General features: G+C 71.0%; 51 protein-coding genes (2 of these 51 only partly in view). 27 read left to right on the top strand and 24 right to left on the bottom strand.

The features are described 5' to 3' along the window. From J3S20_RS11865 to aroC, 7 genes are all read right to left on the bottom strand, one after another. Positions 1-961, bottom strand: partial view of an NAD(P)/FAD-dependent oxidoreductase gene (locus tag J3S20_RS11865; protein WP_216836686.1) — the 5' portion only. 182 nt of this gene lie to the left of the window's left edge; the window shows 961 of its 1,143 coding nt (coding positions 1-961); it begins with the start codon at positions 959-961; its stop codon lies beyond the left edge, outside the window. Continuing rightward, the gene (locus J3S20_RS11870; protein WP_216836687.1) at positions 958-2,559 is read right to left on the bottom strand and encodes an FAD-dependent oxidoreductase; all 1,602 of its coding nucleotides are present in this window, start codon (positions 2,557-2,559) and stop codon (positions 958-960) included. The genes J3S20_RS11865 and J3S20_RS11870 overlap by 4 nt, the downstream gene beginning before the upstream one ends. Beyond that, the gene (gene gcvPB, locus J3S20_RS11875) at positions 2,556-4,097 is read right to left on the bottom strand and encodes an aminomethyl-transferring glycine dehydrogenase subunit GcvPB (protein WP_216836688.1); all 1,542 of its coding nucleotides are present in this window, start codon (positions 4,095-4,097) and stop codon (positions 2,556-2,558) included. Before gcvPB ends, J3S20_RS11870 begins: the two co-directional genes overlap by 4 nt. Then, a complete protein-coding gene (gene gcvPA, locus J3S20_RS11880) occupies positions 4,094-5,491 on the bottom strand; it encodes an aminomethyl-transferring glycine dehydrogenase subunit GcvPA (protein WP_216836689.1) in 1,398 nt (465 codons plus the stop codon). The genes gcvPB and gcvPA overlap by 4 nt, the downstream gene beginning before the upstream one ends. A gap of 12 nt (positions 5,492-5,503) precedes the next feature. Then, positions 5,504-6,604, bottom strand: coding sequence for an ATP-NAD kinase family protein (locus J3S20_RS11885; RefSeq protein ID WP_216836690.1), 1,101 nt, complete (start codon positions 6,602-6,604; stop codon positions 5,504-5,506). Between the two features lie 233 nt (positions 6,605-6,837). Further along, positions 6,838-8,040, bottom strand: a complete 1,203-nt coding sequence (locus J3S20_RS11890; protein ID WP_216836691.1) for a hypothetical protein — start codon at positions 8,038-8,040, stop codon at positions 6,838-6,840. Positions 8,041-8,154: 114 nt separating this feature from the next. Next, positions 8,155-9,258 (bottom strand): chorismate synthase, encoded by a 1,104-nt coding sequence (gene aroC / locus J3S20_RS11895; RefSeq protein WP_216836692.1) that lies wholly within the window; start codon positions 9,256-9,258, stop codon positions 8,155-8,157. Between the two features lie 173 nt (positions 9,259-9,431). Between aroC and J3S20_RS11900 the strand changes: the two genes are divergently transcribed. Next, positions 9,432-9,914 (top strand): hypothetical protein, encoded by a 483-nt coding sequence (locus tag J3S20_RS11900; RefSeq protein ID WP_216836693.1) that lies wholly within the window; start codon positions 9,432-9,434, stop codon positions 9,912-9,914. Between the two features lie 50 nt (positions 9,915-9,964). Here J3S20_RS11900 and fabI read toward each other — a convergent pair whose 3' ends face one another. Continuing rightward, positions 9,965-10,756 (bottom strand): enoyl-ACP reductase FabI, encoded by a 792-nt coding sequence (gene fabI, locus J3S20_RS11905; protein WP_246602768.1) that lies wholly within the window; start codon positions 10,754-10,756, stop codon positions 9,965-9,967. 216 nt (positions 10,757-10,972) lie between these two features. On the opposite strand from fabI, the gene pdxH reads away from it, so the two are divergent. From pdxH to J3S20_RS11930, 5 genes are all read left to right on the top strand, one after another. Beyond that, positions 10,973-11,527, top strand: coding sequence for a pyridoxamine 5'-phosphate oxidase (gene pdxH / locus J3S20_RS11910; RefSeq protein ID WP_246602769.1), 555 nt, complete (start codon positions 10,973-10,975; stop codon positions 11,525-11,527). After that, the gene (locus J3S20_RS11915; RefSeq protein WP_216836696.1) at positions 11,524-12,987 is read left to right on the top strand and encodes a bifunctional aminoglycoside phosphotransferase/ATP-binding protein; all 1,464 of its coding nucleotides are present in this window, start codon (positions 11,524-11,526) and stop codon (positions 12,985-12,987) included. The genes pdxH and J3S20_RS11915 overlap by 4 nt, the downstream gene beginning before the upstream one ends. Before the next feature lie 71 nt (positions 12,988-13,058). Then, positions 13,059-13,937 carry a universal stress protein gene (locus tag J3S20_RS11920; protein WP_216836697.1) on the top strand — a complete coding sequence of 293 codons (879 nt, stop codon included), beginning with the start codon at positions 13,059-13,061 and terminating at the stop codon, positions 13,935-13,937. Between the two features lie 7 nt (positions 13,938-13,944). Next, on the top strand, positions 13,945-14,136 hold the full coding sequence (locus J3S20_RS11925) for a hypothetical protein (RefSeq protein WP_216836698.1): 192 nt from the start codon (positions 13,945-13,947) through the stop codon (positions 14,134-14,136). 133 nt (positions 14,137-14,269) lie between these two features. After that, the gene (locus J3S20_RS11930; RefSeq protein WP_216836699.1) at positions 14,270-14,980 is read left to right on the top strand and encodes a pirin family protein; all 711 of its coding nucleotides are present in this window, start codon (positions 14,270-14,272) and stop codon (positions 14,978-14,980) included. Here the strand turns inward: J3S20_RS11930 and J3S20_RS11935 are convergent. From J3S20_RS11935 to J3S20_RS11945, 3 genes are all read right to left on the bottom strand, one after another. Next, on the bottom strand, positions 14,928-15,773 hold the full coding sequence (locus tag J3S20_RS11935) for a lipase family protein (protein ID WP_216836700.1): 846 nt from the start codon (positions 15,771-15,773) through the stop codon (positions 14,928-14,930). The two genes, J3S20_RS11930 and J3S20_RS11935, sit on opposite strands and share 53 nt — an antisense overlap. Before the next feature lie 4 nt (positions 15,774-15,777). Further along, a complete protein-coding gene (locus J3S20_RS11940) occupies positions 15,778-16,791 on the bottom strand; it encodes an NADP-dependent oxidoreductase (protein WP_216836701.1) in 1,014 nt (337 codons plus the stop codon). A gap of 102 nt (positions 16,792-16,893) precedes the next feature. Beyond that, positions 16,894-18,957 carry a 4Fe-4S binding protein gene (locus tag J3S20_RS11945; protein ID WP_216836702.1) on the bottom strand — a complete coding sequence of 688 codons (2,064 nt, stop codon included), beginning with the start codon at positions 18,955-18,957 and terminating at the stop codon, positions 16,894-16,896. Positions 18,958-19,066: 109 nt separating this feature from the next. Here J3S20_RS11945 and J3S20_RS11950 point away from each other — a divergent pair, with 109 nt between their 5' ends. From J3S20_RS11950 to J3S20_RS12005, 12 genes are all read left to right on the top strand, one after another. Beyond that, positions 19,067-19,792: a biotin/lipoate--protein ligase family protein gene (locus J3S20_RS11950; RefSeq protein ID WP_216836703.1), complete on the top strand. Its 726-nt coding sequence runs from the start codon at positions 19,067-19,069 to the stop codon at positions 19,790-19,792. Then, on the top strand, positions 19,789-20,337 hold the full coding sequence (locus J3S20_RS11955; RefSeq protein WP_216836704.1) for a DUF6505 family protein: 549 nt from the start codon (positions 19,789-19,791) through the stop codon (positions 20,335-20,337). Before J3S20_RS11950 ends, J3S20_RS11955 begins: the two co-directional genes overlap by 4 nt. Then, positions 20,334-21,380, top strand: coding sequence for a DUF6352 family protein (locus tag J3S20_RS11960; protein ID WP_216836705.1), 1,047 nt, complete (start codon positions 20,334-20,336; stop codon positions 21,378-21,380). Before J3S20_RS11955 ends, J3S20_RS11960 begins: the two co-directional genes overlap by 4 nt. Continuing rightward, positions 21,377-21,901 carry a DUF3305 domain-containing protein gene (locus J3S20_RS11965; protein WP_216836706.1) on the top strand — a complete coding sequence of 175 codons (525 nt, stop codon included), beginning with the start codon at positions 21,377-21,379 and terminating at the stop codon, positions 21,899-21,901. Before J3S20_RS11960 ends, J3S20_RS11965 begins: the two co-directional genes overlap by 4 nt. After that, the gene (locus tag J3S20_RS11970; RefSeq protein ID WP_216836707.1) at positions 21,898-22,491 is read left to right on the top strand and encodes a DUF3306 domain-containing protein; all 594 of its coding nucleotides are present in this window, start codon (positions 21,898-21,900) and stop codon (positions 22,489-22,491) included. Before J3S20_RS11965 ends, J3S20_RS11970 begins: the two co-directional genes overlap by 4 nt. A gap of 249 nt (positions 22,492-22,740) precedes the next feature. Further along, positions 22,741-23,340 carry a TorD/DmsD family molecular chaperone gene (locus J3S20_RS11975; RefSeq protein ID WP_216836708.1) on the top strand — a complete coding sequence of 200 codons (600 nt, stop codon included), beginning with the start codon at positions 22,741-22,743 and terminating at the stop codon, positions 23,338-23,340. Positions 23,341-23,385: 45 nt separating this feature from the next. After that, positions 23,386-23,607: a twin-arginine translocation signal domain-containing protein gene (locus tag J3S20_RS11980; protein WP_216836709.1), complete on the top strand. Its 222-nt coding sequence runs from the start codon at positions 23,386-23,388 to the stop codon at positions 23,605-23,607. 18 nt (positions 23,608-23,625) lie between these two features. Then, positions 23,626-26,547: a formate dehydrogenase subunit alpha gene (locus J3S20_RS11985; protein WP_216836710.1), complete on the top strand. Its 2,922-nt coding sequence runs from the start codon at positions 23,626-23,628 to the stop codon at positions 26,545-26,547. A gap of 2 nt (positions 26,548-26,549) precedes the next feature. After that, complete coding sequence (gene fdh3B / locus J3S20_RS11990; protein WP_216836711.1) at positions 26,550-27,146, top strand: formate dehydrogenase FDH3 subunit beta; 597 nt, start codon at positions 26,550-26,552, stop codon at positions 27,144-27,146. Next, positions 27,143-28,336, top strand: coding sequence for a formate dehydrogenase subunit gamma (locus J3S20_RS11995; protein ID WP_216836712.1), 1,194 nt, complete (start codon positions 27,143-27,145; stop codon positions 28,334-28,336). Before fdh3B ends, J3S20_RS11995 begins: the two co-directional genes overlap by 4 nt. A 79-nt stretch (positions 28,337-28,415) precedes the next feature. Next, the gene (gene mobB / locus J3S20_RS12000; RefSeq protein ID WP_216836713.1) at positions 28,416-28,919 is read left to right on the top strand and encodes a molybdopterin-guanine dinucleotide biosynthesis protein B; all 504 of its coding nucleotides are present in this window, start codon (positions 28,416-28,418) and stop codon (positions 28,917-28,919) included. A 13-nt stretch (positions 28,920-28,932) separates the two neighbouring features. Then, positions 28,933-30,180, top strand: coding sequence for a molybdopterin molybdotransferase MoeA (locus tag J3S20_RS12005; protein WP_216836714.1), 1,248 nt, complete (start codon positions 28,933-28,935; stop codon positions 30,178-30,180). A gap of 3 nt (positions 30,181-30,183) precedes the next feature. Here J3S20_RS12005 and J3S20_RS30815 read toward each other — a convergent pair whose 3' ends face one another. From J3S20_RS30815 to fdhD, 3 genes are read right to left on the bottom strand one after another with little or no spacing between them, the layout of a single operon-like run. Then, positions 30,184-30,309, bottom strand: a complete 126-nt coding sequence (locus J3S20_RS30815; RefSeq protein ID WP_281419512.1) for a hypothetical protein — start codon at positions 30,307-30,309, stop codon at positions 30,184-30,186. 41 nt (positions 30,310-30,350) lie between these two features. Continuing rightward, entirely contained in the window at positions 30,351-30,977 is a 627-nt protein-coding gene (gene mobA / locus J3S20_RS12010; RefSeq protein ID WP_216836715.1) for a molybdenum cofactor guanylyltransferase MobA, read from the bottom strand. Then, positions 30,967-31,857 (bottom strand): formate dehydrogenase accessory sulfurtransferase FdhD, encoded by an 891-nt coding sequence (gene fdhD, locus J3S20_RS12015; RefSeq protein WP_216836716.1) that lies wholly within the window; start codon positions 31,855-31,857, stop codon positions 30,967-30,969. The genes mobA and fdhD overlap by 11 nt, the downstream gene beginning before the upstream one ends. 121 nt (positions 31,858-31,978) lie before the next feature. Between fdhD and J3S20_RS12020 the strand changes: the two genes are divergently transcribed. Continuing rightward, the gene (locus J3S20_RS12020) at positions 31,979-33,139 is read left to right on the top strand and encodes a helix-turn-helix transcriptional regulator (RefSeq protein WP_216836717.1); all 1,161 of its coding nucleotides are present in this window, start codon (positions 31,979-31,981) and stop codon (positions 33,137-33,139) included. A gap of 18 nt (positions 33,140-33,157) precedes the next feature. Here J3S20_RS12020 and J3S20_RS12025 read toward each other — a convergent pair whose 3' ends face one another. After that, complete coding sequence (locus tag J3S20_RS12025; protein ID WP_216836718.1) at positions 33,158-33,616, bottom strand: hypothetical protein; 459 nt, start codon at positions 33,614-33,616, stop codon at positions 33,158-33,160. Between the two features lie 61 nt (positions 33,617-33,677). After that, a complete protein-coding gene (locus tag J3S20_RS12030) occupies positions 33,678-35,933 on the bottom strand; it encodes a fused MFS/spermidine synthase (RefSeq protein ID WP_216836719.1) in 2,256 nt (751 codons plus the stop codon). Between the two features lie 208 nt (positions 35,934-36,141). Here J3S20_RS12030 and J3S20_RS12035 point away from each other — a divergent pair, with 208 nt between their 5' ends. The 3 genes from J3S20_RS12035 (at position 36,142) to J3S20_RS12045 (ending at position 40,937) form a co-directional block, all read left to right on the top strand. Next, entirely contained in the window at positions 36,142-37,683 is a 1,542-nt protein-coding gene (locus tag J3S20_RS12035; protein ID WP_216836720.1) for an acetolactate synthase large subunit, read from the top strand. 5 nt (positions 37,684-37,688) lie between these two features. Continuing rightward, a complete protein-coding gene (locus J3S20_RS12040) occupies positions 37,689-38,462 on the top strand; it encodes a short-chain dehydrogenase/reductase (RefSeq protein ID WP_216836721.1) in 774 nt (257 codons plus the stop codon). 240 nt (positions 38,463-38,702) lie between these two features. After that, positions 38,703-40,937: an ATP-binding protein gene (locus J3S20_RS12045; RefSeq protein WP_216836722.1), complete on the top strand. Its 2,235-nt coding sequence runs from the start codon at positions 38,703-38,705 to the stop codon at positions 40,935-40,937. Between the two features lie 27 nt (positions 40,938-40,964). Here the strand turns inward: J3S20_RS12045 and murA are convergent, their stop codons facing one another. From murA to J3S20_RS12060, 3 genes are all read right to left on the bottom strand, one after another. After that, entirely contained in the window at positions 40,965-42,233 is a 1,269-nt protein-coding gene (murA, locus tag J3S20_RS12050; RefSeq protein ID WP_216836723.1) for a UDP-N-acetylglucosamine 1-carboxyvinyltransferase, read from the bottom strand. Between the two features lie 94 nt (positions 42,234-42,327). Further along, positions 42,328-42,882 (bottom strand): dCTP deaminase, encoded by a 555-nt coding sequence (gene dcd, locus J3S20_RS12055; protein WP_216836724.1) that lies wholly within the window; start codon positions 42,880-42,882, stop codon positions 42,328-42,330. Positions 42,883-42,968: 86 nt separating this feature from the next. After that, positions 42,969-43,157, bottom strand: coding sequence for a hypothetical protein (locus tag J3S20_RS12060; protein ID WP_216836725.1), 189 nt, complete (start codon positions 43,155-43,157; stop codon positions 42,969-42,971). A 166-nt stretch (positions 43,158-43,323) separates the two neighbouring features. On the opposite strand from J3S20_RS12060, the gene J3S20_RS12065 reads away from it, so the two are divergent. Further along, the gene (locus tag J3S20_RS12065) at positions 43,324-46,485 is read left to right on the top strand and encodes a M10 family metallopeptidase C-terminal domain-containing protein (protein WP_216836726.1); all 3,162 of its coding nucleotides are present in this window, start codon (positions 43,324-43,326) and stop codon (positions 46,483-46,485) included. 150 nt (positions 46,486-46,635) lie between these two features. On the opposite strand, the gene J3S20_RS12070 is transcribed toward J3S20_RS12065, so the two are convergent. Next, entirely contained in the window at positions 46,636-47,604 is a 969-nt protein-coding gene (locus J3S20_RS12070; protein ID WP_216836727.1) for a Bug family tripartite tricarboxylate transporter substrate binding protein, read from the bottom strand. Positions 47,605-47,695: 91 nt separating this feature from the next. Here J3S20_RS12070 and J3S20_RS12075 point away from each other — a divergent pair, with 91 nt between their 5' ends. Beyond that, the gene (locus tag J3S20_RS12075; protein WP_216836728.1) at positions 47,696-48,466 is read left to right on the top strand and encodes a maleate cis-trans isomerase family protein; all 771 of its coding nucleotides are present in this window, start codon (positions 47,696-47,698) and stop codon (positions 48,464-48,466) included. A gap of 13 nt (positions 48,467-48,479) precedes the next feature. On the opposite strand, the gene J3S20_RS12080 is transcribed toward J3S20_RS12075, so the two are convergent. The 3 genes from J3S20_RS12080 to J3S20_RS12090 form a co-directional block, all read right to left on the bottom strand. Further along, positions 48,480-48,845: a DUF3597 domain-containing protein gene (locus tag J3S20_RS12080; protein WP_216836729.1), complete on the bottom strand. Its 366-nt coding sequence runs from the start codon at positions 48,843-48,845 to the stop codon at positions 48,480-48,482. Between the two features lie 69 nt (positions 48,846-48,914). Then, the gene (locus J3S20_RS12085) at positions 48,915-49,766 is read right to left on the bottom strand and encodes an alpha/beta fold hydrolase (RefSeq protein WP_216836730.1); all 852 of its coding nucleotides are present in this window, start codon (positions 49,764-49,766) and stop codon (positions 48,915-48,917) included. Positions 49,767-49,770: 4 nt separating this feature from the next. After that, positions 49,771-50,937: an acyl-CoA dehydrogenase family protein gene (locus tag J3S20_RS12090; RefSeq protein ID WP_216836731.1), complete on the bottom strand. Its 1,167-nt coding sequence runs from the start codon at positions 50,935-50,937 to the stop codon at positions 49,771-49,773. A 66-nt stretch (positions 50,938-51,003) separates the two neighbouring features. Here J3S20_RS12090 and J3S20_RS12095 point away from each other — a divergent pair, with 66 nt between their 5' ends. The 3 genes from J3S20_RS12095 (at position 51,004) to J3S20_RS12105 (ending at position 54,753) form a co-directional block, all read left to right on the top strand. Next, positions 51,004-52,116 carry an aminotransferase class V-fold PLP-dependent enzyme gene (locus J3S20_RS12095; protein ID WP_216836732.1) on the top strand — a complete coding sequence of 371 codons (1,113 nt, stop codon included), beginning with the start codon at positions 51,004-51,006 and terminating at the stop codon, positions 52,114-52,116. 13 nt (positions 52,117-52,129) lie between these two features. Beyond that, positions 52,130-53,239 carry a DSD1 family PLP-dependent enzyme gene (locus tag J3S20_RS12100; protein ID WP_216836733.1) on the top strand — a complete coding sequence of 370 codons (1,110 nt, stop codon included), beginning with the start codon at positions 52,130-52,132 and terminating at the stop codon, positions 53,237-53,239. Between the two features lie 140 nt (positions 53,240-53,379). Continuing rightward, the gene (locus J3S20_RS12105; protein ID WP_216836734.1) at positions 53,380-54,753 is read left to right on the top strand and encodes a protease; all 1,374 of its coding nucleotides are present in this window, start codon (positions 53,380-53,382) and stop codon (positions 54,751-54,753) included. Positions 54,754-54,863: 110 nt separating this feature from the next. Here the strand turns inward: J3S20_RS12105 and J3S20_RS12110 are convergent, their stop codons facing one another. Continuing rightward, positions 54,864-55,938 carry the 3' portion of a cyclopropane-fatty-acyl-phospholipid synthase family protein gene (locus tag J3S20_RS12110; RefSeq protein ID WP_343215209.1) on the bottom strand. It continues 176 nt past the right edge of the window, so the window shows 1,075 of its 1,251 coding nt (coding positions 177-1,251); its start codon lies beyond the right edge, outside the window; its stop codon occupies positions 54,864-54,866.

A 55,938-nucleotide genomic window follows, 5' to 3' on the forward strand; every position in this document is an offset into this window, starting at 1 on the left:
GCCCATCGGCCGTGGTGTTCACGCCGGCCCAACTGCGCAGCAGCCGCAACCCGCCGATTGGCGGCACGATATGCTGGGCGAGGGACAGGTTGCCGACGAGGGACGCCGCCTCCACCGTCGGGAAATCCTGCGGGCCTGCAAAGCGCGCAGGCCAGCCGCCGCCGATCACCACCTGGCCGGCGGCGAGCTGCTTCAGCGTGATCATGCGCTCCGCATGCTGCACCAGGTGCAGGATCAGCGGCGCCGTGGCCTCCGTGATGTTCATGTGCAGCGGTTCCGCCACCGTGGGCAGAGGCGCGCCCAGCGAGCCGGCCAGCGCGCCGCTGCCGGCGCCTGCGGCGAGTACAACACGGCCGGCGCGGATCACGCTGCCATCGGTGCCGTGCAGCAGCAGCGCCTCCCGCACCGCCTCAATGCGGGCGATGCGATGGCCGATGTGATACGGCACGCCGCGCGCCTGCAGGTCCCGGCGCAGCGCCTCGTTCGCCAGCAGCGGGTTCAACTTGCCTTCCTCGGCACAAAGCTCCGCGCCATGCACGGCATCGCCGAGATAGGGCGCGACGCGCCGCAGCGCCGCGCGGTCCAGCATCTCAACCTGCAAGCCGAGCGCCTGTTCGCGCCGGCATTTTTGCGCCAGGAACTCGTAATGCTCGGCGGTCTCACAGACCATCAGGCCGCCGGATTGGCGCAGCTCGATATCCGCGCCGAGATCCTCGGCCAGCAGGCGCCAGCGGCGCGCGGCTTCGGGGTAGAGCGGCAGCGAGGCTTCGAGATTCGGCACCAGCTCCGGATACATCCGCAGGAAGCGCGACTGCATCTGCACATGCAGGCTGCCTGCATTGGCGGTGGTGCCGGCGTGGTGGCCGGAATCCAGCAGCGTGACATCGCGGCCCGCCATCGCCAGCTCTCGCGCCAGGCACATGCCCACAATGCCGCCGCCGATGACCGCGATATCGGTCATGACCCGAGAAGATCCGAAATGCGCACAGGGCGCGCCGGCACGCGCGGTGCAAAACTGTCGTCCACGCCCATGCGTGCGGCGAGCAGCGGCGCGCAGTAGCGGCCCTGGCAGCGGCCCATGCCGCAGCGCGTGCGGCGCTTCACCTCGCCGATATCGCCGGGGCCGGCGGCGATGGCGGCGTCGATCTGTGCCAGCGTTACCTCCTCGCAGCGGCAGACCAGCGTCTCGGGCTGAGCAAGCACCAGGCCAGGGAAGGGGGCGCGAAACACCTGCCACAGCGCGTCCTGGAAGGCGCGGTGCCGCACCAGGCTTGCGCGCACCGGCGCATCTGAGGGCGCGCTGCGGCCCAGTGCGCGCGCCGCTGCGAGGCCGGCGATCTCGCCTTCCGCCAGTGCCGCCGGCGCGCCGCCGAGACCACAGCCATCGCCCACGGCGTAGAGGCCCTCCATGCTTGTCTGCATCTGCGCGTCGCGCTGCGGCCGCAGCAGCCCGTCCTGCATGGCATGGGTGGCGCCGATGGCGCGCAGCAGCGCAGTCTCGGGCTGGAAGCCATAGCCGCAGAGAACGGCATCCACCGTGTGGCGCGTGCCATCATCCAGCTCGGCCAGCAGCGCGCCATCTGCGGTGCGCGTGACGCTGCGCAACAGCCGCCCACGCCGCAGCGGAATGCCATGGCGGCGCAGCGTCACGAGCATGCCGAGACCCTTGGCTGCGAGCTTTGGCGCGGCCCGCAGCATGCGCGCCAGCGCCAAAGGCCGCAGGCCGGACGAGGCTTCCGCCACGGCCACCACCTGCGCGCCACCCGCGGCGAGTTCCAGCGCCACCTGCAGGTTCAGCGGCCCATTGCCGGCCACCAGCACGCGGCGGCCAGGCAGCGTGCGGTAGCTGCGCCAGAGGGTCTGTGCGGCGCCCGTGGTCATCACGCCCGGCAGGGTCCACCCGGGGAAGGGCAGGGCGCGTTCCTGCGCGCCGGTCGCGAGCACGGCGGCGCGGGGCCGCAGCCGCAGCGTCTGGCCGTGTCGCGTCGCCAGGAAGAGCAGCGGCGCGAAGGCGCCCCAGACTTCGGTGCCGTCGAGGATGCGCACGCCAGCCTCGCGGCAGGCGGCGAGCAGGGCGGCACCCTCCGACTGCTGCGCATCCATCGGCGCGAGGCCGGGCATCGCCTGCTTGTAGTACTGGCCGCCCGGGATGCCGCGCTCATCCACCAGCAGCACCTCCACACCTGCGCGCCGTGCGGCGAGCGCGGCGGCGAGGCCACCGGCGCCACCGCCCACCACCAGCAGCTCCGGCGTCTCCTCCGGCAGATCCTCGAGCGCCAGCGGCCGTGTGCCCGTCGTGCGCTGTGGCAGCGGTGCCGGATGCGGTTGGCGCATCACCTGTTGGCCAGACACGGCTTTCGTCATGCAGGCGCGCGTATTGGGCACGCCGTCCACGACCATCACGCAATCCTGGCAGGCGCCCATGCCACAGTAGAGGCCGCGTCCTCCCGGCCCGCGGCGCGTGTCGCGCAGGTCCAGCACGCCGGCCTCGGTCAGCGCGGCGGCCAGGCTCTGGCCGGGCCGCACCGCAATGGCGCGGCCCTCGAAGTCGAGCGTCACTCGGCGGCGCGCGCGCGGGTTGCGGCGTGCTTGCGCTGATAGGCGCGCCAGGTGGTGGCCCAGCGCGCTGGGTCCTCCGGCGCCTCCGAATCCACGCGGCCGATCGGCGCGTTATGGGGCGCGGTGCGCACCAGCTCGGGATCCTGCCGCGCCTCGTCGCACACCTTGGCCAGCACCTCGCACCAGAGGTCGATATCCTCCTTCGACCACAGCTCGCCCGCTTCGGGCGTGAAGGGTTCCGGCACCACCCAGGGCTCGTGCGAAAGCCAGGGCGCGTCGATGCCGTAATCGGTCATGCGGTTGCCGACCTCGACCACGCCGAGCCCCGTCTCCTCCTTCAGCGGTCCCAGCCCGTAGCGCGTCATCTCCATCCGCCAGGTCTTGGCTTCCGGGTTCGACCGCGCGACGCCGGGAATCGCGAGCAGCTTCTTCTCCATGTAGTTGTTGGCGAGCACGGCGAGGTCGGCCGCTTCCTTGATGCCATCCGCGCCCATCGCCCGCGCCCAGGCATAGGCGCGCATGACGATGTGCAGGTTGCCGAGAAACTCCCGCACCTTGCCGACCGATTGCGGCCTGTCGTCATCGAGACCGTAGCTGCCGTCAGAATTCTTCACGACCAGCGGCTTCGGCAGGAAGGGAGCCAGCTCGGCAGAACAGCCATAGGCGCCGACGGCCGGCCCACCGCCGCCCTTCGGCCCGCCAAAGGTCTTGTGCAGCATGAACATGCAGGCGTCGAAGCCGAGTTCGCGCGCGCGGATGCGGCCCATCACGCCGTTGAAGTTCGCGTGGTCGTAGAAGGCCAGGCCACCGGCCTGCTTCACCAGTGCGGTCCATTCGCGGATCTGCGGGTTGTAGACGCCCATATCGTCGGGGTTGTTGATCATCAGCGCCGCGGTGCGGGGGGACAGCGCCGCCTTCAAGGCGTCGATGCTGGGATAGCCGTTCTCCTCAAGCATCAGCGTCACCACCTTGAAGCCGGCGGTCGCCGCGGTGGCGGGGTTGCAGGGATGCGCCTGGATCGAGGTGATGATCTCGTTGCGCTGCTCCAGCTCCCCCTTCGCCGCGAAATAGCCGCGGGTGACGCAGGTGTGCGTGTACGCAGCGTCGGCGCCACCGGCGGCCTGGAAGACGAACTGGTCCATGCCGGACAGTTCGCGCAGGATGAGATCGAAGTTGTGGACGATCTCCAGCAGCCCCTGGATGGAGGCGGCCGGCTGCAGCGGATGGATCTCCGCCATCTGCGGCCGCAGGCCCAGCGCCTCGCTGAGGCGTGGATTGTACTTCATGGTGCAGGTGCCGAAGAGGCTGACGCCCATCATGCCCAGCACCTGCTGCGACAGATGCAGGTAGTGGCGCAGCACGTCGTGCTCCGTCATCTCCGGCAGCGCCGGTTTTGTGCGGCGGCGCATGCCGGCGGGGATCAGCGCGGCGGCGTCCGTCTCCGGCTGCGGAAAGACCACGCCGCGGCGTCCGGCGACGCCCATTTCCATGACGACCGGCTCGTTCCAGCGCGCCTGGTGGATCAGTTTTGCGGTCATCGCAGGATCTCCTCCAGCGTCGTGGCCAGTCGCGCGATGTCCTCCGGCGCGTGCACTTCCGTCACGGCGAAGAGCGCGCACTGCCCGAGAGCCGGGATGTCGGCCGACAGGTCCTTGCCACCAAAGATGCCGCGTTTCAGCAGCGCCGCATTCACCTGCGCCACGCTGCGGCCGGTCGCGGAGAAGTCGACGACGAATTCGCGGAAGAAGCCGGACTTCCACCGAACGGACACACCCGGAATCGCATCCAGCCGCCGCGCTGCATCATGCGACCGCGCCAGCACCAGCTCGCCAAGCTCGGCAAAACCTTCCGGGCCCATCAGCGACATGTAGACGGCGTTGGCGATGGCGGTGAGGTAGACGGAATTGCCCGTCCAGTCCTTGCCCTGCTCCCGCATGCCATAGCTGGACTGATGCGAGAGGCTGAGGGCAAAACCGTGCTCGCCGGGATTGCGCGTGGTGGTGATGGAGATGTTCAGCGTCGGATATTCGCGCGCATAGCGTTCCTCGTCGCGGGAGGCGATGAAGCCACCCGCGCCGCCACCTGCGCTCATATGCGCGCCCAGTGTCTGCGTGGTGCCGACGACGATATCCGCGCCATAGTCGGGCGGTGGCGCCAGCACGCCGAGGCTGATCGGGTCGACTCCCACGATCACCTCCGCGCCCGCGGCATGCGCGAGCCGCGCGATCTCCGCGCCCTGCGTCTCGATGATGCCGAGGAAGCCGGGATTCTCGAAATACACGGCGGTGACGCCGTCATTCAGTTTTGTGCGCAGGTCGTCCAGATCGATCAGCCCATCCGCCGCGCGCTGCGCCACCAGCTCCACCGCGATGCGGTTCGGCATGCCCTCCGGCTCGCAGTACTGGCGGATCACCGCCAGCCGCTCCGGGTCCATCCATTCCGGCACCAGCACGCGCCGCCGCCCGTTCAGCCGCGAGGCCAGCCGCACCGCATTGCCCGCCGCACAGCCCCAGGAATAGACGGGCAGGCCGACGAAGTCGCAGGCCACCAGCTCGCCGAGCTGGGAGGCGAATTCGAACCAGGCCTGGTTGCGGCCATGGTCCGACATCGCCGTGCCCCAGACGGATGTCAAAAACTCCGAACGCCCCGCGATCTCGTCGCAGATCGCCGGCACATGGTGCTGCCAGATGCCGGCGCCGAGGAAGCTGAGGTTTTCCTCGCAGCTCGTGTTCTTGCGCAGCAGTGACAGCATGTGCCGCCGCAGCTCGGGCTCGGAGCGCAGGGCCGGCGGCAGCGCGAAGTCGTGCGCCGTGCGGTGCTCGGCCGGAATCTGCTCGAACAGCGCCTCGATGGAGGGCGCGCCGATCTCGCGCAGCATGGCCTGCTTGATGGCGGGCACCGAATTGGCCATCCAGGGATGGGCTATGGTCATGCGGGCTCCTTCTCAGGCGGCGATGCGCAGCATGGCGCTGCGGTCGGGGGCGGTGCGGATGGCGATGTAGCCGGCGAGCTCCGCATCCAGCGCGGCCTCCCCGGTATCCACATGCAGGCAGGCGGGATCGAGCGCGGCGAGCTTCTGCTGCCCCGCGACCACCACCAGGTTCTCGCGACCCAGCCGGCGCAATACCGCGGGCGAGAATTGCTGGTTGCCGCGGCCGAGCAGGAATCCCTGGCCGCCGGTGACGCCGAGGATGGCGGTGGCCGGCGCCTGGTCCAGCAGCCGCAGGATCTGCGCCTCCGTCACATCCGCCGCCAGCAGCCTTCCATCGAGGGCCACGTCCACGCCCATCAGCGTGCCGGCAAAACCGAGCGCGCGCTTGATGCGCCGCATGGTGGTGCCGCAGCCCAGCAGATAGAGGCGGCCCGGCTGCATCTCCGTCACCATGCGCCGGGCCAGCGCTTCCAGCGCCGCCTCGTCCGGAATGGCGGCACCGGACTTGCCGGCCTGCATCAGCGCGCGTTCCTGTGGCACCCGCGCGACGCCATGCAGCCGCGCGCTGACGCGGCCCTGGCGCAGCGCGTCTTCGTCGAGGTCCATCACCTCGGCCTCCTGCGTCGCGGCGCGGCCCTCCAGGAAGGCGGCGGCAACGCGGCCGGCCGCGGCAGGGTTCTGGGCAAAGACGGCGGAGTGCATCTTCACCCCCGTCGGGATGCCGAGGATCGGCAGCTGCGTGCCGACCTCGGCCAGAACGTCCCGCGCCGTGCCATCGCCACCGGCGAAGATGAGCAGGTCGACCCCGCCGCCCAGCATGGCGCGTGCGGCTGCGCGGGTCGCGGCTGCGCCGGTGGCCTCGCCTGTCTCCACAACCTCGCAGGCCAGCCCCGCCGCGGCGCAGGCCTGTTCGCCCATCGAACCGGGCGCAGCCAGCACGGCCGGGCCCAGGCGCCGCAACTCGGCCAGCGCCCGCGCCGCGCGCGCGCCGGAGACCGGCTCCGCCCCCAATTCGCGCGCCCGCGCCAGGATGGCCGGCCCATCGGTGCCCTTCAGCCCGACCCGTCCCCCCATGCCGGCGATCGGATTGACGATCACGCCCAGGCGCTGCACGCCGTCTCCCCCAACAGATGTTCGCAGCGCGAACACGGCTTCGCGATGTGCACAATCTGCGGGGGGATTCGCGCGCGCGCAATCGGAAAAGCGGCTCGAGCACGATCCGTCCAGTTGGGTGGATTTGGTGCTCTAGAAGTTATTGTTTCTAAAGCACGAAATCCGATAACACTGACCCAGTGTTATCGGATTTCCTTTAGCCGCTTCCCGTCACGCGCCGCGCGGCAGACGGATCAGAGGGAGGAGGCGACCGCCGGGGCCAGGGCCGGATTCTTGCCCATCGGGTGGCCGGGGTTGCGGAAGCGCAGCTCCCCTTCCGGCGCGCCATCGGGCGGCGCCACGCCGAACAGCTCCATCCGGCTGGTGCAGGCCACGGCCACCACGCGGCGCGCCGCGGGCTCGGTCATCCAGCGGCGGGCGGCGCCCTCGAGCTCCAGGCGTTCGCGCAAGCCACGCCATTCGGCGCGGTCCACATCCTCCACGAACATGGCCAGCAGGCCGGGGCGGGTGCCGGTCAGGCGGCTTTCGGCCACCAGGGCGCAGCGGCGGGTCACGGCGGTGGCGATGGAATTCTCCCGCCCCGCCCGGGCGGCCATGACGAAGACGGAGCCATCGCCGGGGCCGGCGGTGACGGCCAGATGCGCCTCCTCGCCGAACTGGGCGCGCAGCTGGGCCGGCAGGCCCTGCACGCTGGCCTGGGCGCCGGCCAGCACCAGCGGGTCCAGCTTCAGCACGGCATCGGCGCTGGAATCCTGCCGCTTCTGGGCGGCCAGCAGACCGGCGATGCGGGCATGCAGCTCCGCCACCTGGGCGTCGGTCGCCATGCCGCCCGGCAGGGTCATCTTCAGCAGGTAGCGGCCCGGATGGGCGGCGAGCCAGGTCTGCAGTTCCGGATTCACCTTGTCGACCAGGGCGCACCAGTCGCCGCGGTGTACCTCCCGCCCTTCTTCGGCCGAGACGGATTCACAGACCACCTCGGCTTCCACGCCGTCGCGGCTGATCAGCAGGTCGAAGGGCGCTTCCTCGGCCAGGCCGGCGAACGTCACCTCGAAGCCGCGGCTGCGGTGCAGGGCGGCGGTCCGCAGCAGGTGGAACAGCGGCATCAGCGTGGCCTCGCCGGTCAGGCCGGCGGCGATCTCCGCGCGCAGCCGGGCGCGTTGCGGCACGGGCAGGCTTCCGGCCAGCTGCACCGCCTCTCGCGCGAAGGCCAAAGCGAGGCGTTCGGCGGGGGTGGCGCGGGCCAGGGCTTTGGGGTCCGCCAGCCGGGCCAGCACCAGCTCCAGCGCATGGCGCTGCTGCGCGGCGCGGCCGGAGAGGGAGGGCGCGGCCACCCGCTGGCTGATGTCGTTCAGGCGTTTCGCCCAGAGGCGGGCGCCGCAAAGGTTGCGAAAACGGTCGAGATCGGCCGGTTCCGGCCGATGGTCGGCGAAGGGCATGACTACGACCCGATCACGTTTGATGCCCTTCCCTAACGCCTGATCCGGAGGCCAGCGTCAAGTTTCGGATACGTGATGGGCGACTATTTTCGTCGGATATAGGCGGCGCGACGCTCAATTCCGCGGCAGGCGGGCCTTTTCGGGGGCATCGGGGTTCTGCGCGCGGTGCCGCAGCAGGGCATCGGCCAGCACCAGGGCCAGCATCGCCTCCCCCACCGGGACCGCGCGGATGCCGACGCAGGGGTCATGGCGACCCTTGGTCAGCACCTCCACCTCCTGCCCGAACCGGTCCACGGACTGGCGTGGGGTGAGGATGGAGGAGGTGGGCTTCACCACGAAGCGGGCGACGATGGGCTGGCCGGTGGAGATGCCGCCCAGGATGCCGCCGGCATGGTTGGAGCCGAAGAGCACCTGGCCATCCGCGCCCATCCGCATCTCATCGGCATTGCCCTCGCCGGTCAGGGCGGCACTCGCAAAACCGTCGCCGATCTCGACGCCCTTGACGGCATTGATGCTCATCAGTGCGCTGGCGAGTTCCGCATCCAGCTTGCCGTAGATCGGCGCGCCGAGGCCGGGGGGCACGCCCTCCGCCACCACTTCCACCACGGCGCCGAGGGAGGAGCCGGATTTGCGGGCGGCGGTCAGCCGGTCCTCCCAGCGCGCCGCGGCGGCGGCATCCGGGCAGAAGAAGGGGTTCTGGTCCACCTGCGCCCAGTCGAAGCGGGTGCGGTCGATGGCGTCGCCACCCATATTCACCAGGGCGCCGCGGATGGTGACGCCCTCCAGCACCTTCCGCGCCACCGCGCCGGCGGCGACGCGCATGGCGGTCTCCCGCGCGCTGGACCGGCCGCCGCCGCGATAGTCCCGGACCCCGTATTTCAACTCATAGGTGAGATCGGCATGGCCCGGGCGGAAGCGGTCCTTGATCTCGCCGTAGTCCTTGGAGCGTTGGTCGGTGTTCTCGATGTGCAGCGCGATCGGGGTGCCGGTGGTCACACCCTCGAAAGTGCCGGACAGGATCTTCACGGCATCCGCTTCCTGCCGCTGGGTCACGAATTTGGACTGGCCGGGGCGGCGGCGGTCCAGGAAGGGCTGGATATCGGCCTCGGTCAGCGCCAGGCGCGGCGGGCAGCCATCCACGACGCAGCCGATGGCCGGGCCGTGGGACTCGCCCCAGGTGGTGACGCGGAAGAGGTGGCCGAAGGTGTTGTGGCTCATGGTGCCTGGTGCTTACCGCAACGAGACGGGGCCTCCTAGGCCAGCCCTCAGCGGCCTGGCGCCGCAGCCAGCGAGACAGCCGAGGCGCGCGACACGCCCGCCGCGCGGCCGATCTCGCAAACGTAACCGGCGGTTGTCTTTTGCGCGGGGCGCAAATCTCCAGGCAGGCGGGCATGCAGACACCAGCCGAATCCGTCTCCCCATCCCCCGCCGAGACCAAGGCTTCGCATCGCTCGGTCTGGTCCTGGCTCGCCGCGCTGATGTTCGGCGCCGTGCTGGCCGCGGCCGCGACCTACACCGTGCCGAACCTGATCACCGACTGGCAGGTGCGCGACACCGCCATCCCCTTCGCCGATGGGCGGGTGGCGGAGGGGCGCTGCCGCGCAAAGCTCTTCGTGCACCACTGCTCGGCGACGCTCTCGGCGCAGACCAAGACAGGGCGCTTCTTCCGCGAGGTGAACTACGTCTTCTTCGACCTCCACACCGGCGACTACCGCGTGGCGGTGATGGCCGACCCGGCGCGGCCGGAGCTGCTGACCACCGACCAGGCGCTGGAGAAGCTGTGGAGCCGCACGCTGACCCTGCTGGTGGGCGGCGGCTTGCTGCTGGCGCTGGTGCTGGCGCCCTTCGTCAGCCTGGTCCGCAGCCGCCGCTAGGCCTGAGGGCAGGAGGGGGCCGGGCCGGCACAATCCGTCCCGCGCCCGGTTCAGACCGTCGCGATATCCGGCGCGTCCGGGTTCTTCATCCCGACGATGTGGTAGCCGCAATCCACATGGTGCACCTCGCCGGTGACGCCGGAGGACAGGTCCGACAGCAGGTAGAGCCCCGCGCCGCCCACATCCTCGATCGTCACATTCCGCTCCAGCGGCGCGTTGTACTGGTTCCACTTCAGGATGTAGCGGAAATCGCCAATGCCGCTGGCGGCCAGCGTCTTGATCGGCCCGGCCGAGATCGCATTGACCCGAATGCCTGACTTGCCGAGGTCGGCCGCCATGTACCGCACGCTGGCCTCCAGCGCCGCCTTGGCCACGCCCATGACGTTGTAGTGCGGCGTCACGCGCTCCGCGCCCAGATAGGACATGGTGAGCAAGGACCCGCCCGGCTTCATCAGCGGCACGGCGCGCTGCGCCACGGACACGAAGGAATAGACGGAAATGTCCATCGCCTGCAGGAAGGCCGGCCGCGGCGTGTCCATGTAGCGGCCGCGCAGGAACTGCTTGTCGGCGAAGCCGATGGCATGCACCACGAAATCGAGGCCACCCCAGGCCTCGCCCAGCGTGGTGAAGACGGCGTCGACGCTGGCATCGTCCGTCACGTCGCAGGGCAGCACATGCCGGCTGCCGATGCTCTCGGCCAGCGGCCGCACCCGGCGTTCCAGCGCCTCCCCCTGGTAGGTGAAGGCGATCTCGGCGCCCTGGGCGGCCAGGTGCCGCGCGATGCCCCAGGCGATGGAGCGATCATTGGCCACGCCCATGATCACGCCGCGCTTGCCCGCCATCAGCGTTCCGGTGGGAACCCCCGCACCGGCGGCTTCGTGCGTCACGTCATCTGGCATGGACAGGGGGTACCGGAGGCTGGTTGCGATGGGGCTCCGGTGGTGGCACATGCCCTTGTCACGGGCAAGGGGCCTTCCACCTGTCGGGTCCCCGCCGGCAGGAGAAGCGCCTTGGACTCGCCCAGCACCGAAGACCCCATCGCCCTCTTCGAGGCCTGGATGGCGGAGGCGGCCAAGACCGAGCCGAACGACCCCAACGCCGTCTGCCTGGCCACCAGCACGCCGGAGGGGCGCCCCTCCGCCCGCATGGTGCTGCTGAAGGGCGTCGATCACGACCGTCCGGGGGGCGGCTTCGTCTTCTACACCAACCTCGAAAGCCGCAAGGGCGGTGAACTCGCCGCCAATCCCTTTGCCGCCCTGTGTTTCCACTGGAAGACGCTGCAGCGATCCGTGCGCGTGGAGGGCGCGGTGCAGCCGGTCTCGGCCGAGGAGGCCGATGCCTACTACGCCTCCCGCGCCCGCGGGTCCCGCATCGGCGCCTGGGCCAGCAAGCAGTCCCGGCCGCTGGAATCCCGCTACGCGCTGGAAAAGGCGGTGGCGGAGCAGACGCTGCGCTTCGGCCTGGGCGAGATCCCCCGCCCGCCGCACTGGTCCGGTTTCCGGCTGGTGCCGGATCGCATGGAATTGTGGCGGGACATGCCCTTCCGCCTGCATGAGCGCCGGGTCTTCCACCGGGATGGCGCCGGCTGGCGGATCGAGATGCTGTACCCGTGACCATCCCGGAGGGTCAGGCCCCGGTCGCGGCGCTGCTGCGCCGGCTGGCCGGGGCCGATCCGGTGGAGACGCATATCTCGGCCGTCTTCATCGGCCGGGACACGGTGTGGAAGCTGAAGAAGGCAGTGCGCCTGGGCTTCCTTGATTTTTCCGACCTTGCCGCACGACGCCATTTCGCTGAGCGCGAGTTGGCGCTGAACCAGCCGCATGCGCCGGGGATGTACCGGGACGTGGTGCCGGTGACCCGCGCTGCGGATGGCACCCTTGCCTTGGCGGGCGAGGGGGAGCCGGTGGACTGGGTGCTGCGCATGGCCCCGGTCCCGAAGGACGATTTTCTCGATGTGATCGCCCGCCGCGGCGGGCTGACGCCGGACCTGCTGGATGCCACCGCGGATGCGGTGGTGGCACTGCATGCGGCCGCCCCGCCGGCGCCGCCCGGCTTCGATGCGCCGGCCGGCGCCGCCAAGGTCCTGGCCGGCAATATCCGCGACTGCCATGGCACCGGCCTGCCGCCGATGCGCGTCGCGGCGCTGGGCACGGCCATGCAGGCGCGGCTCGACGCACTCATCCCGCATCTGGCGGCACGCCAGGCGGCGGGGCATGTGCGGCGCTGCCATGGCGACCTGCACCTGGGCAATCTCTGCCTCTGGGAAGGCCGGCCGACGCCCTTCGACGCGCTGGAATTCGACGAGGCCATGGCCACGACCGACACCGGCTACGACCTCGCCTTCCTGCTGATGGATCTTTGTCAGTTCGGCCAGCGCGGGGCGGCGAACCGGGTGATGAACCGCTATCTCGCCCGCACCGGTGACTTCGGTCTGCTGCCTGGGCTCGGCTTCTGGATGGCACTGCGGGCGATGGTGCGCGCGCATGTCGAGGCGCGGCGCGGCGGCGACGGGCTGGCCTATCTCGCGGCGGCGGAGGAGCATCTTCGCCCCGTGCCGCCGCGCCTCGTCGCGGTGGGTGGGCTGCAGGGCACGGGCAAGACCTGGCTGGCGCGGCAGATCGCGCCCGATCTCGGCGCCGCCCCCGGCGCGCTGCATCTCCGCACCGACGAGACCCGCAAGCGCCGCGCCGGCCTGGCGCCGGAGGCCCGGCTGCCGCCCGAAGCCTATGCCGAGGCCGAGAGCCAGGCCGTGCATGCCGAGCTCTTCGCCGCCGCGCGCCAGGCGCTGGCCGCCGGCCAAAGCGTCGTGCTGGACGCCGTCTTCCTCGACCCCGCGCAGCGCCAGGCGGCGGAGGGCGCGGCCGCGCCATACCCCTTCACCGGCTTCTGGCTGGCCGCGCCGCTGGACCTGCTGCGCAGCCGCGTCGCCGCGCGCAGCGCGGAGGGGCGCGATGCCTCGGATGCGACGGTGGCCGTGCTGGACCGCGCCGCTGCCGCCGATCCCGGCCCCATCGCCTGGCAGGTGCTGGATGCGGCGGACCCCTTGCCGGCTGCTCGGGCCGCGCTGGCGTGACCGGACGGAAATAGGGCATAAAGTTTCCGGGAAGGCTTTCCGCACCCAAATCTGGATGAAGGAGAGGCGCGATGGCTTATCGCCGCCTGTTGCTGCCATTGACTGGTACCGCGGCCGGGGAAGCCGCGCTCGCCACGGCGCTGATGGTCGCGCGGATCTGGAGCGCGCATCTGCATTGCCTGCATGTGCGCGTCGATGCGCGGGACGTGGCGCCGCTGGCCGGCGAAGGCCTGTCGGGCGCCATGATCGAGGAAATGATGGCCGCCACCGAACGCGAATCCGGCGAACGTGCCGGCCGCGTCCGCGCCCTGTTCGAACGCTTCACCGCCACCCATGGCGACCTGACCATGGCGGCGGATCCGAACACCGCGCTGAAGGTGCCGGGCGTCACCCTGTCCTTCGAATCCATCGCGGGGCGGGAGGAGGATGTGGTGGCGCAGCAATCGCGCCTCTACGACATGGCGGTAGTGCCGCACCCCGAGGCGGATGAGGATGTCTCGTCCTCCGACGCGCTGCATGCCGTGCTGTTCGATTCCGGCCGCCCGGTGCTGATCGCGCCGCGCACGGCGCCGGAGGTGATGGGCTCCCGCGTCTGCATCGCCTGGAACGGCAGTGCCGAAAGCGCGGCCGCGGTGGCCGCCGCGCTGCCCTGGCTGCACCGCGCCCAGGCCGTGCGCATCCTGCATTCCGAGGACTACCAGCGCCGTGGGCCGGCGGCCGAGGGCATCCAGGCCTATCTGCGCTGGCACGAGATCGAGGCGGAGCTGGTGCCCTTCAAGTCGCAGACCCGCGAAGTCGGCGCCGGCCTGCTCGGCGCGGCGCGGGATTTCGGCGCCGACCTGATGTGCCAGGGCGCCTATAGCCATTCCCGCCTGCGCCAGCTGATCCTGGGCGGCGTGACGCGGCATGTGCTGGAGAATTCGGAAATCCCGATCCTGATGTGCCGCTGACCGCCGCATGAACCGCGACTGGCACGCGGCGCATCCGATGCCCGAGAAGGCGACGCTGGACCAGCGCGTCGCCTGGCACCTGGAACATGCCGAGGCCTGCGGCTGCCGCGATCTGCCGGCCAGCCTGCGGGCGGAACTGGCGCGGCGGGGGCAGGCGATCCCGGCGCGCAAGGGCGGCGGCAGGGCCGCGCCGCGATAACGGTCGTTTCGCCATTCACCGGTTGAATGGTGCCCATCCGCCCCGTCCCGCTGCGCCCTGGCCCGGCCGGGCCTATCTCTCCCTTCAACAGAGCGCCGGGGCCGATGCCCGGGCGCGGAGCGGAGACCTTCCGATGATCGATGTCCGACCCTTCGCCAGCCTCGGCGGCGCCAACCACGGCTGGCTCAAGGCGAAGCACCACTTCTCCTTCGCCAATTACCGCGACCCGGAGCGCATGAGCTGGGGCCGCCTGCGCGTCTGGAACGACGACGAGATCGCCCCCGGCACCGGGTTCGACGCGCATCCGCACCGCGACATGGAAATCATCACCTATGTCCGGGAGGGCGCAATCACGCACCGCGACAATCTCGGCAATGAGGGCCGCACCGCGGCGGGCGACGTGCAGATCATGTCGGCCGGCACCGGCGTGGTGCATGCCGAATACAACCTGGAACCCGAGGTGACGAAGATCTTCCAGATCTGGATCATGCCGGATGTGCGCGGCGCCACGCCGAACTGGGGCGCCAAGGAATTCCCGAAGGCTAGCAAGGAGGCCGGCTTCGCGGTGCTCGCCTCCGGCCGTCCCGCCGATGCGGGCAGCGCGGCGCTGCCGCTGAACGTCAATGGCGCGGTGCTGGCCGCGACGCTGGCCAAGGGCCAGACGCTGACCCAGGACCTCGCCCCCGGCCGCGCCGCCTATCTGGTGGTGGCGAAGGGCGCGGCGACGGTGAATGGCGCGGCCCTGGCCACCCGCGACGGCGCCGGCATAGTCGATGAGCCGCGCATCACCATCACGGCGGAGGAGGATGCGGAGCTGGTGATGGTGGAAGTGGCGAAGGAATAGCCATGGCGGCGGGCGGGGCCTCGGCGATGTGCCAGAGCTCGGCCCGCAGCACGCCCACCGGGTCCCGCCCCGGGCCGCGGGCCACCAGCGCCCGGTGCCCGCCGGGCAGCAGCCGCTGCCGCGCGCCCGGCAGCAGGGCAGAGGCCACCGGCACCAGGCCATCGCCCGGCCCGGCGCCCTGGGCCCGCATCCAGCGCGCCAGCGGGCGATAGGCCAGTTCGCGCCAATCGCCCGCCTGCTCGATATCACTGGCAAGCGTCGCCACCGGCAGCGCCGCAAGAAGCGCCGCGACCTGTGCCGCATGGGCGCCCATCCAGGCCTGGCGCGTGGCGGTGGTCAGGTCGCGCAGGCCGCGACCGGTGCCGAGGCGCGACAGCCGCGCCAGGTGGTGCACCGCCATCAGCACGCGCCGCCGCGCCAGCAGCGCATCGGCGACCGGCGATCCCAGGAAGGGCGCCTGCAGCGCGATGAAGCCGCGGCAGCGCGCGGCCATGCCGGGCCGCAGCAGGGCGTCCAGCGCCTCCAGCCCGCCCTTGGAATGACCCACCAGGATGGCGGGCCGCGAATCCGCCAGCAGCGCGGCGGCGATCCGCCCGGCATTCACGCCGACCGGCGCCGCGGTGGGCAGCTTCACCACCTGCACCGGCATGCCCAGCCCGCGCAGCCAGGCCAGCTGGGCGCCCATGTAATCCAGCCCGACCGGCGCCAGGCCGGCGATGACCTCGCCCAGCAGCCCGTAGCAGAGCAGCACCCGGCTGCCGGCCAGCCGCTCGGCCAGCGCGGCATCCGTCATGCGCTCAGTCCAGCGCCACGATCTGCTTGCCGAAATTGCGCCCCTCCAGCATGCCGATGAAGGCGGCAGGCGCATTGGCCAGCCCCTTCGCCACATCCTCCCGCCACTGCACCCGGCCGGCCTTGATGTGGCCGAGCATTTCCGTGCGGAAGCGGCCATAGCGCTTCCAGCCGCTGTCGGAGACGATGAAGCCCTGGATGCGCAGCCGCTTGCGCACCACCGGCCCCAGGTTCGGCCCGGCCATCGCGCCCTTCGCATCGGCGCCGGCGGCGGTGTTGTACTGCGCGATCATGCCGCACATCACCATGCGGCCGAAGTCGCGAAAGCGCGGGAAGACCGCGGCCTGCACCGCGCCGCCGACATTCTCCCAATAGACATCGATGCCATCCGGGCAGGCGGCATCCAGCTGCGCATCCAGGTCGCCGCGATGGTCGATCGCGGCATGCAGGCCCAGCACATCCTTCACGAAGGCGCATTTCTCCGCCCCGCCGGCGATGCCCACCACCCTGGCGCCCCGGATCTTGCCGAGCTGCCCGACCACCTGGCCCACGGCGCCGGAGGCGGCGGAGACTACCAGCGTCTCGCCCGGCTTCGGCTCGCCGATATCCTCCAGCCCCACCCAGGCGGTCAGCCCCGGCATGCCGAGCACGCCGAGCGCGGTGGAGGGCGGCGCCTCCTGCGGGTCGATCGGGATCAGCGACTGCGCCGGGCGCACCGAGAAACCCTGCCAGCCGAAGCCGCCCAGCACCCAGTCGCCTTCCCGGAAGCGGGCATCGCTGCTGGCCGCCACCTGGCCCACCGCCTGGCACTCCATGACGCCACCGACCGCGACCGGCGCGGCATAGGATTTCGCATCATCCATCCGCCCGCGCTGATAGGGATCCAGCGAGAGGAAGCGGTGGCGCACCAGCACCTCGCCCTGGCCTGGATCGGGCAGCGGCGTCTCGACCAGCCGGAAATCCTCCGGCACGGGCGCGCCCTGGGGGCGGCGGGCGAGCAGGATCTGCGGGTTCATCATCACGGCGTCCTCCGGCTTTATGGGGCAGGCTTGGGCCCTGGCGCCCGGCGCGTCCACCTCCGGCATGCGGCGCGTCGCGCGCTTGTCATCGCGGCGGCCGCGTCAGGACAGGTTCCGCTTCGCGCGCTCCGCCTCGCGCAGCCAGTCCTCGGTGGTCTTGGCGACCGGGCGATCGGGCCCGGCATAGGGATCGACGCCTGAATCGGTGGCGGCGAAGGGGCGGCAATCCTCGCAGAGCCGCAGCAGCGCCAGCTGCTTCGGGTCGCGGAACATCCAATGCCCGCCCTGGGTCAGCCTGGCGGTGACGCGGTCGATCTGCGATTTTACGCCAAACGGCTTCGCACAGCGCTCGCAGCAGAACGGCGCTTCTTCCTTCACCACCTGCATCTGGCCGGAGGCGGGCGCCAGGTTCAGCCGTGGCTCGAGCGAGATCACCTTCTCAGGGCAGGTGGTGGCGCAGAGGCCGCATTGCACGCAGGCATCCTCCAGTAAGCGCAGCTGCGGCGTCTCGGGGTTCGCGGTCAGGGCGGCGGTCGGGCAGACCATGGTGCAGGCCATGCAGAGCGTGCAGCCATCGGTATCGACCTTCGCCAGGCCGAAGGGGGCCAGCGCCGGCATGGGCAGCACGGCCTCGCGCCGCTGCGCCCCCTCGGCCAAGGCGCGGCCCGCCTGCCGCAAGACCTCGCGCGGCTGGCCCATTGCGAAAAAGGTTGCGGGGGGGAAGGGCAGGCCGCGGCGGGGCAGGGCGGCCAGGGCCTCGCCCAGGCTGAAGGGATCGTCGGTCTCGATGGCGGCGGCGCGCGGCGCGCCGTGCTCGGGCACGCCGAGGCCGCCCAGCACCTCCTGCGCGAAGCCGATATTGCGCAGCACGCCCTCCGCGCCATGCGCGCGGCGGCCGCGCATCAGCACGCGGATCTGCGCGGCACCCCAGGCGAAGCCGGCCAGGAAGAAGGCGAGGTCGAGCTGCGAGACCTCGTTCACCCGCAGCGGCAGCACCCGCGCGGGCAGGCCCTCGCCTTCGCGGGCCAGGGCGTCGATCAGCGCCTCGCCATGCTCGGCGTCATGCACCAGCAGCACCGGCACCTCGCCGCCCGCCTCGCGATAGGTCAGCAGCAAGGCGCGCAGCCGGCGCAGCAGGCTTTCGGAGGAGGGCAGGGCGTAGCTGGCCGCCCCCGTAGGACAGACCGCCGCGCAGGCGCCGCAGCCGGCGCAGATCTCGGCCGAGATCTGCACGCTGTCGCTGATCCGCACGCCATTCGGCATGACGCCCGGCGTGATGGCGCCGGTCGGGCAGAGATCCAGGCAGCGGGTGCAGGCTGTGCGCTTGTTGCGCGAATGGGCGCAGAGCCCGGCCTCGAAGGCGATGAAGCGCGGCTTGTCGAATTCGCCGACCAGATCCCTCGCGGCACCGAGGGCGCGTTCCACCGCGGCGGCATCGGCGGGGTCGGCGCGCAGATAGCCCTGGCGGACCTCATGCGAGGGGAAGAGCGGCGTGCCGCCCGTCAAATCCACCAGCACGTCGCAGCGGCTGACGGCGCCATCGCGGCGCGGCCCCCAGTCATAGGCGGCGCGAGAGGAGGGGCGCGGCATGGCATGGCCATCCACCACCACCTCGAAGGCGCCGAGCCAGCCGGTCGCGGCCCGCGCCCGGCCCCGCGCCACGGGAAATTCGGCGGACCGCAGCGGCGCCACGGGCGCGCTGCCATCCAGCAGCACCGTGACATCCAGCGTGCCGGCCAGGCGCTCCGCCACGCGCAGCGCCACCTCGTCCCGGCCGAGGATCAGCGTCACGCCCTCGCTCTTCAGCGGCACCAGCGGCGTGGCCGGCATCGGCACCGCGGCGGCGGCGATCAGCGCTGCCATCTTGGGCCCGGCGGCGCGCGCCTCGGCAGACCAGCCGGCGGTCTCCCGGATATTCAGGAAGTCCAGCGCCCGGGCGAAGCCGGCATCCTCCGCCACCTCGGCAAACAGTGGCGCCTGGGCCGTGCAGGCCACCGTCACCGGCAGATCCTCCGCCAGCGCGTCCCGGAAACGGTCGAGCTGGGCGATGCAGAGCTGTTCCGCCAGGCGCGGCGCCCCGCCGGCGCAGCCGCGCGCGATGGCGCGGCCATCCAGCGGCATCGTATCCTCGCAGCTGCAGACGAAGGTGATCGGGGATCGGGTCATGCGGGCGTGGCGCGTCCTCTGCCTTCCAGGCCTAGGCCCAGGGGTTGGCCCGCCATATATGCCGGGCCTCGCGCCGTTGCGAGGACTGTCGAGGGAAGACACTGCCGCCGTGACAACCGGCCTGCCGGACCTGCCCCCCGTCTTCGGCCCCATCATCCCGCTGCGGGAGGGGGGCGACGCGCTATCCCGCGCCGTGCAGCTCGCACCGCAGCATGGTGCCGGCACCCTCGCCTGGGTGCGCTCCAGCGCGCGGATCGAGGCCGCGGTGGTGCTGGAGCCGGAGCTGCCTCTGGCCGCCGCCCGCCCCGCGCTGTTTGCCGCCGCCAGCGCCTTGGCCGATGCGCTCGGCGCCTATGGCCCGGCGGAGGTGCCGATCACCTTCCGCTGGCCGGCGACCATCCGGGTGAATGGCGGCGCGATCGGCCAGGCGCGCCTCGCCTCGCCACCCGGCACGGCGGATCAGGCAGTGCCGGACTGGCTGGTGGTGGGGATCGAGGCGCGGCTGGCCTTCCCCCAGGGCTGGGAGCCAGGCCATGGCCTGCAGCAGGCCGCCCTGAGGGAGGAAGGCTGGACGGAGGAGGAAATCCCCGCCGCCGACCTGACCGCCGCCTGGGCGCGCCACCTGATGGCGGGGCTGGCCGAATGGCAGCAGCCGGGGCCGCGCGGCGGCTTTTCGCGATTGGCCGAGCGCTACCTGGCCCGGCTGGAGGCAGAGCCCTGGATGGCGGGCGCCCGGCGGGGGCTGGATCCGTCCAGCGGCGCGCTGGTGCTGGACCGCGATGGGACGCGCCGCAGCATCCCCCTGACCGAGGCCCTTGCGGAGTCCGCCGCATGACCCATCGCCTGCCGCGCACCCTGCGTCTCGACCCCTCCGATACCGTGATTTTTGCCGAAGCCGCCGAGCCCGGCGAATGGGCCGTGCCGGGCGGCTTCGAATTCTGGGAGGAGGCGCCCGAGACGCTCTCCGGCCAGCGCCGCCAGGCTTTTCGCGGCGGTTTTCTGGGGATCGGCTCCTTCGGCTGGTCGACGCTGGTGGAGGTGGCGGAGGCGACGCCCGCGCAATACGCCGCCGCCCTGGCGGCCCTGGCCGCGCATATCCGCCGGCAGCACGGCGCGCCCGATGCGGCGGCGGCCGAGGCGGCGGCGCGGGAGGAGCTGGCCTTCGCCGAAAGCCTCTGCGACCACCCCCTCGGCACCGTGCTGGCCCTGTCCCGCAGCGTGGAGGAGGGCGCGGTGCGCGAACGTTTCCGGACGCTGCACCGGCGGGAGACGCCGCGCGAAGGCTATGCGGGCCTGCCGGTCTTCGCCGTGGTGGAGACGGAGGAAGAGGCGGTGGAGCATCCGGACCTGACGGCACTCGCCCGGCGCCGCAACCCATGAGCGCCCCCGCAGGCCTTGCACCGGGCGACTTCTGGGTCGCCTCTGGCCACCACCTGTGCGACCGCGACGACCAGGGCCGCATCCTCGGTACGCCCGACCTCTGGCGCGCCTTCTGCGCCCGGCCGGAGCTGGTGCCGCCGACGGAAGCCTGCCCGGCGGAACGCGCGCTGCATGCCGCGCTGCTGCTCGACCCGATGCGCGCGGTGACCGCGGCCGAGCTCGACCGCCTCGCCGACCCCGATGCGCGGGAGAACTTCGCCGTCTTCCTCGGCTTTCGCGACCGCGTGGCGGCGCAGCCGAGCCTGGAGGCGGCCTGGCTCGACCTGTTCCGCAGCGGCGTGCAGGGCGTGCCGCCGATCTTCCTGCAGATACTGACCCACCTCGTCACCCGCGCCGCGCTGGAAGGCGTGGAGGATCCCTTCGTGCTGCGCGCCGCGGAGCTGTTCTTCCGCCCGCAGCGCGCCGCCATCCACCAGGGCGCGCTGCTGCTGGCGGATGAGGAATATCTGGACGCACGCGGTGGCGATGGCGGCTACGGGGCATTGGGCCAATTGCTGACCGAGGCCGGCTCGCCGCCGCGGGAGGTGGAGCTGGACGTGCTGTCGGAGGAGACGGCGCCGCTCTATCGCGGCCGGTCGGACGCGCACGACTTCGCCCTGGACATCGCCGAGAACCGCCCCGGCCAGCACGGCCTGGCCCGCGCGCTGGAACACTTCATCTTCCATGTGATCGGGGAGCGGGTGACGATCCGCCCGGTGCCGGTAATCGAGGACCGCAACTGGACCTGGCATGTCGGGCTGGATGCGGAGGCGACGGCGATCGCCAATGACCTCTGGCAGGGGAAGAAGGTGAAGCAGGCGCGGCTGGCCCGCATCCTCTGGCTCGGCGTGCTGGAATTCGCCGAAGCCTCCCGCGTGCTGCCGCGCGTGGCGGGCCGGCCGGTCTATCTGGCGCTGGCCATGGATGCGGCCCAGAAGCTGCGGATGAAGCCGCAGAACCTGGTCACCGGCCTGCCGCTGCGGGCGCGGGAGAACGGCGCGTGACGCGCACCCACAACCCCGACAGCCTGTTCATCCCGCTCGCCGTGCTGGTGGAGCGCCGGCCCGGCGTCACCCGCTGGGCGGAGCATGCCTGGCGCGCCATCGAGGTGCTGGAGGAAGCGCCGGAAGTGGTGCCCTGGACCCTGCTGCGGCAGGAGCCGGACGGCCGCGCCGTCTTCTTCGCAGGCTCCGCGGAGGTGGCGCTGTATCCCACCGATACCGACAACTACCGCCACAACCTGGCCTCCGCCCAGCCGCTGGTCTGGGTGCTGCTGCGCCCGGCGGAGACGCCGACGGGCTGGAGGCTGCAGACCGTCACGGCCGATCCGGGGGAGGCGCATCTCTACGCCGATGTCGGCCAGGACCTGCTGGAGTCCCTGCCGATGCCGCCGCAGCTGCAGGCGGTGATGCAGGATTTCTGCGCGCGCCATCACAAGGAACGCGGCTTCTGGAAGCGCAAGCGCGACCAGGCGGATCCCGAGGCGCTGGCGCATCGTGCCCCCATCGCGGAGCGGGAAGAATGAGCGAGGACGGCTTCCTGGGTCGGTGGTCCCGCCTGAAGCGCGCGGCCGAGCCGGCGCCGGAGCCTAAGCCCGAGCCTGAGATCGAGGCCGAGGACGCCGTGGCGTTGCCGCAGCCGGCCGCCTGCCCGCTGCCCGGCGTGCCGGAGATCGACCTCAGCGCCCTGCCGCGCATCGAGGAGCTGACCGAATCGAGCGACTTCAGCCTGTTCCTGCGCCCCGGCATTCCCGCCGCCCTGCGCGGCGCGGCGCTGCGGCGCATGTGGTCGCTGGACCCTGGCATCCGCGACTTCATCGGCCCGGCCGATTATGCCTGGGACTACAACAACCCTGCCGGCATGCCGCCCGGTTTCTCGCTGGACCTGGGCGGCGAGTTGAAGAAGCTGCTCGCCCAGGCGATCGGCGAGCGGCCGGAGGAGGAGGCCCCCGAGGCCGAGGCGGCGGCGGAGACCCCCGCCGAGCCGGAGGCGCCGCCCGAAGCAGTGGCGGAGACGCTGCCCCAGCCCGAGGCGGCCGCACCGCGCCTGGCCGAGGCACCCGCGGCGGAGCCGGCGTCGCCACGCCGCCGGCATGGCGGGGCCATGCCCGCCTGACCCACCCCGCTGCCGCTGGACCAGGCCGCGCTCGGCCGCGTGGCCGGCGGCTATATGGGCCAGAAGAGCACGGTGAGCCCCTTCGACGAGCTGCCCTGACCGCGCGCGACCAGGGCAGTTGCGAACTATTCGCAGTTAATAATCAAGGACTTGCGTCGGCCGGGGCTTTGCGCTTGTTTGCTCGTCCGGCGGGTGTCGCAGGTGGCTGGGGAGCCGCCCGGCCTCGGCCGACGACAACGAAGCGCAAGAATGCAGGACGGTCACGCCGAGGCGGTACTTGACCCTGTGGATGCGGAACGTGCGCGCCTCTTCGCCCTGCTCGGGCGGCTGCTGGGCGCCGCGCCGGATGCCGGGCTGCTGATCCGCATGCGCGCGCTGCGCGCCGAGACAGGGGAGCTGGGCGCGGCCTATGGCGACCTGGCCGAGGCCGCGGGGCGCTGCCAGGCCGAGGCGGCGGAGCGCGAGTTCTTCAACCTGTTCATCGGCGTGGGCCGTGGCGAGCTGCTGCCCTATGCCAGCTACTACTTGACCGGCTTCCTGCACGAACGCCCTCTGGCCGATCTGCGCGGCGACCTCGACCGGCTCGGCATCGCGCGGGTCGAGGGGGTGGCGGAGCCGGAGGACCATATCGCCTTCCTCTGCGAGGCCTATGCCGGGCTGCTCGCCGGCGCCTTCCCGGTTGCGGCCGAGGCGGCGATGCCCTTCTTCACCCGCCACATCCGACCCTGGGCCGCGCGCTTCTTCGCCGACCTGGAGAAGGCCCAGGCGGCGGATTTCTATCGCGCGGTGGGGCGGCTCGGCCGCCTCGCCGTGGAAGTCGAGGCCGCGGCGGCCGACCTGCCGACCTGAAACGGCCAGACTTGAACGACCCGATTTGAACAGGGAGTGCCAGCAATGAGCGAGCAGGGGAACGACAAGCCCGTCCGCCGCGGATTCCTGAAGGCGCTGGGCCTCGGCACCGCCGCCGCGGCCGCGACGCCGGCGCTCGCGCAGCGCGCCGACCAGGTGCCCGCGCGCGACGCGCGGAAGGAGAATGAGGCGCAGCGCCTGGCCGCCCGGTACAAGCCGGATTCGGCCCATGTGCAGGCCTTCTACCGCACCAATCGCTACGAATAAGACGCGGGAGCACGCCAGATGCTGATCAAGCGCTCCGAGGGCAAGGCCGCACGCCAGCGCCTCGCCGCCGCCTATCAGGGCCTTTCCTCCGGCGGGCTCGACCGCCGCAGCTTCCTGCGCCAGGCGGGCTTCGCCGGCGCGGGGCTCGCGGCGCTGGGCTCGCTCGGCCCCTCCCGCGCCCAGGCGGCCGGCGCCGCCACGGGGGTGCAGGACCACAGCCAGCCGGTGCAGCGGATCAAGAACATCTGCACCCATTGCTCGGTCGGCTGCACCGTGACGGCGGAGGTGCAGAACGGCGTCTGGACCGGGCAGGAGCCGACCTGGGCCAGCCCGATCAACCGCGGCACGCATTGCGCCAAGGGCGCCAGCGTGCGGGAACTGGTGCATGGCGACCGCCGCCTGAAGTACCCGATGAAGCTGGTGGGCGGCCAGTGGCAGCGCCTGAGCTGGGACGTGGCGCTGAACGAGATCGCCGAGAAGATGATGACGATCCGGCAGGAATCCGGGCCGGACAGCATGTTCCTGCTGGGCAGCGCCAAGTTCAGCAATGAGGGCGCCTACCTGTTCCGCAAGTTCGCCGCCTTCTGGGGCACGAACTCGGTCGACCACCAGGCGCGCATCTGCCACTCCACCACGGTGGCGGGCGTGGCGAACACCTGGGGCTACGGCGCGCAGACCAATTCCTACAACGACATCCGCAATTCCAAGACCATGATCATCATGGGCGGGAATCCGGCGGAGGCGCATCCCGTCAGCCTGCAGCACGTGCTGAGCGGCAAGGAACGCAACCGCGCGAATCTGATCGTCATCGATCCGCGCTTCACCCGCACCGCGGCGCATGCCAACGAATACGTCCGCATCCGCCCGGGCACGGACATCCCCATCATCTGGGGCATGCTGCACCACATTTTTGCGAACGGCTGGGAAGACAAGACCTTCATCGCGCAGCGCGTCTACGGGATGGAGGAGATCCGGGCCGAATGCGCGAAGTGGACGCCGGAGGAGGTGGAGCGCGTCACTGGCGTGCCGGGCGCGCAGCTGAGGAAGGTGGCGGAGACCTTTGCCACCCAGAAGCCCTCGACGCTGATCTGGTGCATGGGCGCGACGCAGAAGACGGTGGGCACCGCCAATGTGCGCGCCTTCTCCATCCTGCTGCTGGCCACCGGCAATGTCGGCAACAATGGCGGCGGCGCGAACATCTTCCGCGGCCATTGCAACGTGCAGGGCGCGACCGACTTCGGCCTGGATGTCACCACGCTGCCGGCCTATTACGGGCTGGACGAGAATGCCTGGCGGCATTGGTCGCGCGTCTGGAACGTGCGCTACGAGGATATGGTCGCGCGCTTCGACAGCCCGGCGATGATGGGCACCCCGGGCATCCCCACCACGCGCTACTTCGATGCGGTGACCCTGCCGAAGAACCAGATCCAGCAGCGCGACCGGCTGCGCGGCATGCTGGTGGTGGGCCATGGCGGCAATACCGTCACCCGCATGCCGGAAGCGGTGAAGGGGCTGGAGGCGCTGGACCTGCTGGTCGTCGCCGACCCGCATCCCACCACCTTCGCCGTGCTCGCCGACCGCAAGGAGAATACCTACCTCCTGCCGGCCAGCACGCAATTCGAATGTGACGGCAGCCGCAGCGCCTCCAACCGCTCGGTCCAATGGGGCAGCCGCATCGTCGCGCCGCTGTTCGAAAGCAAGACCGACTACGAGCTGATGTACCGCCTGGCCGGCGCGCTGGATGGCGCGGCGGAGCGCAAGGGCATGCCGATCCGCTTCCAGGCAGAAATGTTCAAGCCCTACGAGATCCGCAACAACGCGCCAACCGCCGAGAGCATCCTGCGCGAAATCAACCGCGGCTCGCTGTCCACCGGCTATTCCGGCCAGTCGCCGGAACGCCTCAAGCTGCACATGGAACACCAGGACAAGTTCGACCTGGTGACGCTGCGCGGCGCCCCCGGTACGCCGGTGGAGGGCGAGTTCTACGGCCTGCCCTGGCCCTGCTGGGGCACGCCGGAGATGAAGCACCCCGGCACCCACGTGCTCTACAACACGAACCTCCACGTGAAGAACGGCGGCGGCACGTTCCGCGCGCGGTTCGGGGTCGAGCGGGAAGGCAAGACGCTGCTGGCGGAAGGCTCCTACTCGCTGGGGTCGGAGATACAGGACGGCTATCCGGAATTCACCGTGGCCGTGCTGAAGCGCCTCGGCTGGTACGAGGAGCTGACCGAGGCCGAGCGCGGCTGGATCGAATCCAACGGCGGCACCTTCTCCTGGGCCACCGACCTCTCCTGCGGCATCATTCGCGTCGCCATGGAACATGGCTGCGTCCCCTACGGGAATGCGAAGGCGCGTGCGGTCGCGTGGAACCTGCCGGACCCGGTGCCGGTGCACCGGGAGCCGATCTACACGCCGCGCACCGACCTGATCGCGCAGTATCCCACCCTGCCGGACCGCCGCGGCTTCCGCCTTCCGCATCTCGGCCAGTCCGTGCAGAATCGCAGCCACCAAGTGGCGGGCGACTTCCCCATCATCCTCACCTCCGGTCGGCTGGTGGAGTATGAGGGCGGCGGCGAGGAGACACGCTCCAACAAGTGGCTCGCCGAGCTACAGCAGGACATGTTCGTCGAGATCAACCCGGAGGATGCAAGCGCCCGCAATATCCGGGACGGCCAGTTCGTCTGGGTGATGGGGCCGGAGAACAATGCCCGCGCCCGGGTGAAGGCGCTGGTGACGCCGCGCGTCGGCCGCGGCGTGGCCTGGATGCCCTTCCATTTCGCCGGCTGGTTCCAGGGCGTGGACCAGCGCGGCAAGTATCCGCAGGGCACCGACCCGATCGTGCTCGGCGAAAGCGTGAACGCCGTGACCACCTATGGCTATGACCCGGTGACCTTCATGCAGGAAACCAAGGTCACCCTCTGCCAGATCCGGAGTGCCTGACCATGGCGCGCATGAAGTTCCTCTGTGACAGCGACCGCTGCATCGAATGCAACGCCTGCGTCACCGCCTGCAAGAACGAGCACGAGGTGCCCTGGGGCATCAATCGCCGCCGCGTCGTCACCATTAATGACGGACGGCCCGGCGAGCGCTCCATCTCCATGGCCTGCATGCACTGCACCGATGCGCCTTGCGCCGCGGTCTGTCCGGTCAGCTGCTTCTACACGACGGCCGATGCCATCGTGCTGCACGACAAGGACCTGTGCATCGGCTGCGGCTATTGCTTCTACGCCTGCCCGTTCGGGGCGCCGCAATATCCGCGCGTCGGCAATTTCGGTGGCCGCGGCAAGATGGACAAATGCACCTACTGCGCCGGCGGGCCGCAGCAGGACAACACCATCGTCGAATATACGCAGTACGGCTCCAACCGCATCGCCGAAGGCAAGCTGCCGCTCTGCGCCGAGATGTGCAGCACGAAGGCGCTGCTGGCCGGTGATGGCGAGATGATCGCCACCATCTACCGCGAGCGCGTGCAAGCCCGCGGCTACGGCGCCGGCGCCTGGGGCTGGCGCACCGCCTATCGCGAGACGGTGACGGTATGACCCGCCTCGCTTTTGCGCTGGCGCTGCTGCTGGCGGCGCCGGCCTTCGGCCAGTCCCAGCCCGGCGCACCTGCCGCCGGCGCGCCGGAAATCCAGGCCCCGGTGCCGGAGGTTGGCGCCGGCCGCGGCGCGCAACCGGCCGGCCAGGTGCCGGAATCGACGGCGACCGGCGATCGGCCCACCGGCCAGCAGCCGACCCCCGCGGCCCAGGCCGTGACCGCGCCGCAGCCGCGCCAGCCCTCCGCCCAGGCCCCGACGCCTGCCCCCTTCAGCGACCGCGGTCAGCCTTCGGCCGAGGAGCTGGAACTGCAGGCCGCGCTGCGCGGCGAACGCATCAGCGGCCGCATCACCATCCCGGACCGCCAGGCCGGCAACCTGATCCAGCCGGAAGGGCGGGATTGGCGCGACTTCCACAACCGCACCCTCACCTGGGTGGGCGGTGTCGCCGTGCTGGGCATGCTGGCGATCCTGGCGCTGTTCTTCCTGGTGAAGGGGCGGCTGGAAGTGGAAGCCGGCCCCGCCGGCCGCACCATCCAGCGCTTCAACCTGTTCGAGCGCGTGGCGCATTGGATGACAGCCTCCAGCTTCGTGGTGCTCGGCCTGTCCGGCCTGAACCTGACCTTCGGCCGCTTCCTGCTGCTGCCGCTGATCGGGCCGGAGGCTTTCACCGCCGTCAGCCTCTGGGGCAAGATCGCGCACAACTACCTGGCCTTCCCCTTCACGCTCGGCATCGTCCTGCTTTTCCTGATCTGGGTGCGCGACAATATCCCGAACAAGCTCGACATCGCCTGGCTGAAGGCCGGCGGCGGCTTCGTCGGCCATGCGCATCCGGATGCGCATCGCTTCAACGCCGGGCAGAAGGCTGTGTTCTGGATTACGGTGCTGGGCGGCACGCTGGTGGCCGTCTCCGGCTATGTGCTGATCTTCCCCTTCGCCGTCACCGATATCGCCGGGCAGCAGCTGGCGCATACGGTGCACGGCATCCTTTCCGTGCTCATGGTCGCCGTCATGCTGGGCCATATCTATATCGGCTCGCTGGGCATGAAGGGCGCCTTCGATGCCATGGGCTCGGGCGAGGTCGACCTGAATTGGGCGCGGGAGCACCACAACCTGTGGGTGGAGGAGGAGCTGTCCAAGGCCCGCACCACCGTTACCGGGCCGAATGCGCCGCGCCCGCTCGGCGCCGACTGAACCAGGCCCCTTGCCGAAGCCGGGCCGGCCGTGGTGAAGCCATGGCCGGCCCTTTTCGTTTCAACGGGATTCCACGACCTTGCGCCTGATCGGACTGGCGGGCTGGAGCGGCTCCGGCAAGACCACGCTGCTGAGCCGGCTGATCCCGGAACTCGCCGCCCGCGGCGTCGCCGTCTCCACCGTGAAGCATGCGCATCACCACTTCGACGTGGACCGCCCGGGCAAGGATAGCTTCGTGCATCGCGAATCCGGCGCGCGGCAGGTGCTGGTCTCCTCCGCCCGCCGCTGGGCACTGATGACGGAGCTGCGCGGCGCCGCGGAACCGCCGCTGACCGAGCTGCTGGCGCGGCTCGATGCGGTGGACCTGGTGATCGTCGAGGGCTTCAAGCGCGACCCGCATCCGAAGATCGAGGTGTTCCGGGACGCCAATGCCAAGCCCTGGCTGCATCCGGAGGATCCGGCGATCATCGGCATCGCCGCGGATGTGGCGCCGCCAGCCGGCCGTCTGCCGCATCTGCACCTGGACGATGTGGCCGGGATCGCCGATCTGGTGCTGGCGCGGGCCGTGACGCTGCGCGGGTGAGGGGGAGGCCGGCATGGCGCAGCTGAGCGACGACTGCTTCGCCTTCGGCGGGAAGCTGATGTCGGTGGAGCAGGCGCAGGCTCTGATCGCCGAACGCATCCCGCCGCTGGCGGAGGTCGAGCCGGCCGGGCTGCGCCAGGCGCTGGGCCGCGTGCTGGCCGAGGATCTGCGCGCGCCGCTGCCGCTGCCGCCCTTCTTCAATTCCGCGGTCGATGGCTATGCCTTTCGCCACGCCGACCTGGCGGCGGAGGGCGAGACGCGCCTGCCCATCGCGGCGCGCCTGCAGGCCGGCCAGGCCGCCGCCCCCATTGCCCCCGGCACCGCCATCCGCATCTTCACCGGCGCGCCCATGCCGGACGGCGCCGATACCGTGATGATGCAGGAGGATGCGCGGGAGGAGGATGGCGCCGTGCTGCTGCTGCCCGGCCTGAAGCGCGGCGCCAATTGCCGCCCGGCGGGGGAGGATGTGGCCCGGGGCGCGCTCGCCCTGCCGGCCGGGCGTCGGCTGCTGCCGCAGGATCTCGGCCTGGCCGCCGCGCTGGGCCTGACGCAGCTGCCGGTGCGGCGGCGGGTGCGCGTCGGCGTCTTCTCGACGGGTGACGAATTGGCGGAGCCGGGGCGCCCCCTCGGCGCGGCGCAGACCTATGACTCCAACCGCTTCACCCTGCTGGCGCTGCTGGACGGGCTGCCGGTGGCGGCGAGCGACCTCGGCATTTTGGCCGACGAGCCCCAGGCCACCGCTGCGGCGCTGACCGCTGCCGCGGCCACCCACGACCTGCTGCTGACCTCGGGCGGCGTCTCGACCGGGGAGGCCGACCATGTGAAGGCCGCGATCGACCAGGGCGGGCGGCTGGTCTTCTGGCGGCTGGCCATCAAGCCGGGGCGGCCGGCAGCCATGGGGGTGATCGGCGGCACGCCGGTGGTGGGGCTGCCCGGCAATCCGGTGGCCGCCGTCGTCACCTTCCTGCACCTGGCCCGCCCGCTGGTGCTGCGCCTGGCCGGCGCGCTGCCGGAGGCGCTGCCCCGCTTCCCGGCCGAGGCGGCCTTCGCCTATCGCAAGAAGGCCGGTCGGCGCGAATATGTGCGCGTGCGCCTGTCCGAAGGCGACGGCCTGCCGCGGGCGGAAAAATTCGCGCGGGAGGGGGCGGGCCTGCTGACCTCGCTGACGCAATCCGACGCGCTGGCCGAACTGCCGGAGGAGGTCACCAGTGTGGCCCCAGGCGACCGGATCCGGGTGCTGCCCTTCCGCGGGATGTTCTGACGCCTACAGCCGCACGCCCTGCGTCGTGTAGCGCTGGTCGGCGGTCTGCTGGAAGTTGCGGTCCAGCACGGCATAGGCGCCGATGGCCAGGATGATGGCGGCGAAGGTGCCGAGCAGCACGGATTTCATGCGGGCGTTCCCAGGGGCTTGGACCTGCCCATGGTATCGGGTCAGTCCGGCGCCGTTGCAAGGGCCGCGAGCATCGCCTCCGCCTCGGCGAGATCTTCGGGCGCATTGGCGTTGAAGAAGGGGTCGATGGGCGTGCTCGGCCAATCGGCATGGGCGATGCCGTGGCGTGCCGTCCAGCGGTCGATCTTGCGTTCGCCGGCGGCCAGCGCGGCGCGCAGGTCCTCGCGCAGCGCGACGGGCCAGAGGCCGATCGGCGGATGCGCCTGGCCGGCGGACCGCGCGCAGGCCAGCGGCACCGCCGCCGCTTGCCGCGCCGCATGCAGCCGCGCCACCAGGTCGGCCGGGATCAGCGGGGAATCGCCGGGCACGGAGACCACCCAGGGGCAGTCGGGCCGCTCCGCCGCCGCCCAGTCCAGCGCGGCCAGGATTCCGGCCAGCGGGCCGGGATGGTCCGGCAGCCCATCCGGCACCACCGGCAGGCCCCAGCCGGCAAATCGGCCCGGATCGCCGTTGGCGTTCAGGATGGTGTCCGCCACCTGCGACCGCAGCCGTTCCAGCACATGGTCCAGCAACGGCCGACCCGCGAGCAGGCGGAGCGGCTTGTCGCCGCCCCCCATGCGCCGGGCCAGCCCGCCCGCCAGCACCACGGCAAGCGTGCTATCCGGCATCGGCCGCACCCATCGCCTCGGCGCTGTTCTTGCGCCAGTGCTTCGCCGATTCCTCCGGCACATGCGCGAGGTCCGCGTCGAAGACCAGGCGCTGCTCGCCGGCCAGCGCCATGAACCGCTTGCCCTTGCAGCGGCCGATCAGGGTCAGGTTCGCCTCCCGCGCCAGTTCCACTCCCCAGGCGGTGAAGCCGGAGCGGGAGAGCAGGATGGGGATGCCCATGCGGACGGTCTTGATCACCATCTCCGAGGTCAGCCGGCCGGTGGTGTAGAAGATCTTGTCCTCCGGCGCCTCCTGCTCCCGGAACATCCAGCCGGCGATCTTGTCCACGGCGTTGTGGCGGCCGACGTCCTCCATATAGACGATCGGCTCATCCTCCCGGCACAGCGCGCAGCCATGGATGGCGCCGGCCTCCAGGTACAGGCTGGGCAGGGTATTGATCCGGTGCAGCAGGCGATACAGCCAGGAGGTGCGCAGCTGCGCCGCCTCCGGCAGCCGCACGCCGGCAAAATCCTCCATGAGATCGCCAAAGGCGGTGCCCTGGGCGCAGCCGGAGGTCAGCGTCTTCTTGCGCAGCTTGGCCTCGAAGTCGGTCTTCGCCTCGGTGCGGACGACGACCACGGCCAGGTCCTCGTCATACTCCACCCCGGTGACGCGATCCGCCCGGCGCAGCATGCCCTGGTTCAGCAGATAGCCCAGCGCCAGCTCCTCCGGCCGGTCCAGGATCGTCATCATGGTGACGATCTCCTGCCCGTTGAGATAGAGCGTGAGCGGACGCTCCACCGTGACGCTGGTCTCGATCGCCCGGCCGGTCTGGTCGAGGCCGGTGAGGCGGCGGGTCAGGCGGGGATCGGTCGGGTCGGGTTGGACGCGAAGGGACATGCGGCCAAGGTGGCGGGCGGCCCTGGCGGGCGCAAGAAGGCCGCCTGGGCGCCCGAAGAAATCCGCGAATCCGGCGTTGCAGGACGATTACACGATCACGTCGCTGTGCTATTATTAATACGTGATCAACCTTTCCAAGATGTCCGACCTCTCCTCGCCCGAGGGTTTTGCGCTGGATCTCTATGCCGCGGTGCTGGAAGGCCGCAGCCTGGCGGATGCCGTCGCGCCCCTGGCGCGCGCGCTGGAAACCAGCACCCATGCGGTGCATCTCATGCAATACGAGGCCGGCGAGCTGCGGGAAAGCCGCTGCGATGGCGGCGGCCTGGCGGCGGATGTGACCGCGGAATATGAGGGTCACTGGATCCACCACGATCCCTGGGCCCTGGCCGCCAGCCGGGCCGGGGAGGGTGTGGTGAACCTGGGCCGGGTCGTGCCGATGGAGGCCTATCGGAAGGCCGCGATCTGGCGGGACTGGAAGGCCAAGCGCGACGGTGCCTTCCACTGCCTCTCCGCCCTGATGCAGGGGCCCGATGGCACGGTGGGGCGGATCGCCTTCCACCGGTCGGTCCGCGCCCAGGCCTTCGGCACGGCGGAGGAAGCGCTGCTCGCGCCGCTGTTTCCGCATCTGCGCCGCGCCCTGGTGGCGGAAGCGCGGCTGTCCGCCGGTGGCTGGCAGACGGCGCGGGCCATGCGGGCGGGCTTCGCGGCCCTGCCGCAGGGGGTGGTGCTGATGGACCGGCAGCGCCGCATCGTACTGACCAATCCGGCGATCGAGGCCATGGCCCGCCGGGGGGATGGCCTGGCGCTGGCGCCGGAGGGTGGCCTGGCCACGCGGGATCCAGAGGCACGGCAGGCGCTGGCGCGGGCCGTGGGCTCCGCCGTCGCGGCGATCTCGGGCAAGGTGAAGATGATGCCGGATGCCGCCAGCGTGGCCCTGCCGCGTCCGGACCATGCCGCGCCCTACCTGGTCCAGGCGCTGCCGCTGAAGCGGGTCGAGGCGCCCGGCATGCCGGAAGGTTTTTGCGGCGTCATGCTGATGGTCTCGGATGATACCATCCGGCCACGCCCGCGGGCGCCCCTGCTGCGCCAGGCCTTCGGCCTGACGCCGGCCGAAGCTTCCCTTGCGGCGGCGCTGGCCGCCGGGCGGACTCCGGCCCAGCATGCTGCAACGCGCAAGATCGCCCTGGAGACGGTGCATGCGCAGCTGGCGGGCGTGCGGCGCAAGACCGGCTGCCGGCGCCTGACGGATCTGATGGCCCTGCTGGGACGCTTCGCCGCCTGAGACGGGACGCGCTGCGCTTCAGCCGCCGCGCAGCGAGAAGGGCCGCATCAGGAAGGCCGCACCCCAGCCGAAGGCGCCGTTCAGCAGCGCCGCCCGCGCCCAGACGATGCCATTGCCGCCCGCCCACATCGGCGCGCCGCGCAGCTGCGCCACCACGGTGAAGCCCACGACGGTGCAGACCACCGCCCCCAGCACGAAGCCGGTCAGCAGGTCCGGCAGCCGCCCCCAGCGGATCAGCGCCGCCAGCACGATTCCCCAGAGCCCGCCCCAGAAGGCGGCCGAGAGAACCTGCGGCACGCCCAGCGGCGGCACCGGGCGGATATTGAAGCCGGGCGAGGCCGGGCGGAAAGCCTCCGGCACGAAGGGCAGCATCTTGATCAGCGGGAACTGATGGAACAGGACCCAGAGCGTGCCCTGGTGAAAGACCAGCACGGCGAGCGCGCCGCAGATGAAGCCGACCAGCAAAACCTTCTTCATCGACTCCATCCGCAGCGTTTTCGCAGGGGCGGAGGTTAACCCGCCCTCCGGGTCGGCACCATCACTCCTCCAGCAGATCCTCGGGCCGGCGCAGCGCATGCGTCTGGCGCACCCCGTTGTTCAGATAGAATTCGTCACGCGGAAAGACATCCGTCAGCCGCACCTCCGGCCGCGCCGAGCCCGGGCCCCAGGCCAGGGCCGGCCGCGCGAAAAGCGTGGCATAGTCGCGGAAGTCGCGATTGCCGCGGGCCAGGTGGGCGGCCACCGCCGGCTGGGCGAAGCGCTGCGCCAGGGCCACCGGATCATAGGGGATGGGGCTGTCGGAGCCGACCAGGACGGAGCCCGGCATCAGCAGCAGCGTATGCGGAAAGACCGCGGCGAAGGTCGCCACCACGCGCCGGCTCGGCCCCCACTGCACATAGATCCCGCCCGGCGCCAGCCGCGCCCGCACCTGCTGCAGGAATTCCGCCGAATAGAGCAGGCCGGAATGCGACCCCTCCGGCAGGATCGCATCGGCCTGGATCACGTCGTACAGCTCCTCCCCCCGCGCCAGGGCGCGGCGGCCATCGCCATATTCCAGGTCCCAGCGCGGATTGGTCACCATCTCGGCGATCGGGCTGCCGGGGTAGCGGGCGGCGATCTGCGCATGCGCGGTCAGCACCGGCCCCACCAGCTCGATCGCGCGCACCGATTGCGTGGCGGGCGAGACGCCGGCCGCCCAGGGCGTGCCGCCGGAGCCGATGCCGATGCAGAGGACCTTCTTGGGATCCGGATGCAGCAGCGGCCCGACCGCGCCCAGGAACTGGTGGATCGGCAGGAAGGGAATGCGGCCCTGGCTGAAGCCCTGGATGAAGAAGGGCCCGTGCGGGCCGAGCTCGGGCCGGTTGTCGTCGCGGAAGAAGGCGATGCCGGAGCGGTCCTCAGACCAGGCGACCAGCTGGCCCGGCTTCTCGGCATGCAGGCGGGACCACAGCGCGGCATTGCCCGGCAGCGCCACCAGCGCCAGGGCGCAGGCCGCCGCCAGCGCCATCTCCGGCTTCCGCCCCCGGCCCGCGCGCCAGAGCCAGCCCAGCAGCAGCAGCAGCGACAGCGCCGCCAGCAGCCGCAGCGTGCCCGCGGTGCCGATGAGGTGGAAGGTCACCAGCCCGGTCAGGATCGACCCCGCCGCATTGCCCAGGATGTTGAACAGCTGCACCCAGCCGACGCGGGCGCCGACGCTCGCCAGGTCCTGCTGCACGGCGCGCTGCACGAAGGGGAAGGTCATGCCGATGAGGAAGCTCGGCGGGCCCACCACGGCCAGCGTCAGCAGCACCGTCGTCACCAGCCCGCCATCGCGCAGCCGCTGCAGATCGGCCGAGACGAACTGGTTGATCGGCCAGTGCGGCAGCGCCCAGACCAGCAGCAGGATCAGCGCCGCCCCCAGGGCGAAGCCGCCCGCCTGGGTCAGGAAGAAGGCCGGCCGCGGATCGCGCATCCGCCGCACAAGGCGGGAGGCCACCGCGATCCCGGCGCCATCCGCCAGCAGGAAGATGCCGAGCACGGTGGGGAAGAGATAGGCGTGGTACTGGCCGATCTGCCCCATCAGCCGGACCCAGACGATCTCCATCGCCACGATGATATAGCCCGAGAGAAAGACCAGCAGGCACCACAGCCGCAGGCTGCCGAAGGGCTCGGCCTGGGTGGCGGCGACCCGGCGCGGCGCCGGGGGCGGCGGCGCGATGCGGGACAGGCCCGGCAGCAGGGTCAGCGCCAGCAGCGCGGCCAGCACATCCAGCCCTGCCGCCAGGGCGAGCGCGCCGACGAAGCCCAGATGCCCCACCAGCACCCAGCCGCCGAGCAGCGCGCCCAGCCCGGCCCCCAGCGTGTTCAGCCCGTAGAGGCTGCCGATGCGCTCCGCCACCGTGTCCAGGCTGGTGGCCACCGCGCGGGCCAGCAGGGGCAGGGAGGCGCCCATCAGCGTCGTCGGCAGCACCAGGCCCGCGAAGCACAGCGCGAAGATCGCCACCGGGCTGTCCACCACCCCGGCCAGGTCTGTGGCCAGCAGGTCATAGAGGAACAGCTTGGAGACCAGCGCGAAGCCCGCCACGCCGGCCTCCGCCAGGGCGAAGCCCAGCAGGGCATGGAAGGGCGAAAGCCGGTCCGCCAGCCGGGCGCCCAGGATGGAGCCGAGCCCCAGCCCGGCCAGGAAGGCGCCCACCACCAGGGCGGCCGAGACCGTGTCGGAGCCCGCGAAGATGCCGAGCATCCGCTGCCAGACGATCTGGCAGAGCAGGGCGGCAAAGCCCGAGCAGAAGAAAGCGATCGCCAGACGCGGCATTCCCGAGAGTCCCCCTTGGCGCGGGAGCCCCCCTCCTCACGCAACCGTCATCTTCCTTCGAAGATTGCGAGACGTAAATCACCCGGTAAGGAAGTCCGGGCCGATGGCACCCCGCTTCCGCCCGCCCCACCCTTGCGGCTGCGCCCCACCCTTGCGGCTGCGCCCGGGCCCGCGCACCTTGCGGCCCTGTCGTTCGGGGAGGATTGCGGTGAACGGAGCCGAGAGTCTGGTGCACACCCTGCTAGGGGCGGGGGTCGATACCTGCTTCGCCAATCCTGGCACCAGCGAGATGCATTTCGTCGCGGCCCTGGACCGCATCCCCGGCATGCGCTGCGTGCTGGGCCTGCAGGAGAATGTCGTCACCGGCATGGCGGATGGCTATTTCCGCATGTCCGGCAAGCCGGCCGCGACGCTGCTGCATTGCGGCCCGGGCCTGGCGAACGGCCTTGCCAACCTCCACAATGCCCGCCGGGCGCGCTCCGCCATGGTGAACTGCGTCGGCGATCAGGCGACCTACCACCGCCCGCTGGATGCGCAGCTGACCGCCGATACCGAGGGTTTTGCGCGCGGCGTCTCCGGCTGGGTCCGCACCGTGGAGAAGGCGACGGAGGTGGCGCGGGATGCCGCGGTGGCCGTGCAGGCGGCGCGCACCTCCCCGGGCCAGATCGCGACGCTGATCCTGCCCTCGGATACCTGCTGGGACGAGGCGCCAGGCGGCCCCGCCGCCGCCCTGCCGGTGCCCGCCGCGCCGCAGGCCGATCCGCTGGCCATCCACAACGCCGCGAAGGCGCTGCGCAGCCGGCAGAATGTGCTGATCCTGCTGGGCGGCCTGGCGCTGACCAGCGAAGCGCAGGCGCTGGCCTGGCGCATCGCCCAGGCAACCGGCGCGCATGTGCTGGCCGAGATGTCGAACAGCCGGGTCGAGCGCGGCCAGGGCCGCATGCAGCTGGAGCGCGTGCCCTATCCGGTCGACCTCGCGATCGAGGCGCTGAAGCCCTACACCACCATCATCCTGGTCAATTCCAAGGCGCCGGTCGGCTTCTTCGCCTATCCCAACAAGCCGTCCCGCCACCACCGGGAAGACGCCGACATCCTGCTGCTGACGCGCTACGAGGCCGACCCGATCCAGGCGCTGACCGCGCTGGCCGAGGAGCTTGGCGCGCCGGAGGCTGCCATCCCCAGCCCGGGGCCCCGGCCCGAGGCCGTGCGCGGCACGCCGACGCCGGAAGGCCTGGCGCAGACGCTGGCCGCGCTGATGCCGGACCATGCCGTGGTCGCCGACGAATCCGTCTCCTTCGGCCGCGGCTTCTACAAGTTCACCCATGCCGCGCCGGCGCATGACTGGCTGCATATCACCGGCGGCGCCATCGGCTGCGGCATCCCGCTGGCCACCGGGGCGGCCATCGGCGCCCCAGGCCGGCGGGTGATCAACCTGCAGGCCGATGGCTCCGGCATGTACACGCTGCAGGGGTTGTGGACCCAGGCGCGCGAGAAGCTGCCGGTGACGACCATCGTCATCTCCAACCGCAAGTACCAGATCCTGATCGGCGAATATCACGGCGTCGGCGCCAATCCAGGCCGCACGGCGATGGACATGCTGGACCTCGGCAATCCGGACCTCGACTGGGTGAAGCTGGCCAATGGCATGGGCGTCGAGGCCGCGCGCACCAATACGCTGGAAGGCGTGGCGGACCTGATGCGCCAGAGCTTTGCGAGTGACGGGCCGTTCCTCATCGAGATGGAAGTCTGACGCGCATGGACATGAACCTTGCCGGCCGCCGCGTGCTGATCACCGGCGGCTCGAAGGGCATCGGCCTGGCCTGCGCCCAGGCCTTCGCGGCGGAGGGCTGCGACCTGGTGCTGGTCGGGCGCGATGCCGCGACCCTGGGCCAAGCCGCGGATACGGTGCGCGGCGCAGCGCAGGTGCGGGTGGAGACGCTGGCCGCCGACCTGTCCCAGCCGAATGAGCGCGAGCGGCTGCACGCCGCCTTCCCGGAGGTGGACATCCTGGTGAACAATGCCGGCGCCATCCCGTCCGGCCGGCTGCAGGACATCCCCTTCGCCCGCTGGCAGCAGGCCTGGGACCTCAAGGTCCTCGGCTATATCCACATGTGCCAGCTCTACTATGCGGGCATGGAGGCCAGGGGCGCCGGCGTCATCCTGAACATCATCGGCATGGCCGGCCGCGCCCCGCGCATGGGCTATATCTGCGGCGGCACCGGCAATGCGGCGCTGATCGCCTTCACCTCGGCGCTCGGCGGCGCGGCGCAGGCCAGCGGCGTCCGGGTGCTGGGCATCAACCCGGCAGCGACCCGGACGGACCGCATGGAAACCCAGGCCCGGGTCAATGCCCAGCTGAAGTTCGGCGATCCCGAGCGCTGGGCGGAGACGCTCACCGGCCTGCCCTATGGCCGCGCCATCGAGGCGGCGGAGATCGCCGATCTCTCGGTCTTCCTCGCCTCGCCGCGGGCGGCCTATGTGAACGGCACCGTGGTGGATGTGGATGGCGGCGGCATGTTCCGCGGCTGATCCGCCGCGGCGCGATCGCGGATCGCGCCGCACCCAGCTGCAGCCGGGGCCGCAACGCTGCGCGGCGGCAAGTCTTGCCCATTTCAACCGGCGCGCGGGTCTGGCACACGAGTAGTTGCCGCGCCCTTTTTGTCATGTCAGCATCGCAATGTTGTGGACAGGTCCGGTTCGGCAGCGCCGCAATGTCGCTGAGGATGCGCCGAAGAGCGAAACCAGGGAGCCGGACAGGGTGATCCAGGCATGAGCATCCGCACCAGATTGCTCTGGCTCGCCCTCATCGCCATGGTCGTGCCGGCGCTTTTGCTGGGGCTGCGTTCCTTCGCCGAACGGCAGGCACAGATCGACCTCGCGACGCGCAGGCTTGCCGACACCGCCGTCGACGTCGCCCGCGACATCGAGGTGCGCATCCTGAGCACGGGGCAATTGCTCTTCGGCCTGGCCCGGGCGCCGGAGCTGCAGAGGCAGAGCCGGGAAGGCTGCTCGCTTTTCCTGGCCCGGGTGCGCGCCCAGTATCCCCAATATACCGGCCTGCTGACGACGGACCGCGAGGGCCGGCTGTTCTGCGACTCCCTGCAATCCGGGCGGGAGGTCAGCTTCGTCGACCGGAGCTATTTCCAGCGGGCGCTGACGACGGAGGACGGCCTCATCCTCGATTCCGCCTTCGGGCGGATGAGCGGCAGTGCCGTGCTGCAGGTGGTGCGGCCGGTACGCAACCTGGCCGGCGACCTGGAGCTGGTGCTGCTGGCAGGGCTCGACCTGACGCGGCTGGTGCGAGAGGAGCTGCGGCTGCTGGTGCCGGGGGTCGAGGTGCTGCTGGTGGATTCCCAGGGCACGGTGCTGGTCTGGGAGCCCGACCCGTCCCGCGCTTCGCAGCTGGGCGAGTCGATCCTTAACGCGCCGCTTGGTCGCTTCGCCCTTGCCGCCGGTGCCGGACAGACGACGGAGCTGCGCGATGAGAAGGGCGCCGCCATGATCTGGGCCACCGGCACGGCCCCGCATGTGGGCCAGGCGGGGCTGCGCATCCTGGTGGGGCAGAACCGCCAGGCGCTGGTCGCGCCGGCGGATCGGCGGCTGCGGCAGGACCTGCTGATCCTCGCTTTGCTCTGCCTGGTGCTGGGTGGCGCCGTCTGGGCGATCGGCGAGGTCGCGATCCGCCGCGAGATCGGCCGCATCGCCGCCATGGCCAGGCGCCTCGGCCAGGGCGACCTGACCGCGCGCATCGCGCCGCCGCATCCGGGCGGGGAACTCGGCGGGCTGATCGCGGTGCTGAACCGCAGCGCTGACTCGCTGCAGCAGCAGCGGGACGCCATCGGCGATCTGAACCGCAAGCTGCTGCAGGCGCAGCGGATGGAAGCGGTGGGCCAGCTGACCGGCGGGCTGGCGCATGACTTCAACAACCTGCTGACCGTCATCATCGGCAGCGCCGAATTGCTGGCGGAGCGGCTGCAGCAGGAAGAGGAACTGCTGCAACTGGCCGAGACCACCCGCACGGCGGCGGAACGCGGCGGGGAGCTGACGCGCAGCCTGCTCGCCTTCGCCCGCCGCCAGCCGCTGGAGCCGCGCGCCACCGACCTGGGCGCGGAGATCCTGCGCATCGAACTGCTGCTGCGCCGCACGCTGGGCGAGCATGTGGTCTGCCGCCTGGACCTGGAGCCGGGCCTGCCCTCCGCCCTGGTGGACGCGGCGCAGCTGGAGGCGGCGCTGCTGAACCTGGCGCTGAACGCGCGCGATGCCATGCCCGATGGCGGGCAGCTGACGGTGGAGACGGGCCTCACCGAGCTGGATGCCGCCTATGCCGCACAGAACGAGGAGGTGACGCCGGGCGAATACCTGGTGATCGCCGTCACCGATACCGGCTGCGGCATGACGCCGGAGGTGATGGCCCAGGCCTTCGAGCCCTTCTTCACCACCAAGGAATTCGGCCGTGGCAGCGGCCTCGGCCTCAGCATGGTCTATGGCTTCGTCAAGCAGTCCCAGGGCCATGTGAAGATCTATTCGGAGCCCGGCCACGGCACGAGCGTAAAGATCTACCTGCCGCGCGCCGCGAAGTCCGATGTCGTGCGCCGCCCGCCGCTGGCGCCGGCCGCCGCCCTGCCCGGAGGGACCGAGGCGGTGCTGGTGGTGGAAGACGACGCGCTGGTGCGCGGCCATGTGGTGGGGGAGCTGAAGCATCTCGGCTACCGCGTGCTGGCCGCGGGCAATGGGCAGGAGGCGATGGCGGTGCTGCACAGCGCGGCCGAGGTCGATGTGCTGTTCACCGATGTGGTGATGCCCGGCGGCATGTCCGGCCCGCAGCTGGCAGAAGCCGCGCTGCGCATGCGGCCCGGCCTGCGCGTGCTGTACACCTCCGGCTATACCGAGAATGCCGTGGTGCATCACGGCAGGCTGGACCCCGGCGTGGTGCTGCTGTCCAAGCCCTATCGCCGGCAGGAACTGGCCGAGAAGCTACGCCACGTGCTCCGCACGGCTGGTTGAGCGCGGCTTGGCGCGCCCTGCGCCGGATCAGACCCGCTCGATCGCCGCGCCCACGGCCGAAAGCTTGCGCTCGATCGCCTCATAGCCGCGATCCAGGTGATAGACGCGGTTGACGATCGTCTCCCCCTGCGCCGCCAGACCCGCCAGGACCAGGGAGACGCTGGCGCGCAGGTCGGTCGCCATCACCGGGGCGCCGGACAGCTTCGGCACGCCGCGCACGATGGCTGACTGGCCGTGATACTTGATGCGCGCCCCCATGCGGGTGAGTTCCGGCACATGCATGAAGCGGTTCTCGAAGATCGTCTCCGTGATCATGGAGGCGCCCTCGGCGACGCACATCAGCGCCATGAACTGCGCCTGCATGTCGGTGGCGAAGCCGGGGAAGGGCTCGGTCATCACATCGGCGCCGCGCAGGCCGCCCTTGCGGGTGATGCGCAGCCCCTCCGTCTCCTCCGCCACATCCACCCCGCATTCGCGCATGGTCCGCACCACGGCGCCGAGGTCGACCATCCGCGCGCCTTCCAGCAGCAGCGTGCCGCCGGTGATGGCCGCGGCGCAGGCATAGGTGCCGGCCTCGATGCGGTCGGGGATGATCGGGTGGGTGGCGGCGCCGAGCTGCTTCACGCCCTCGATCACCAGGCGGTCCGTGCCGATGCCCTCGATCCGCGCGCCCATGCGCATCAGGCACATGGCGAGGTCGCCGATCTCCGGCTCCCGCGCCGCATTCACCAGCTCCGTCGTGCCCTCGGCCAGGGCTGCGGCCATCAGCAGGTTCTCGGTGGCGCCGACGCTGACCTGGGGGAAGATGATCTTGGCGCCGCGCAGGAAATGCCCGGCGCCGGTGGCCGGCGCCTTCGCATGCATGTAGCCGCCTTCCAGGTCGAAGACGGCGCCCATCTGCTCCAGCCCCTTGATGTGCAGGTCCACCGGCCTGGTGCCGATGGCGCAGCCGCCGGGCAGGGAGACCCGCGCCTCCCCGAAGCGGGCCAGCAGCGGGCCCATCACCAGGACGGAGGCGCGCATCTTGCGCACCAGGTCATAGGGCGCTTCCAGATTGTCGGCGGCACCGGACAGCACCAGGCGGCGCTGCGCCTTGTCGTGCTCGACCTTCATGCCGTGCTGCACCAGCAGGGCGCGCATGGTGGCGATATCCGCCAGGTCCGGCGCATTCTCGAGCACCAGCGGCCCGTCGGAGAGCAGGCCGGCGGCCATCAGCGGCAGGGTGGCGTTCTTGGCGCCGCCGATCGGGATGCTGCCGGAGAGCGGCTTGCCGCCGCGGATGCGGATGCGGTCCATCAGAGGTACCTTCCTGGCGGGATGATCGAACCAAGGCGGGTGGCTGCAGGCCGCCCGAGGCCCCGAACGGGGCCCGCGGCCAATGCCGCGCGCTTCAAAGCCTCGGCAGCGAGACGCCGCGCTGGCCCATATACTTGCCCTTGCGGTCGGCATAGCTGACCTCGGGCGGCGCGCTGCCCTGCAGGAACAGGAACTGGCAGATGCCCTCATTGGCATAGATGCGGGCGGGCAGCGGCGTGGTGTTGCTGATCTCGATGGTCACCTGGCCCTCCCATTCGGGCTCCAGCGGCGTGACGTTCACGATCAGCCCGCAGCGCGCATAGGTGGACTTGCCGAGGCAGATCACCAGCACGTCGCGCGGGATGCGGAAGTATTCGATCGTGTGGCACAGCACGAAGCTGTTCGGCGGGATGATGCAGGTCTCCCCCCGCCGCGTCACGAACCCCTGGTCGGAGAAGACCTTCGGATCCACCACCGCATTGTCGACGTTCGTAAAAATCTTGAACTCGTCGGCCAGGCGGGCGTCGTAGCCGTAGCTGGACAGGCCGTAGGAGATCACCCCCTCCCGCCGCTGCGATTCGACGAAGGGTTCGATCATTCCCGTTTCCTGCGCCATGCGGCGGATCCAGGTATCGGGCATGATGGACATGGGGCGGCGGCCTTTGGGCGAAGGTGGTGGGGCGGGTTACCCGATGCGCGCCCGGGCGTCCAATGCCCGGGCCTTCGGGGTGGCCATCAGTCCTCCGCCGGCGGCTCGGTGGCGGGCGGGGCGGCGCTTGGCGGGGCAATTTCAGGGGGCTCGGCCCGCGCCCGCGCCTGGGCCTTGCGCCGGCGCAGATTCTCCCGCAGCGCCGCCGCCAGCCGCGCTTCCCGCGCCAGCTGCGCCTCGGTCTTGCGGGATGCGGGGGCGGGCGGGTCATCCATGCCGGATGACGAACCGCGCCGGGCGTCGCCGGTCAAGCCCCGGGACGCCGCTGGGATCACCGTGGCGCGAGAACTGGCCGGCCGCACCCCCTGCCTCCATATCTTAACGAGACCTCGTCTCCGCCACCCGGCTAGCTCCGCGCCGCTGCGCAAGAGGGGCGGGACGATGACCAGCATCTTCATCAATGAGATCCACTACGACAATGACGGCGCCGATGCGGATGAGCGCATCGAGATCGCAGGGCCCGCGGGCACCGACCTGACCGGCTGGACCCTGGTCCGCTACAACGGCTCCAACGGCCAGGTCTATGAGAGCCCGGCCGCCCTGAACGCGCTGACCGGCGTGCTGGCCGACCAGGGCGGCGGCTTCGGCACCGCGGTCGTCGCCTATCCCGCCAATGGCCTGCAGAACGGCGCGCCGGATGCCATCGCGCTGGTCGATCCGGATGGCCAGGTGGTGCAGTTCCTGAGCTATGAGGGCACGCTGACCGCCGTGGACGGGCCCGCGGCCGGGCTGACCAGCACCGATATCGGCGTGGCGCAGTTGGGCGCGGAGCCGCTGGGCTCCTCGCTGCAGCTCACCGGAACCGGCACCGAATACGATGATTTCGCCTGGGCCCCGACGCCGGGTTCCAACAGTTTTGGCGGGGTGAATGCCGGCCAGTCCTTCGGCGGCGAATCGGCCCCCGGCCTGGTCGTCTCCGCCAGCACGCTGGCCCTGGATGAGGGCGGCGCCGGCGCCAGCTTCACGGTGGTGCTGCGCACCCAGCCCGCCGCCGATGTCACCGTCACCCTGGCCGCGCCGGGCGCGGACCTCGCCCTGTCGGCCGAGACCCTGGTCTTCACCGCGGCCAATTGGGACCAGCCGCAGCAGGTCACCGTCTCCGCGCCGGAAGACGGCCTGGCGGAGGGGACGGAGGCGCTGGCCATCGCCATCACCGCCACCTCCGACGATGCCAACTACGACGATCTGGATCCGCAGAGCCTGGATGTGGCGGTGACGGATGCGCTGCCGCTGACCAGCATCTTCACCATCCAGGGCAGCGGCCTGACCTCCGCCCTGGCCGGGCAGCAGGTCCGCACCGGCGGCATCGTCACCGCCGTGGACAGCAACGGCTACTACCTGCAGGACGCGGTGGGCGACGGCAATGCCGCCACCTCCGACGCCATCTTCGTCTTCACCGGCAGCGCGCCCTCCGTCGCGGTGGGCGATGCGGTGACGGTGCAGGGCACGGTCAGCGAATTCACCCCTGGCGGCGCCGCCACCGGCAATCTCTCCACCACCCAGATCGCCGCGACCGGCGCCGGCGCCAGCCTGGTGATCTCCTCCGGCAATGCCCTGCCGGATGCGGTGCTGCTGGGCGAGGACGGCCTGCTGCCGCCGACCGAATCGCTGGTGGAGGGGGTGGCCTTCTTCGAGAGCCTGGAAGCCATGCGGGTGACGCTGGAGACCCCGAAGGTGGTGGGCGCCACCAATGGCTTCGGCGAGATCTGGACCGTGGTGGGCGAGCCCACCGGCCTCAGCGACCGCGGCACGCTGAACATCGAGCCCGGCACCGGCGGCCCCGGCGTGACGAATACGACGGGCGGCGACTTCAACCCCGAGCGCATCCAGATCGACGAGGATAGCGGCGTCTTCGCGGCCGGCACGCCGGACGTCGATGTCGGCGCGCAGCTCGGCAATGTCACCGGCGTCATCGGCTACAATTTCGGCAATTACGAGCTGATCCCGACCGAGGCCTATACGGTGACCGCGCCGAGCACGCTGGAGCGGGAGGTCACCAGCTTCCGTGCCGAGGGCGCCGACCTGCTGGTCGCCACCTACAACGTGCTGAACCTGGACCCGAAGGTGGAGGACCAGAACCTGGTCGCCGACCGCAGCGCCAGCAATGTCGATGACGACGTGGGCGATGGCCAGTTGGCGCGCATCGCGCAGGACATCGTCAACAACCTGAAGACGCCCGACATCATCGCGCTGCAGGAAGTGCAGGATGGCGATGGCGGTGAGATCAGCGACCTGGTCTCGGCCGAGGCGACGCTGCAGGCGCTGGTCGATGCGATCGTCGCCGCCGGCGGCCCGCGCTACGAATTCGTGGACAATCCCTTCGTCGAGAATGGCGGGGGCGGCGGCCAGCCGGGCGGCAATATCCGCAACGCCTATCTCTACAACCCGGATCGCGTCGAACTGGTCGAAGGCTCGCTGCGCACGGTGGAGGATGCGGCCTTCGACGGCTCGCGCCTGCCGCTGATCGCCGACTTCACCTTCCAGGGGGAGACGGTGACGCTGGTGAACAACCACTTCTCCTCCAAGGGCGGCAGCCAGCCGCTGTTCGGCGCCAACCAGCCGCCGGTGAACGGCTCGGAAGACGAGCGCCAGGGGCAGGCGGAGGCGGTGCGCGGCTTTGTGGACGCCGCGCTGGCGGAAGATCCGGATGCGAATATCGTCGTGCTCGGCGACCACAACGAATTCGAGTTCGAGGAGCCGATGCAGGAACTGGCAGGCCCCGGCGCGCCGCTGGTGAACCTGACGGACACGCTGCCGCCGCTGGAGCGCTATTCCTATAACTTCGACGGCAACAGCCAGTCGCTGGACCATATCCTGGTCAATGCGGGCCTGGCCGGCGAGACGCGCTTCGATGCGGTGCATGTGAACAGCGAATTCGCCGAACAGGCCAGCGACCACGACCCGCTGCTGGCGCTGATCGCCCTCGGCGGCATCACGCGGACGGGCGGGGATGCGGCGGACCGCCTGGTCGGCCGTGCCGGCGGCGATGAGCTGGCCGGGGGCGCCGGCGAGGACCGGCTGCTCGGCCGCGGCGGCGCGGATCTCCTGCTGGGCGGCGCGGGCGAGGACCGCCTGAATGGCGGGACGGGCGCCGACAGCCTGTTCGGCGAGGCGGATGACGACACCATGGTGGGCGGCGCCGGCGACGGCCTGCTGCTGGGCGGGACGGGCGATGACCGCCTGTTCGGCCAGGCGGGCGATGACACGCTGGTGGGCGGCCAGGGGGCCGATGTGCTTTCGGGCGGGGAGGGCGCGGATCTCTTCCGCTTCGCGGCCTTCAGTGAAAGCCCGCGGGAGGCGGCGAGCCGCATCCTGGATTTCGCCTCGGCCGAGGGTGACCGGATCAGCCTGGAAGGCTTCGCGGAGGACTTCGTCTTCGTCGGCAGCAATGCCTTCGCGGGCGGCGGGCAGGCCTCGGTCCGCGTGCAGTCCGGCCCGAACGGCACCGCCGTGCAGCTCGATGCCGGCGATGGCGCGGGGCCGGAGGCGGTGATCCGCCTGGCTGGCCAGCAGGCGCTGACCGAGGCCGATTTCATCCTGTAGCCGTCGGCAGAGGCAAGGAACTGCGGCCGGCTCACCCGGCCGAGGCGCCGAACGGCGCCCGCCGGAAGTCCGGCGCGCCAGGCCCGCGGAGCGGGCGCCCGGCGCTTGAGGGCCTGGAAGCCAGCGAGCCGCTGCAAGCGGCCGCTGGGATCAGTCCAGCCGGATGCCTGCCGCCTGCACCACCTGCGCCCAGCGCCGCACCTCCGCGGCGACGAAGGCGCTGTATTCGGGCGCCGTCATCCGGCGCGGCGTGGCGCCGGTCTCGATCAGGCGCGCGGTGATCTCGGGCGTCGCCAGCGCCGCCAGCACCTCCGCGTTCAGGCGCGTCACGATCGGCTCCGGCGTGCCGGCCGGTGCAGACAGGCCGAACCAGGTGGAGGCGACGAGGTCGGGGTAGCCCAGCTCCTTGAAGGTTGGCAGGTCGGGCCAGCCCTGCACGCGCGTCTCGGCGGTCACGGCCAGCAGGCGGAAACGCTCGTTCCGCCCGGCCTCGACCAGGGTGGTGATCATGGATTCCAGCGCGCCGCCGGCCACGTCGTTCATCATCGGCCCGCTGCCGCGATAGGGCACATGCGTCGTCTCGATGCCCGCCACCCGCTGCAGGATCGCCTGCTTGGCGTGGGAGGAGGTGCCATTGCCCGGGGATCCAACATTCAGCCCCGGCCGCGCCTTCGCCGCCGCGATGAAATCGGCCAGGCTGCGGATCGGGCTGCTGACATTCACCGCGAGGACGGAGGGAATCTCCGCCATCAGCGCCACATGCGCGAAGTCGCGCACCGAATCATAGGGCATGGCGCGATAGACGCTCGGCCCCACGCCGAAGCTGGCGATATTGGAGACGATGAGCGTCTGCCCGTCCGGCGCACTTTTCGCCACCTGGTCCGACCCCAGCGTGCCGCCGGCCCCGGCGCGGTTCTCCACCACGAAGGTCTGGCCGAGCACGGTGGTCAGCCGGGCGGCGACCAGGCGGGCGATGAAATCCGTGGTGCCGCCGGGCGGGAAGGGCACGACGACGCGCACGGGGCGGGAGGGGTAGCCGCCCGGCAGGGCCTGCGCCCGCGCCAGGTGCGGCGCGGCCAGCAGGGTAGGCAGGAGCGTCAGCAGCGGGCGGCGGCGCATGGGCGGTCTCCGAAGGGTGGCGCGCATCTTGCCGAGGGGCCCGGATCGGGACAAGGACACCGCTGGGATTGCAGGGACCGGAGAGGCGGCGATGGCGGTGGAATATGCCCCGAAGGGGCTGGTCGGCGTGCTGACGCCGCAGGCGAATACGACGGTGGAGCCGGAATTCGCGATCCTCTGGCCGCCCGGCGTCGCCATGCTGAATGCGCGGATGACCAGCACCAAGCCCACCATCATCGCCCGGCTGCTGGACTATCTGAGGGACCTGCCGGGCGCGGCGGCGCAATTCGCGAATGCCCCGATCGACGCCATCGCCTTCGCCTGCACCGGCGCCAGCTACTATGCGGGGGTGGCGGAGGAGGATGCGCTGGTGGCGCGGATGCAGGATGCGCTGGGCATCCCCGTCATCACCGCCGCGCTGGCGGTGCGCGACGCCTTCCACGCCGTGGGGGCCGAGCGCATCGGCCTGGTCTCGCCCTATCCGGATGACCTGACGGAGGCGGCGGTGGGCTACTGGACCGCGCGCGGCTTTGCCGTGACCGAGGTTTCGCGGGGCGCCATGTCCGATGGCAGCTTCCATCCGATCTATGCCATGACGGCCGAAGGCGCGGCGGCTGCGCTGGCCGCGCTGCCGGCCGGAAACGTCCAGGCGGTGGCGATGCTCGGCACCGGCATGCCCACGCTGGGGCCGATTTTGGGAAGACCTTTCGTGGGGGAGGCGCCGGTGACCTCCTGCATGCATGCCCTGGCCTGGCGCAGCGTCTGCGCGGTGACGAAGACGCCGCCCTCGGCCGGGAATTTCCTCGCCTGGGTGCGCGGGGAAGGCTGGGGCCAGCGCTACCGCGAACGCATGGGCGGCTGACCCCGGCCAGGTTTCAGGCGCGCAGCGAATTCGGCACGCGGCCGCCATTTTCCGCCAGCTTCGTCATCACCTGGCGATGCAGCCACAGGTTCAGCGTGGCGGTGTCGTTCATGTCGCCGCTGTAGCGCAGCTCCTTCGCCAGCTCCCGCCGCGCATCCTGCGTGCTGTCCAGGCCCAGCAACTTCAGCAGGTCGACGATGGACCGGCGCCAGTCCAGCTTCTGCTTCGAAGCCGCGGCCATCTGCATCAGCACCACCTCCACATCGACCTGGGGCATGGTGGTGGCGGTGGCGGCGCCAGGTGCCGCGGTGGGTGCGGCGGGGGTCGCGGCGTCACGCTCGCCGAAGATCTTGGTCAGGATGGATTTGAAGATACTCACGCGGATGCTCCCGAGGCCGGTTCGGCCATTCGGGAGTGCAACGCAGCATGGCGCCTTCGGTTCGTTCGTCTAACGGTTCGGCGCCAGCCAGTCCCGCAGCAGCGCGTCGAATTCCGCCGCCGCCTCATAGGCCACCCAATGCCCGGCGCCCGGCACCACCGCCACGCGCGCATCCGGCCGGGCCTCGTGCAGCGCATCGATGCGCTGCTGCAGGTTGGGCCAGGCCACCGCATCGCGCTCGCCCCAGACGGCATTCACCGGCACGCCGGTGGCGGCGGCCAGGGCAGCCTTCAGATTGCCGGAAGGCGCGAATTGCCGGCTGCGCAGGCGCGCCGCCTGGGAATTGATCTCCTGGATCTCCAGCGCCAGCGCATCGATCTTCTGCGCATCGGCGAACATCAGCGCGGCGAGGTTGTGGCGATGCGCCGCCACCTTCTCCGCGCCCTGCTTGTCCCGCACCTTCACCAGCTGCGTCGGGCTGCGCGGCGTGCCGAGCGCGCCGGCGCCGCAGATGGTGACGCTGCGCAGCCTGGGCGCCAGCAGTCGCGCGACATGGCCGGAGGTGATGGCGCCGAAGGAAAAGCCGACCAGGTCCATCGCCGCCGTATCCGGCACAATGCCGGACAGGCCCTGCACCAGCACGCCGGCGATGGTGGCGGGGTCCTGCGGTGCCGGCGGATCGTCGCTTTCGCCGAGGCCGGGAATGTCCGGCGCGATCACCATGCGCTGCGCGGACAGCCAGGGGATCTGCTTCACCCAATGCCGCCAGGACCCGCTGCCGCCATGCAGCAGCATCACCGGTGCGCCTCCTGACGCATTCCACACCCGCCAGACCATGCGGCCCGTGCCGCAGGGGGTTTCGTGGCGGGTGGCCTGGGCGTCGAGCGCAGCGAGCAAATGGACGTCGAGTTCGGCGAGCATCCAGTCAGTAACTCCGGGGCAGTCCGAGCACGCGCTCGGCGATGTAGCAAAGAACCAGCTGCGGGCTGACGGGTGCGATGCGCGGGATCAGGCTTTCGCGCAACAGGCGCTCCAGGTGGAATTCCTGCGCATAGCCATAGCCACCCAGCGTCATCACCGCCTGCTGGCAGGCATTGAACCCGGCCTCGCCCGCCAGGTACTTGGCCGCATTGGCCTCCGCCCCGCAGGGCCGGCCCTGGTCGTAGAGCCAGGCGGCCTGCATCACCATCAGCCGCGCCGCTTCCAACTGCATCCAGCAGGCGGCGAGGGGGTGCTGGATCGCCTGGTTCTGGCCGATGGGACGGCCAAAGACGACGCGGTCCTTGGCATAGGCCGAAGCCCGCGCGATCGCGGCATGGCCGATGCCGATCGCCTCGGCGGCGACCAGGATGCGCTCGGGGTTGAGGCCGTGCAGGATATAGTCGAAGCCGCGGCCTTCCTCGCCGATGCGGTCCTCCTCCGGCACTTCCAGCCCGTCGATGAACAGCTCGTTCGAATCGACGCCGTGGCGGCCCATCTTCGGAATCTCGCGTACCTGAACCTTGCTGCGGTCGAGCCGCGTGTAGAACAGGGACAGGCCCTCGCTGCGCTTCTTCACCTGCTCCAGCGGCGTGGTGCGCGCCAGGATCAGCATGCGGTCGGCCACCTGCGCGGTGCTGATCCAGACCTTCTGGCCCTTTAGCACATAGCCGGTGTTGCTGCGCGCGGCGAAGGTCTTCAGCTGGGTGGTGTCGAGGCCCGTATTCGGCTCCGTCACCGCGAAGCAGGCCTTCTCGGCGCCCGCGATCAGCGGCGGCAGCATGCGGTCCTGCTGGGCTTCCGTGCCATGCACCACCACCGGCATGGGCCCGAAGATGTTCATGTGGATGGCCGACGCCCCGGTCATGGCGGCGCCGGATTGCGCCACCGCCTGCATCATGATCGCGGCCTCCGTCACGCCCAGCCCGGCGCCGCCGACACGGTCCGGCATGCAGATGCCGAGCCAGCCATCGGCGGCCATGGCGGCATGGAATTCCTGCGGAAAGCGGTGGTTGCGGTCGGCCGCAAGCCAGTAGTCGTCGCCGAAGCGGGCGCAGATGCGCGTCACGGCATCGCGCAGGGCTTCCTGCTGCTCGGTCAGGGCAAAATCCATGGCGCTGGCTGTCTCCTCGCCCGACAGCGTGCCAAGCTGGCGGCGAAGCGCAACCCTCCGGTCCCGATGTCCCTCTCCGAGCCCCTGTTCGACCCCGGCGATTTTATGATCCCGCCCGGCCTGGTGCATGTCTGCGCGGCCGGCGAGACGCCGGTGCTGCATGCCCAGGCCATGGCGCTGTCCCGCCACGCGCTGGACAAATCCACCGGCCCCGCCGGACGCGCCCGGTTGGATGCGGAGGTGGAGCGGCTGCGCGCGCGCCTCGCGGCCGAATGGTCCGTGCCGGTGCAGGGCATCGGCCTCGTCTCCTCGGTGGCGGAGGGGATGTCCATGCTGGTCGAGAGCCTGGACTGGCGCCCCGGCGACAATGTGCTGGTCGACCGCAACGAATATGCCTCCGTCGTCGCGCCGCTTTCGGTGAAGGGCGTGGAGCTGCGCTTCGTCTCCATCGCGGACCCAGCCGCGGTGGCGGCGGCGGCGGATGCGCGGACGCGGATGGTCGCGGTCTCCGCCGTCTCCTACTACGATGCGCGCCGGCACGACCTGCCGGCGCTGCGCGCCGCGGCGGATGGCGTGGGCGCGATGCTGGTGGTGGATTTCACGCAAGGCAGCGGCTGGCTGCCGATCGAGGCGGATATCGCCGACTTCGCCTTCTCCGCCTGCTACAAATGGATGCTCGGCATCACCGGCACCGCCATCGCCTTCTGGAACCAGGCGCGCCAGCCCGGCTGGGCGCCGGCGACGGCGGGCTGGTACTCCATCGTCACCGGGCCACGCCCTGATTATGCGGCGCCGCTCGCGCTGCGCGCCGATGCCGGCCGCTTCACCCGCGGCAATCCCGCCCATGCGCCGGCCTATGCGCTGCATGCCGCGATGGACCATCACGATCGTTTTGCGCGCCGCGAGGTGCAGGCGCATGTGCAGGGGCTGACCGTCGCGCTGCTGGCGCGGCTGGCCGAGGCCGGCATCCCCAGCATCACCCCGCCCGACCCGGCGCAGCACGGCGCCAGCGTCTGCATCGCGCATGACCGCGCGGCCCGCGTCGTGGAGGGCATGGCCGCGCGCGGCGTGCTCGCCTGGAACGGCCGCGGCCGCATCCGCATCAGCTTCCACGGCTACAACCATTTTTCTCAAATCGACCCGATCATGGCCGCGCTCACCGCCGCCCTGTCCGACTGAGGATTTGCAAAAGATGCTGCAAGCACCGCCCGCCGAGCCCGGCATGCGCGAGGAGGATGTCGAGACGCCGGCGCTGCTGCTGGACCTCGATGCCTTCGAGCACAATCTCGACACCATGGCGGCGATCCTGGCGCCGACCGCGACCAGGCTGCGGGCGCATGCCAAGACGCACAAATCGCCGATCATCGCCCTGCAGCAGATGCGGCGCGGCGCCATCGGCCAATGCGTGCAGAAGGTGGCGGAGGCCGAGGCGCTCGCCTGGGGCGGCGTGCCGGACATCCTGGTCAGCAACGAAGTGATTGCCCCGCGCAAGCTGGCCCGCCTGGCCGCCCTGTCCCGCATCGCCAAGGTCGCCGTCTGCGCCGACCATGAGCAGGGCATCGCCGCCATCGAGGATGCGGCGGAGGCCGCCGGCCTCCGCATGACCGTGCTGGTCGAAATCGATTGCGGCGCCGGCCGCTGCGGCGTGACCCCGGGGCCGGAGGCGGTGGCGCTGGCCGAGCGCATCGCCGCCAGCCGCCACCTGATTTTCGGCGGGCTGCAATCCTACCACGGCAATGCCCAGCACCGCCGCACGCCGGAGGCCCGCGCGGAGGCCATCGCCGGCGCGGCGGAGGGCACGCGCCGCACGGTGGAGCAGCTGCGCCAGCGGGGCCTCGACTGCGCCATCATCGGCGGCGCCGGCACCGGCACCTTTCGCAATGAGGTCGCCAGCGGCATCTGGAACGAGATCCAGGCCGGTTCCTACGCCTTCATGGATGCCGATTACGGCCGCAACGAGGACCCGCCGCCCTTCAAGCAGTCGCTCTTCGTGCTGGCCCAGGTCATGTCCTCCCCGCGCCCCGGCTTCTGCGTGGTGGATGCCGGCCACAAGGCGGTGGCGATCGACAGCGGCCTGCCGCTGGTGCACGGGTTTCCGGGCGTCACCTACACCGGCGCGTCCGACGAGCACGGCAACCTGAAGGCGGACGACCCCGCCATGCTGCCGCGCCTCGGCCAGACGGTGCGGCTGGTTCCGGGCCATTGCGACCCGACGGTGGACCGCTACGACTGGTATGTCGGGGTGCGCAAGGGCCGGGTGGAATGCCTCTGGCCGGTTGCGGCGCGGGGCGGCATGGCCTAGCCGGGCGCGCATACTTTACGCTTTCTGCAACCCGGCGTAATCATGACCAGCAGAGATTCGCGTGACAGCCTCTTCCCCTCCGGGTGAGGAGGCCTTCGGCGCAGCCTGCCGGAGCGGGCCTCGTCGTCTGGACGGTATCGATGCTGAAACTGGCGTTCCTGTTGATCGGGCCGGCATCCTTCCGCGCCCATTGGGCCGCCATCTCGGTTCTCGGCGCTTACCTCATTCTCCTCGCGGTCATCCTGGCCGCCAATGTCGTGCCGGCCTTCGCCGACATCGCCGCCGCCCTGCTGGGCCTGGCCTTCGCCGCCTATGGCGCCGGCGCACTGGCCGCGGCGCTGGCCGCGCGGCGGCGCGGCGCGGGCGGCTTCGCCTGGCTGCTGCCGGCGGCCTCCGTCCTGATGGGGCTGTTGCTCCTCCTCGCCCCCTTCCAGAGCGACCTGGCACTGGGCTGGCTCCTCGCGATCCTCTTCCTGACCGACGCCATCGGGCGCCTGGTGCCGGCGCTGGTGGGCAAGTTCCGCGGCTGGCGCCTGCATGTGGCGATCGGCGCGGCGGAGATCCTGCTGGCGGCGATGCTGATCCTCGATTGGCCGCTGCCGCGCAGCCTGGACATCCCCTTCTGCGTCGGTGCCTTCATCGGCCTCGGCGGCTGGCTTCTGCTGCGCCTCGGCTTCATGCTGCGCGACCTGGAGGAGGAGGCGGCGATCCTGATGCTGCCGATCTTCGCCGGCCGCGGCTGGTACGAGCATGCGCCGATCCTGGCCGATGGCGACACGCCGCCGGAGCGCAGCGAGGCGCCGCTACGGGTCCGCGTCTGGACGCCGCGCGGTTGCGCGGCGGACACCGGACGCATGCCGATCGTCGACCGCTACTTCGGCGCGGTGAATCCCGATGGCAGCATCTCCACCGGCCATTCCTCGCTGGAACTGGCGCCGGACGTCTATATCAGCCACTACCCGGTGGAGGAGCGGACCCGTTCCCGCGACCACTTCCTGCACGCGCTGAGCGCCGGCCAGGAGAATGACGCGCCGGGCATCTTCCAGCCTTCCTATGCGGTGGAAGTCGCCAGTTGGGTGGAGGCGGACCAGGAGGTGCGCTTCCACAGCTACAATGCCCGCCGGCTGCGCGCCTTCTGGGTCGGCTACCGGCAGGACAGCCTCTACAACGTGGTCAACCGCAACTGCTCCACCGTCATCGCCGGCGCGCTGGATGCGGCGCTGGAGGGTGTGCTGGCCACGCCGCATCCCTGGCGCCGGCTGGCGGGGCTGCTGCTGAACCCGGATCTCTGGCTGGCCGGGCTGATGCGGGTGCGCGCCGAATCCGCCACCTGGACCCCGGGCTTCCTGCTGGACTACGCGGTCCCGCTGGCCCGCCTGGTGGACCGGCCGGACCTGTCCTGGGCGCAGCGCTTCGGCTGGTTCCTTTCCCGCTTCCGCCGCACCCTGGGCGATGCGGCCGATGCGGCCGCGGTGGCGGATTCGGCGCCGGAGGTTGTCCGCGCGGCCGAGTGACCGGCCGCTAGAGCTGTTTCACCGAAAGCGAAGACGGTGAAACAGCTCTAGCTCATTGTCTTGACGCGTTTTCCGAGTCGCCTTGCGAAGCCGCAAGGCTTGAAAACGCTCTAACCCGGCCGGCGGATCCGGTAGAGGCCGACATCGATGGCCCCCGCCCGGAAGCCGCCCTCGCAATAGGCCAGGTAGTAGCGCCAGAGCCGCAGGAAGCGCGCATCCAGCCCCATCCCGCGCAGCCGCGGCAGCGCCTGCTGGAAGCGATCCTGCCATTCGGCCAGGGTGCGGGCATAGCTCTCGCCGAAGCATTCCGCTTGCTCCAGCACCAGCCCGGCGCCGGCGATGCCGGCGCGCAGCGCGGCGGGGGAGGGCAGCATGCCGCCCGGGAAGATGTGGGTCTGGATGAAGTCGGCGCTGCGGCGATAGGCCGCGAAGCGTTCCTCCGCGATGGTGATCACCTGCAGTACCGCGATGCCGCCCGGCACCAGCCGGTCGTGCAGCGCCTGGAAGAAGACCGGCCAATAGGCCTCGCCCACCGCCTCGAACATCTCGATGGAGACGATGCGCTCGAAGCGGCCGCGCTCGTCGCGATAATCGCGCAGCGCCAGCTCGGCGCGCGGGGCGAGGCCGGCCGCGCGCAGCCGCGCTTCGGCATGCGCCAGCTGGCGGGGGGAGAGGGTGAGGCCGGTGAGCCGCGCCGCGTGGCCGGCCAGCAGCCGTTCCGCCAGCCCGCCCCAGCCGATGCCGATCTCCAGCACCCGCTCGCCGCCCCGCAGGTCGAGCAGCGCGATGGCGCGGTCCTGCTTTGCGGCCTGCGCTTCCTCCAGCGTCGCGCCAGGGTCGCGGTAGAGGGCGGAGGAATAGCTCATCCCCGCATCCAGCCAGGCGGCGAAGAAGTCATTGCCCAGGTCGTAATGGGCGATGATGTTGCGGCGGCTGCCGGCGCGGCTATTGGCGCGCAGCCGGTGGCGCAGGTGGTTCCACAGCCGGGCGAGGCGCGGCGCGGTCACCAGCCGGTCCATTGTCGCGGCATTCACGCAGGACAGGGCGATCAGGCTGGCGAGGTCCGGGCTCGACCAGTCGCCATCGCCATAGGCTTCCGCAAAGCCGACATCGCCGCCCAGCAGCAGCCGCCGCAGCGCGCGCCAGCGATGCAGCACCAGGCTCGCCCGCGGGCCGGGCAGGGGG

It is taken from the genome of Falsiroseomonas tokyonensis (genome assembly GCF_019024325.1).
GTDB classification, from domain to species: domain Bacteria; phylum Pseudomonadota; class Alphaproteobacteria; order Acetobacterales; family Acetobacteraceae; genus Falsiroseomonas; species Falsiroseomonas tokyonensis.

Bases quoted from the DNA above. Each gene is read 5' to 3' on its own strand.
- fabI (WP_246602768.1), bottom strand. From the start codon at position 10,756: ATGGCGGGCAAGCGCGGCGTGATCATGGGCGTGGCCAATGATCGCTCC.
- J3S20_RS11970 (WP_216836707.1), top strand. From the start codon at position 21,898: ATGAGCGAGGACGGCTTCCTGGGTCGGTGGTCCCGCCTGAAGCGCGCG.
- J3S20_RS11890 (WP_216836691.1), bottom strand. From the start codon at position 8,040: ATGCCCTTCGCCGACCATCGGCCGGAACCGGCCGATCTCGACCGTTTT.
- J3S20_RS11920 (WP_216836697.1), top strand. From the start codon at position 13,059: ATGGCTTATCGCCGCCTGTTGCTGCCATTGACTGGTACCGCGGCCGGG.
- J3S20_RS30815 (WP_281419512.1), bottom strand. From the start codon at position 30,309: ATGAAATCCGTGCTGCTCGGCACCTTCGCCGCCATCATCCTGGCCATC.
- mobA (WP_216836715.1), bottom strand. From the start codon at position 30,977: ATGCCGGATAGCACGCTTGCCGTGGTGCTGGCGGGCGGGCTGGCCCGG.
- J3S20_RS11985 (WP_216836710.1), top strand. From the start codon at position 23,626: ATGCTGATCAAGCGCTCCGAGGGCAAGGCCGCACGCCAGCGCCTCGCC.
- fdhD (WP_216836716.1), bottom strand. From the start codon at position 31,857: ATGTCCCTTCGCGTCCAACCCGACCCGACCGATCCCCGCCTGACCCGC.
- J3S20_RS12075 (WP_216836728.1), top strand. From the start codon at position 47,696: ATGGCGGTGGAATATGCCCCGAAGGGGCTGGTCGGCGTGCTGACGCCG.
- J3S20_RS12025 (WP_216836718.1), bottom strand. From the start codon at position 33,616: ATGAAGAAGGTTTTGCTGGTCGGCTTCATCTGCGGCGCGCTCGCCGTG.
- J3S20_RS11995 (WP_216836712.1), top strand. From the start codon at position 27,143: ATGACCCGCCTCGCTTTTGCGCTGGCGCTGCTGCTGGCGGCGCCGGCC.
- J3S20_RS11940 (WP_216836701.1), bottom strand. From the start codon at position 16,791: ATGATGAACCCGCAGATCCTGCTCGCCCGCCGCCCCCAGGGCGCGCCC.
- J3S20_RS11935 (WP_216836700.1), bottom strand. From the start codon at position 15,773: ATGACGGATGCCGCGCTGGCCGAGCGGCTGGCCGGCAGCCGGGTGCTG.
- J3S20_RS12065 (WP_216836726.1), top strand. From the start codon at position 43,324: ATGACCAGCATCTTCATCAATGAGATCCACTACGACAATGACGGCGCC.
- gcvPB (WP_216836688.1), bottom strand. From the start codon at position 4,097: ATGACCGCAAAACTGATCCACCAGGCGCGCTGGAACGAGCCGGTCGTC.
- J3S20_RS11960 (WP_216836705.1), top strand. From the start codon at position 20,334: ATGAGCGCCCCCGCAGGCCTTGCACCGGGCGACTTCTGGGTCGCCTCT.
- J3S20_RS12040 (WP_216836721.1), top strand. From the start codon at position 37,689: ATGGACATGAACCTTGCCGGCCGCCGCGTGCTGATCACCGGCGGCTCG.
- aroC (WP_216836692.1), bottom strand. From the start codon at position 9,258: ATGAGCCACAACACCTTCGGCCACCTCTTCCGCGTCACCACCTGGGGC.
- gcvPA (WP_216836689.1), bottom strand. From the start codon at position 5,491: ATGACCATAGCCCATCCCTGGATGGCCAATTCGGTGCCCGCCATCAAG.
- J3S20_RS12095 (WP_216836732.1), top strand. From the start codon at position 51,004: ATGTCCCTCTCCGAGCCCCTGTTCGACCCCGGCGATTTTATGATCCCG.
- J3S20_RS11980 (WP_216836709.1), top strand. From the start codon at position 23,386: ATGAGCGAGCAGGGGAACGACAAGCCCGTCCGCCGCGGATTCCTGAAG.
- murA (WP_216836723.1), bottom strand. From the start codon at position 42,233: ATGGACCGCATCCGCATCCGCGGCGGCAAGCCGCTCTCCGGCAGCATC.
- J3S20_RS12100 (WP_216836733.1), top strand. From the start codon at position 52,130: ATGCTGCAAGCACCGCCCGCCGAGCCCGGCATGCGCGAGGAGGATGTC.
- J3S20_RS12005 (WP_216836714.1), top strand. From the start codon at position 28,933: ATGGCGCAGCTGAGCGACGACTGCTTCGCCTTCGGCGGGAAGCTGATG.
- J3S20_RS11975 (WP_216836708.1), top strand. From the start codon at position 22,741: ATGCAGGACGGTCACGCCGAGGCGGTACTTGACCCTGTGGATGCGGAA.
- J3S20_RS12070 (WP_216836727.1), bottom strand. From the start codon at position 47,604: ATGCGCCGCCGCCCGCTGCTGACGCTCCTGCCTACCCTGCTGGCCGCG.
- J3S20_RS11930 (WP_216836699.1), top strand. From the start codon at position 14,270: ATGATCGATGTCCGACCCTTCGCCAGCCTCGGCGGCGCCAACCACGGC.
- pdxH (WP_246602769.1), top strand. From the start codon at position 10,973: ATGGCGGAGGCGGCCAAGACCGAGCCGAACGACCCCAACGCCGTCTGC.
- J3S20_RS11900 (WP_216836693.1), top strand. From the start codon at position 9,432: ATGCAGACACCAGCCGAATCCGTCTCCCCATCCCCCGCCGAGACCAAG.
- J3S20_RS12060 (WP_216836725.1), bottom strand. From the start codon at position 43,157: ATGGATGACCCGCCCGCCCCCGCATCCCGCAAGACCGAGGCGCAGCTG.
- fdh3B (WP_216836711.1), top strand. From the start codon at position 26,550: ATGGCGCGCATGAAGTTCCTCTGTGACAGCGACCGCTGCATCGAATGC.
- J3S20_RS12030 (WP_216836719.1), bottom strand. From the start codon at position 35,933: ATGCCGCGTCTGGCGATCGCTTTCTTCTGCTCGGGCTTTGCCGCCCTG.
- dcd (WP_216836724.1), bottom strand. From the start codon at position 42,882: ATGTCCATCATGCCCGATACCTGGATCCGCCGCATGGCGCAGGAAACG.
- J3S20_RS12090 (WP_216836731.1), bottom strand. From the start codon at position 50,937: ATGGATTTTGCCCTGACCGAGCAGCAGGAAGCCCTGCGCGATGCCGTG.
- J3S20_RS12105 (WP_216836734.1), top strand. From the start codon at position 53,380: ATGCTGAAACTGGCGTTCCTGTTGATCGGGCCGGCATCCTTCCGCGCC.
- J3S20_RS11945 (WP_216836702.1), bottom strand. From the start codon at position 18,957: ATGACCCGATCCCCGATCACCTTCGTCTGCAGCTGCGAGGATACGATG.
- J3S20_RS12085 (WP_216836730.1), bottom strand. From the start codon at position 49,766: ATGCTCGCCGAACTCGACGTCCATTTGCTCGCTGCGCTCGACGCCCAG.
- J3S20_RS11925 (WP_216836698.1), top strand. From the start codon at position 13,945: ATGAACCGCGACTGGCACGCGGCGCATCCGATGCCCGAGAAGGCGACG.
- J3S20_RS11955 (WP_216836704.1), top strand. From the start codon at position 19,789: ATGACCCATCGCCTGCCGCGCACCCTGCGTCTCGACCCCTCCGATACC.
- J3S20_RS12045 (WP_216836722.1), top strand. From the start codon at position 38,703: ATGAGCATCCGCACCAGATTGCTCTGGCTCGCCCTCATCGCCATGGTC.